The organism is Paenibacillus oleatilyticus (assembly GCF_018998565.1).
Lineage (GTDB): Bacteria > Bacillota > Bacilli > Paenibacillales > NBRC-103111 > Paenibacillus_G > Paenibacillus_G oleatilyticus.
Window position 1 is genome coordinate 1 of sequence record NZ_JAHNZO010000036.1, and the last position, 57,671, is coordinate 57,671.

Genomic DNA, 57,671 nt, shown 5'->3' on the forward strand with positions numbered 1-57,671 from the left:
GCGCGCGAGCGGCTGGCCGCGCTGGCCGCCGAAGGCGGGCGCCGCGAGGCGCAGCTGGCGGCGCTGCGCGCGGAGCAGACGCGCGAGCGCGAGCTGCGCGAGAAGGCGCTGCAGCGGCAGGCGCAGCTGCGCGAGGAGCTGAAGCGGGCGGAGGTGCCCGCCGCGCACCGCGAGCGCCTGCAGGAGGCGCTGCAGGAGAAGCGCGAGCTGGGGCGGCTCGCGAAGCTGGGGGCGGAGCAGCAGGCGGAAACGAACCGCCTGCAGGCGGAGCTGCAGCGTCTGAGCCAGGCGGAGACGTCGCTGCAAGCGGCGCAGCGGGAATGGGAGCGGCTTGCGGCGGAATGGGCGCAGGAGTTGCTCGCGGCTTATCGGGCGTCGCGGGAGGCGGAAAGCCGGCTGACGGGGCTGGAGAGCCGCATTGCGGAGGAGATTGCGCGCCGTCGCAAAGCTCAGCAGCAAGCGGAGCTGTCGGCGATGGCCGAGGCGTTAGCAGCGCATCTGCATCACGGTGAAGCTTGCCCGGTCTGCGGCTCCGTGGCGCATCCGAATCCGGCGCTGCCGCTGGCTGGGGGAGCCACAGCCGGAAACCCGGCCGCGCCGCAAGATGAAGCGGCAATGCTGGAACGGCAGCAGAACGAAGCCCGTGAAAGCCGGTTTGCGGTCCTTGGCCATTTACAGTCGCTGCAAGCGCTGGAAAGACAGTGGCGGCAGGTGGTGGAGGAAGAGCCCCAGGGGCTGCCCGCCGCACTAGGCGAAGCGGCCGTTACAGCCGTTTCCGCAACCGAATCTTCCGCGCCCGGCATCGCCGGTGAACGGATTGCAGAGACGCTGCGCGAAGCGGCGGAGTCGGCTGCCGGTGTCAACCGCCAGATTCAGCAGCTGCAAGCGAAGCTTCAAGAGCTGCTGCAAAGCAAGCGCCAGCTGGACAAGCAGCGGCATGACGGCGAAGCGCGCAAGCAAACGGCGCAAACGCTGTTCGACACCCATGCGGCCAAAGCGGACGAGACCCACGAAGTGCTGAACGCCGTCCGTGCCGGCTGGCAGGCCAAATTTGCGGAGCTCCGGGCGGATGAGCTGGAAGAGCTGGCGGAGCGCCTGAAGCGTCAGGACCAGTTGGCGGAGGAGCTGCGGGGCCGCTTGGATAAAAGCGTGGAGTTTTTGGACGAGAAGCGGAACCGGATGGAGCAGCTCCAGCAGGAGCTGAACGAGGCGGAAAAAGAGTTCGTCCGATTAGCGGCGGAACGACAAGCGCTTGAGCAGCAGACCGGACAGCAGACGGAGCGGCTGCGGGCTTGGGTAGGAGACGAAGACGCTTCCGCTTTGGCTGCCAAGGCGCAGGCGGAGCTGCACAAGCTGCGTACCGAAGCGCAGGGGACTGCGAAGCTGCTCGAGGAAGCGCAGGCCCGCCAACAGGCCGAAGCGAAGGCGGAAGCTGCGGCGCGGCAGGCGGCTGAATCGGCGCGGCTCGCCTACGAAGAAGCGGAAGCGGAATGGACGCAGCAAGCGTCCGCAGAAGGCTTCGCGACGGCAGACGAAGTGACGCAGGCGCTGGTTGAACCGGAGCAGCAGCAGGCATGGGCCGCCGAAGTGGAAGCCCACGGCAAGCAGGAGCACCAGCTCGCCGCGCGGCAAACGGAGCTCGACGCCGAGCTGGCGGGCCGGCAGGTCACCGAAGAAGAGTGGACCTCGCTGGAGGAAGAGCTGGCCCGATGCAAGGCGGAGGACGAAGCGGCGCTGCAGGCGACGGCCAAGGCGGAGCGCGACCACGAGGAGCTGCAGGCGAAGCATGCCCGGTGGAGCGAGCTTGAGGCGGAGCGGGAGAAAAGCCAGCAGGAGCTGTCTATGCTCGGCAAATTGCAAAGCGTGCTGCGCGGCAACGCCTTCGTCGAATTTTTGGCGGAGGAACAGCTCATGCATGTCAGCCGCGCGGCATCGGAACGGCTCGGTCAGCTGACGCGGCAAAAATATGCGATCGAGGTCGACTCCGGCGGCGGCTTCGTCATCCGCGACAACGCGAACGGCGGCGTGAGGCGACCGGTGACCACCTTGTCCGGCGGCGAAACGTTCCTGACCTCGCTATCGCTGTCGCTCGCCCTTTCGACGCAAATCCAGCTGAAGGGGGAGCATCCGCTCGAATTTTTCTTCTTGGACGAGGGGTTTGGCACGCTGGATCAGGAGCTGCTCGATACGGTCATCACTGCGCTGGAAAAGCTGCATTTGGACAAGCTGACCGTCGGCGTCATCAGCCACGTGCCGGAGCTGAGGGCGCGTCTGCCGCGCAGGCTGGTCGTTCACCCCGCCGAGCCGAACGGGCGAGGCAGCCGGGTGACGCTGGAAACGATGTAGCATACTTCTACGCGGACGGTCATAGCTAATGATATAATAAATAGAACAAGCCTCGGCACAAGGGGGAACAGGAATGACCATCACCAATCGCAAGCCGTACCGTCCAGAGGAGCACGGCATGAACCGCCGCAGCGCACGCCGCTTGCTTGCCGCCGTCGTGGGCGCAGGCTTACTCCTCGGACAAGGCTTGCCGGTTCAGGCCGACGCCATCTGGGACCGCTGGAAGGCGGCGGATGCCGCCGTAGCCAAAGGAGATGCGGCGTCGGCCGTGCCGCACTGGAAATTTCTCGCGGAGCATTATGCGGCGGCCGGAGATTGGGAGAATGCCGCGCTGTTCAGCGGCAAGCTCAACCAGCATTTCGATGCCGTAAAAGATTACGAACAGGCGATCCGTTACTACGAGCAGGAGAACGACTATTGGCTGAAGGCGGGAAAAGATTGGGGCGCGGTCGACTTGCAGCGGGCGGAACAGATCCGCACGACCATCGACGCGTACATCGGGACGCAGGATACCGAAGCGCTGCGGCGGCAAGCGGCCCCGAAGAACGGCAAGCTGGCGAAATTTGAGCCGGAGTACGGCATGTACATCGGCATGTATACCGAGCGGGACCCGGGGATGCAGAATTATTTTGACCGCTCGGAAAGCTTGTACGGCAAGAAACATGCGTTGTATCTCGCTTATTCGCAGGTCGGCAAGCCGTTTCCGAAGCAGCATTCGGCCCGGGCCAAGCAGGCAGGCGCTGCGCTGCAGATCGGCTGGGAGCCGATGAACGGCTTGGACGCCGTGACGGACGATGTTGTCCGTCAATGGGCGAAGGAAGCGAAAGCCGCAGGCATTCCGATTTTTTTGCGCTACGCCAGCGAAATGAACGGCGACTGGGTCGTCTGGCATGGCGATCCGCAAAAATATATCGATAAATTCAAAATGGTTCACGACATCATGGCCGAGGAAGCGCCGAACGTCGCGATGGTATGGAGCCCCGGAGACGTGCCGATGTATTCGATGGACGCATATTATCCCGGCGACGATTACGTCGACTGGGTTGGCGTGAGTATGTATACGGAGCCTTATGAGAACGGCGATCCGCAGCAGGGCAATATGCAGGCGACGAGTCCCATCGAGCGGCTCGATCATTTGTACAAAACGTACGCCGACCGCAAGCCGCTGATGATTAGCGAAACGGCCGTCTCCCATTATGCCAACCTGCCGCAGGAGTCGTTTACCGACTACGGGCTTTTGAACCTCCAGCGATTGTACGAAGTGATGCCTTTCAAATACCCGCGGCTCAAATCGATTACGTATTTTAACGTCAATCTGGACATGAAGGAATCGAAGAACAATTACCTGCTTCGCGACAACGAGGCGATGCTCAAGCTGTATAAGCAGCTTATCTCTTCGCCGTATTACTTGTCCAAGGTGGAGCAAGGGGCGAAGTCTTCCGACCAAACAGGATTCGTGCCGATGGGGAAAGACAACGCTATCGCGCGGGCGGCCAAGCTTATTCCGTTCGTCAAAATCCCTGATATCTACATCGGTAAACTTGAATATTATTTGAACGGAACCTTGCTTGCGACGCAGACGTCCCCGCCATTCGGAATCGACTTGATAGCCGGCGCGATTCCTGAGGGTTCGGTACTTGAACTCGCAGTCTATAATCGCGAAGGACAGAAAAGCGGCTCCCGTTCGTTTCCGATCACCTCGAGAATTTCCGTCGATGTGGACGGAAAAGACGTGCCGTTCGAGCAGCCTCCGGTTCTGATCGAGGGCAACACGCTGACGCCGCTGCGCGCGATTTTCGAAGCGATGGGAGCGAAGGTGGAGTGGAACGAGGCGACCCGGACGGCCACAGGGCAAAAAGGCTCGACGACCGTCTCCGTGACGATCGGCAGCGGCTACGCGAGCATAAACAGCGAAGCTTACCCGCTCGAAGCTCCCGCCCGGCTGGTCAACGGCCATACGATGGTCCCGGCCCGTTTTATCGGCGAAGCGTTCGGCGGTAAGGTCGAATGGGACGGGGAGACGCAAACGGTGCGAATCGGCACCGGATCGGAGGCGGAGAACGGAACGGCATTACGGGAGCTCCCGGTTTCGCGTACCGCGGTCAAGTCCTCGTCCACCGTCACTGCTCTCTCAGCGGAGCGCAAGGCCACGCCCGATGCCAAGCCGGGCCCGCTTCAGGCCGTCGGCGCATGGTTTGGTTGGGTGGGGCAGCAGCTAACCAAGCTTTGGAACGATCTGATATAAAAATACAAAAAAGCTCGAACGGCCGATTCCCCTTTCACGGAACCGAGCCCATTCGAGCTTCTTTTTTATTCATATATCAATACTCCGATTATGCTCTTTGAAGCTGCGGAGTTTCCTCCAGGATCGCTTTGGCCGCCAGCCGCGCACTGGAGAAGGCGCGTTCCGCAAGCTCGCCTTTGCCTTGACAGCCGTCGCCGCAGAAGTAGAACGGCACGTTCTCGATCCGGTTCGGCAGCAGTCGGTTGCTTGCGATATTTTTGACGCTCGACACCATCGCCTTTTTGGAAACGCGCTTCACTTCCGTCGCTTCGCGCCAGCCCGGATAGTGCTGATCGAACAACGCTTCCATCTGTTCGGTCTTTTTATCCAGATACGCCTTGCGCTCGTCTTCGCCCTCGAAGTTGTCGTTCAGGTACGCGATGCCCTGCAGCAGCTGCCCGCCTTCCGGAACGAGCGTATGGTCGGTCGCCGAGACGTCGCTGATGAACAGCTTGTTGTCCATGTCGCTGATGTAGCTGAACGGGCGGGCAACAACCCGGTTCATGCCGATGTCGTATACCATGACCTCCGTCGCCGTATTGTCCTCGTAAGGGGCCATGAACGGCTCCCACGGCGTATCCTTGAGCAGCTTACAGACCTGCTGTACCGGCATGGCGAAAATAACGCGGTCAAATTCGAGCTCGCGGGTTTTCGTCTGCAGCCAAAACTTGCGGTCTGCGTAACGGATGCCGTCTACGCCTTCGCGCAGCGCAATTTCCCAGCGGGAGGTCAGGTCGATTTTTTGCTTGAGCTGGTTCGTAATGACTGCCCAGCTGCCGAGCACGTAGTTAACCGGGCGGCCCGACAAAAAGAGGTTGTGGTAATAGTCGCTGATCACCGCGCCCGAAACCTTACGCGCCTCTTCCGGCGTGATGAAGAAGTTCGAACAGACGAGATGCTCCCAGAGCTCCTTCACGTCTTCGTCCGCGTCCGACTGCGCCAGGTAATCGCCCAGCGTATCGTAATTGCGCACGTTGTGAATGTTGGCGATGATCGCCGTAATTTCCCCGACGAAGCGCACCTTTTGGAGCGGATTCAGCAGCTCCGTCCGCATCAGGTTGACGAAGTCGAGCGGGGCCGGCGTCAGCTGTTCGTTTTTGTAATACATGACCCTCCGTTTGTCCACCTGCTTCGAGCTGAACGATAGTCCCAGCTCGCGTTCCATATCGCCGATGGTATGGCGGTCGATGCCGTAAATCGCGTGCGCGCCGTAATTCAGCGTAAAGCCCGCTTTTTCATAAGTAAACGCCCGTCCGCCCAATTGCGGACTGCGCTCGAACAGGACGCCCTCGATTCCTTGATGCTCCGATAAATAAGCGGCTGCGGTCAACCCCGCAAGCCCTCCTCCGATGATAGCAACCTTCATGTTGTGTTCTCCTTTCCGTTCTGCTTCCAGTAGAATCGGTTCCGCTTCCTTGTTATGGCGAAGCCCTGTCCAAACCCAAGCGAGCTGCTCCCGCATCCGCTCGGTCAAATCCGTCTCTTCCTCGACCGTGCACCACAGCATGACCGTGCCGAAATAAGCGGTGGTCAGCATTTTGGCTTTGCCCGGTTCGGGCAGCCAGCGCAGCAAGCTTTCGTACAGCGTTCGTTTCAGCTCTTCCATGGCCGCCTTCAGGCCTTCGTTTTGCATCGACAGGGCGATCCAGCTGCGGATCAGCCGCCTGTAGGCGCCCAGCGCCTCGGCCAAATCCAGCATCAGCCGGTTGACGTGGCTTTCCAGCGACCGAACCTGCGAAGGCGTGCGGCTGCACCAGGCTTGAATAAGCTCCGTTTGTTTTCTCGGGATTTCCCGCAAAATTTCGTCTTTGCCTTCAAAATAATGATAGAACGTTCCTTTGGACGTCCGGGTTGCCGCGATGATGTCGTCCACCGACACATGCTCGTACCCGCGTTCCACAAACAGCTTCAGGGCGACATCCATCAGGTAGTCGCGTTTTTTCCGCGTCGACGCTCTCATGAACCGGTCCACCCCTAAACCCCCTTTGGTTAGCACCGTTTGCCAAGCATTGAATCGCTCCGTTTAGTATTATAGATAATATTAGACCGATAGTCTATAAATGAATCCCTGTTTTCGGGCTTAAATCGATGCTTATTTTCGTTAAAATAGATCACATTTTGAGAACGATCAGGTCACAATGGACGGAACCGCGCAAAAAAACAATGTTTTATGATGAAAACAAGCCGAATGATGCCAAAAATCGCGTTCATGACTTTTTGACGCGACGAATTTTCTTTTTGCCAAGTTTTCGGGTATAGTGGAAGGAGACAAGCCTGTACCTGATATGGGAAGGAGGGGAGAACGTGGACTGCATTTTTTGCAAAATCGTCGAAGGGTCGATCCCTTCGAAAAAAGTGTTCGAGAACGAGCATGTCGTTGCCTTTCACGACATTCATCCGGCCGCTCCCGTACATATTTTAATCATTCCCAAAAAACATATCGCGTCGATGAACGACGTCGGAGCGGACGACTGGCATCTGCTTGGAGAAATCCACAGCGCGGCGCAGCAAATCGCCAAAGAACAGGGCGTTGCCGAATCCGGCTACCGTCTGATCAACAACTGCGGCAAGCACAGCGGGCAGGAGGTATTCCATATTCATTATCACCTGCTTGGCGGAGAAAAACTGGGGCCGCTCAACGCCCGCTAAACCCGGTGCGGCTCATTTTTGAAGTTTTGTTCCGGATAGGTTGACACCCAGTTTCCTTATCACCTATAATGAAGTTTGATGAATGTCTTTTTTCGTCTTGGACGGTCTGTTCGGAGGGAGGGAAAACTGGTGTCAGAAACTCGAGTTCGCAAGAACGAAACTATAGATGCTGCACTTCGTCGCTTTAAGCGTTCCATCGCCAAAGATGGCGTTTTGGCGGAGGTCAAAAAACGCAAGCATTATGAGAAGCCAAGCGTGAAACGCAAGAAGAAGTCAGAGGCTGCTCGCAAGAGAAAGTTCTAGGAGGCTTAATCGATGAGCTTAAGCGACAGACTAAACGATGACATGAAGCTTGCGATGAAGAGTCAAGACAAGTTTAAACTCTCCGTAATCCGTATGGTTCGTGCAGCTATCAAGAATCTTGAGATAGATCAGCGTAAAACCTTAGATGAACAAGAAGTACTTGACGTCTTGAATCGCGAGATCAAACAGCGCAAAGATTCCCTCCAAGAATTTGAAAAGGCCGGTCGTGACGATTTGGCGGAGAACCTAAAGGCCGAGGTCGCCATACTGATGGAGTACATGCCGCAGCAATTCACCGATGAAGAAGTAAAAGCCATTGTACAGCAGACCATCCAAGAAGTGGGGGCTTCTTCCAAAGCGGACATGGGCAAAGTCATGGGCGCATTAATGCCAAAGGTTAAAGGACGAGCAGACGGCAAGGTCGTCAATCAGTTCGTCCAACAGTTATTGTCTTAACAACAGCGGGAAACACTCCTACTTATTGGAGTGTTTTTCTTTTTGTTTGCCGTTTTGTGAATCAAACTTGCCACTCACGCGTAGTACCTCTTGGAAGCATTGCAAAACGCGCGAAAAGGAGGTCATCTTGTGCATTCACTCGGGAATAAGCGCTCAGCGCTGTTTTTTCGGCTTCCGCTTCTCTTTTTTCTTGCAGCGGCGGTTCTGCTGTCTGCTCTAACCGGATTTCTGCCTGCGGAACCCGCGAGCGCCGAATCGTCGTCCGCGCCGCCGAAAGCTGCCCCGGTCGTCGTGATTCCGGTGCATCAAACGGTAGAGAACGGGCTGCAGACCTTTTTGCAGCGGGCGCTGCAGGAAGCTCAATCAATGGGCGCCTATTACGTCGTGCTGGACGTCGATACGCTTGGCGGCCGCGTCGATTCGGCGCAGGAAATCGGTCAACTGATCAAAAACAGCCCGGTTCCGACGATTGCTTACGTGCACGGCAAAGCCATCTCGGCAGGCAGCTACATTGCGCTCAATGCCGGCAAAATCGCCATGGAGCCGGGAAGCTCGCTTGGCGCGGCTGCCGTTGTGGACGGGGCCGGGAATGAAATCGAAAGCGTCAAAGTGGTATCGTACTGGTCCGGCCAGATGAAGGCCGCCGCAGAGCTGCGCGGACGGAAGACGCAAATCGCCGAAGCGATGGTCGACAAAAACGTCGGCGTAACTATGCCGGAAATCGGCCGAACGGTGCCTAAGGGCGAAATTTTGACGCTGACGGCGGAGGAAGCGCTTAAAGTCGGTTATGCCGAGAAAATGGCTGGAAGCCTGCAGGAGGTCGTACAGTTCATCGGCGGAGAGGAGCATCCGCTCGTCACGCTGGAGCCGAGCCTGGCGGAATCGTTCGCCCGGTACGTGACTCAGCCTTGGGTGTCGACGCTGCTGCTAATCATCGGGATTGCCGGCATCGCAATCGAGCTGTTCGTCCCCGGCTTCGGGCTGCCCGGAATCGTCGGCGTACTCGGCTTCGGACTCTACTTTTTCGGACATTATATCGCCGGATTCGCCGGGTTCGAGGAGATCGCTCTGTTTATTGCCGGCATTTTGCTGCTGTTGATCGAGGTGTTTGTATCCAGCTTCGGGATTCTCGGCTTTCTGGGCGCTGCCTGCTTGATCAGCGGCGTCGTGCTAGCCGCCTACAACACGAAAGCGGCCGCGATGAACCTGGGTATTGCTTTCGTCGTTGCGATCGTCGTCGTGGCTGTTGTCGTGAAAATTTTTAAGCATCGCGGCGTCTGGAACCGGTTTGTATTGCGGGAAAAGCTCACCGAAGACAAAGGCTACGTTTCCGCGTCGTCCCGCAGCGATCTGCTTGGCCAGACAGGCAAGGCGGTTACGCCGCTCAGACCGGCCGGAACTGCGTTGTTCGGCGACGAGCGTGTCGATGTCGTTACGGTGGGGGATTTTGTCGAATCCGGCCGAATCGTGAAGGTCACGCATGTCGAAGGCGTTCGAGTCGTCGTCAAGGAAGTTAAGGAAACGTAAGCTGAACGCGCTTGCCGGTATGTCGATGGACTTACAACAAAGGAGGAATTTGTACGATGGATACATCCCTTATTTCAATTTTCTTGCTGGCGTCGGTTGTAATTATCGCGCTATCCGTATTTTTTACGTTTGTCCCGGTCATGCTGTGGATTTCCGCGCTGGCGTCCGGGGTCCGGATCGGCATCATTACGCTGGTAGCGATGCGGCTGCGCCGGGTCATCCCGAGCCGGATCGTCAATCCGATGATCAAGGCGACCAAGGCCGGACTGGATTTAACTATCAACCAGTTGGAGAGCCATTTTCTGGCGGGCGGTAATGTCGACCGCGTTGTCAATGCGTTGATCGCGGCGCACCGCGCCAACATTCACCTGGAATTCGAGCGTGCGGCGGCGATCGATCTGGCCGGCCGAGACGTGCTTCAGGCCGTGCAAATGAGCGTCAACCCGCGAGTGATCGAGACGCCGGTCGTCTCCGCCGTCGCCAAAGACGGGATCGAAGTGAAGGTTATCGCGCGGGTGACGGTACGTACCAACCTCGACCGGCTGGTCGGGGGCGCGGGAGAAGAAACGATCATCGCCCGCGTCGGCGAAGGGATCGTCACCACGGTAGGTTCCAGCAACTCGCACAAGGACGTGCTTGAAAACCCGGATATGATTTCCCGTACGGTACTGGGCAAAGGGCTTGATGCCGGTACGGCGTTTGAGATTTTGTCCATTGATATTGCGGATGTGGACGTAGGCAAAAACATCGGAGCGCATCTGCAAACGGAGCAAGCGGAAGCCGACAAGCGGATTGCGCAGGCGAAAGCGGAGGAGCGCCGCGCGATGGCCGTCGCTCAAGAGCAGGAGATGAAGGCGAAGGTCGTGGAAATGAAAGCAAAGGTCGTCGAAGCCGAATCCGAAGTGCCGCTCGCGATGGCGGAAGCGCTGCGCGAAGGCAAGCTCGGCGTCATGGATTACATGAACCTCAAGAACATCGACGCGGACACGCAAATGCGCTCCACCCTCGGTAAAATGAACGATCCGGGCAAAGACGGAGAAAATGCCTGATAGCCTTCAGCCGGGCAGAAAGGCGGGATAACCGATGCGCACCATCTTGGATCTGATTATGAGCAACTGGTTTATCGTGGTTATTTTGTATATCGTGTTAAGCAGTATCGTGAGAAAATTAAAGACCGGCGGCAAGGGTGGACGAGGCGGACCGCAGCCACAGAGGAAGGCGCCGAAAGGCGGCATGCCGCCCTTCGGCGGCGACGGTTCCGGCTGGCCGGGCTCGGCGAAACCGATGCCCAAGGCGCAGCCGGTCCAAGCGCGTCCGGCCGATTCGGGCGGTGTCCGGCCGCAGCCTGTTGAGATGGGCGGACGCCGATCGCAACCGGCGCCTCTGCCCGAGGCTGCCGCTGCTGTACTGGCGTCTGAGCAGCCTTCTACGGCTGCTGTAACGTCTCCTTTCGCCGAGCCGCAGGGCACGGGCGAAAACGCGGCAGCCGCTGCCTTCGGCAGCCTGACGCCGCAGGATGCGGCACGCGGCGTGCTATGGGCCGAGATTCTCGGCCCTCCGCGGGCTAAACGCCCCTTCCGGCGTTAAGATTCATACGAAGCGTCTTCCTTTCGATCCCGGTTTCCGGGATTCGCGGGAAGGCGCTTTTTGTTTAGCCGCATATTTTCCAATTCCCGGCATAAGGTGTAAATAGCCGTGTTATGCTTTTTGGACTGCGGAGGAGGTTGACTATGCGAAAGCTGACCCGCCGATTCAATCAATTGACCGCCAAATTACTCGACCTGCCGCAGGATGTCGTGATGGACTTGCCCCGCATGACCATGATCGGGAACCGGCAGCTTTATATCGAAAATCACCGCGGCGTGTTGCATTTTTCCAATGAGGTGCTCAAGCTGGCGTTGACCTCAGGGCGGGTGGAGGTGTATGGCTCGGAGCTTGTCATCCGCGCCATTTTGACGGAAGAAGTATTCATCGAAGGCATGATCCGCGATATCAAATATATTCCGTAACCCGGAAAGGAGAAGTCGATCGTGAAATCTTCGTATATCCAACGCCTGCGCGGCTTTGTTCGAATCGAAGTGAAAGGCGGGCAGCTCGAGAAGCTGCTGAACCGCATGACGGAGCGGCAGATGGCCGTCTGGGACATCCGGTATACGGCGGAAAATAAAGCCGAGCTGTCGATCACGATCCGCGACTTTTTCCGGCTTCGGCCGCTATTGAAGGAGACAGGCTCCCGAACCCGGATTCGCCACAAACAGGGGCTTCCTTTTTGGATAGACAAGCTGGAGAAACGCAAATTTTTTGCCCTGGGCGTGCTTGCTTTTGTTATCGGCATCTACGTGCTGTCCTCCCTCGTATGGCATGTTCGCGTGGAAGGCAACGAGAAGCTGAGCAAGGAGCAGATTCTGCAAGCCGCGAAGCAGGAAGGCGTTTACAAGCTGCAGTGGAAATTCCGCTTGAAAGACCCGGCCGAGCTGTCCCGGGCGCTGCAGCAGGATCTCCCGGGTACCGCGTGGGTCGGTGTGGAGATAAGCGGGACGCATGTGATTATTAAGGTCGTCGAATCGACCGTGCCCGATAAACCGCCGCTGCTTAGTCCGAGGCATCTGGTCGCTTCCAAGAGCGCACTGGTCACCGAAATTTTCGCGGAAAAGGGCAGGCCGCTCGTTAAGCCGAATACATACGTGCGCAAAGGAGACATCCTGATATCCGGCATCATCGGCGTCGAGACAAACCAACAGAACGTTGTCGCCGCGGGGAAGGTTAAGGGAATTGTGTGGTACAAGCCGACCGTCGAAGTGCCGCTTACGCTCCAGTACAAAACCTATACCGGCGAAACGAAGAATCGTTCGTACCTCGTCCTGGGCAGCCGCGGCCTCCAGCTAAGCGGCTACGGGAAAATTTCGTTCGAGCGGTATGAAACCATCCCCGAACGGAAAACGCTCAGCTGGCGGGGCTACACGCTCCCGATCGGCTGGCTCAGCGAAAAGCTGCTGGAGGTGCAAATGATAGAGCAGGCCATTGACCCGAAGGAAGCCTCGGAGCTTGGCATCGAGCAGGCCAAAGCGCAAATTTTGTCGGCGGCGGGCAGCGAATCGCGTGTCGTTTCGGAAAAAATTTTGCATGAAAAGGCGGAGAATGGTAAAGTTTATATGGAAGTGCTTTTGGAAGTGGAAGAACCGATCGCAACCGAACAACCGATCGTCCCATAAATACTACTGACGGAGCGGTTTACGGCCGGAAGGTTTTTTATTTCATCAACGTAGTGCGGGCGGAGAGCTGCACATTGCTGCCGTAGAGTTTACGTGCCGCCTTTGAATTCGGATTCTCCCCGATCATTTATATATTCATAGAATCCGAATTCAAGAGCGGCCGGAGGCAGCAATGTCTTGCTTGCAGCACCGCGCCACTCTGGTGAATGAATCGCCTTCCTGCCGAAAACCCGGAGGAGAGATTAAGCCCTGTATATGGATCAACAGACCACCGTAAAAGTCACACTCAAAAATACGGCCGAAGCCCTCGCCCTGTTCGGGCCGCAGGACAAATTCCTGCACCTGATCGAGCAGCATACGCAGGCCGCCATCTTTACCCGCGAGGAAGAGATCGTCATCCAGGGACAGGCGGCCGATACGACGCGCCTTGAGCAGCTGTTCACCGTGCTGCTGGAGCTGGTCCGTAACCAATACACGCTGACGGAGCGGGATATTCATTACGCGATCGACCTGGCCAAAGACATGAAGGCCGATCAACTGCTCGATTTGTTTAAAGGCGAAATCGCCGTTACCCACAAAGGCAAGCCGATTCGCATCAAGACGATCGGGCAGAAGCAGTACGTCAACGAGATTAAGAAAAAAGATATCGTCTTCGGGATCGGACCGGCCGGTACGGGCAAAACATACATCGCCGTCGTGCTCGCCGTCTCCGCGCTAAAGGAAGGCAAAGTGAAGCGGATCGTACTGACGAGACCCGCGGTCGAAGCGGGGGAAAGCCTCGGCTTTCTGCCCGGCGACCTGCAGGAAAAGGTTGACCCCTATTTGCGTCCATTGTATGATGCTCTTAACGACGTGCTCGGGCCGGAGCAGGTGCTCAAATCGCTGGAGCGCGGCCTCATCGAGATCGCTCCGCTTGCTTATATGCGCGGCCGGACGCTCGACGACTCGTTCATTATTTTGGACGAAGCGCAAAATACGACGCCGGAGCAGATGAAGATGTTTTTGACGCGTCTAGGATTCGGATCGAAGATGGTCATCACCGGCGACGTGACGCAGATCGACCTCCCGCGGGGGAAATCGTCGGGACTGGTGGAGGCGCAGCGCATCCTGGGGAACATCGAAGAGCTCGGATTTATCCGGTTTGCGGAGCAGGACGTTGTCAGACATTCATTGGTGCAAAAAATCATCATGGCCTATAATGAGGACAAAGAAGGCTGAGGAAGGGCTGACCTTTCGTCATGAACAACCGCGTTTCCATTCAAGGCAAATTTCAATACCGGCTTGCCGGCTGGAGATACAGCGCCATCGTGCGCTTTCTTCTGTTTTTAGCGCTTGCCGCCGTGTTTTACGTCGCTCTGCTGCATCGGATTGTGCCGCAGACGTACGACATCCAGCTCGGAAGCGTTACGGAGAAAGATATCCTGGCCCCGAGGGCGATTGCGAACGAAGTTGCAACGGAAAAAGCGAAGGAAGAAGCGGCCGCACGGGTGCAGCCGGTCTATAAGATCGCTCCGCTGCGCAACGAAGTGGCGGTCGAAGCGATTTTTGAAAAGCTGCAGCAGATCAATAGCGATGCGGAGGTTTCCGTCGCCGACAAAGTCAATATTTACAAAACGGTCATTCCGACGATTATTCAGGATCATTTGGACCGTCAGACCAAGAGCCTTGTGGACGGCGGTCAATACAACGACCTGCTGCTGGCGGAGATGCGCAAAAGCATCCGCGAGCAGCAGTACCGGATTCCGGAGGAATCGTTTTACAAAATTCCCCGGCTCACCAAAGAAGATTTGACCGCGATGGAGCCCGTTGCCAGAGAAATCGTCATCAAGCTGATGAGCGATCAGATTACGGATGCGCAGACGGCCAGAGTCAAGGTGCCGGAATTGGTCAATTCTTCGACGCTGACCAAGAACAATGCGCGCGAGCTGGTTCAGGAGCTCGTGCGGGCGGCGCTTTCGCCGAATAAATTTTACGACCAAAAAGGTACCGAGGAAGCAAAGGGACACGCGCGTGACAGCGTCAAGCAAGTGATGATCAACAAAAATGAAGTGCTTGTTCCCAAGGGCGAAAAAATAACGGAAGAACTGTATCAACGTTTGGCTTCGCTCGATTTGCTGAAAGACGAGGCCAGCTATTGGCCAAATCTCGGACTCTTTTTATTTATCGTCTTGTGCTGCCTGTTTTTGTATATGTATGTCAGACAAAGCTCGCTCCCGATCAATCAGAATAACGCTCAGCTGTTTATGTACGTGCTGATTGTCGTCCTGACGATTGCCGGGATGAAGCTGTTCTCGCTGCTGCAAAATCTGGATTATCCGTATATCGGCTACTTGGCCCCGACGGCGATGGCAGCCATGATGGTGACGATTTTGCTCAACTCGCAGCTTGCCTTTGTGACGGCTGTCGTTTTGAGCGTCATTTCCAGCGTCATTTTTAACTCGGATCATTTGCAGTCGTTCGAATTCAAATACGGCTTGCTGACCTTGACCAGCTCGTTTGCGGCGATCTTCTCGATCCAGCGGGCAAGCCAGCGTTCCTCAATCCTGAAAGCGGGGATGATGGTATCGCTCTTCGCTCTGGCGCTCGTATGCGCGCTGCTGCTGCTCGAAGATCACGAAACGAGAAATAACGCGCTGTTTGCCGCTTCTTTCGCCTTAGGGAGCGGACTGCTAACCGCCGTGTTCGTAATGGGCCTGCTGCCGTTTTTCGAAGTCGCCTTCGGCATTCTGTCGCCGCTCAAGCTGGTCGAGCTTTCCAACCCGAACCATCCGCTGCTGCGCAAGCTGCTGACGGAGACGCCCGGCACCTACCATCACAGCGTCATGGTCGGCAATTTATCGGAAGCCGCGGCCGGCGCGATCGGCGCCGACGGGCTGCTCTGCCGGGTCGGAGCCTATTATCACGATATCGGGAAGACGAAGCGGCCGAGTTATTTTATCGAAAATCAGTCGCATAACGAAAACCCGCACGATAAAATCGAACCGGCGCTGAGCAAATCAATCATTGTGGCCCATGCGCGCGACGGCGTCGAAATGCTGAAGGATCATAACATTCCGAAGCCGATCCGCGATATTGCGGAGCAGCACCATGGCACAACCTTGCTGCAATATTTTTATCATAAAGCGAAAAAGCTCGCCGAAGAGCGTCAGGAGAAGCCGCCGGAGGAGACGGAGTACCGCTATCCCGGTCCGAAAGCCCAGACGAAGGAAGCGGCGATCGTCGGCATCGCCGACTGTGTCGAGGCGGCCGTCCGCTCTCTGCGCAATCCGACCGTCGAACAGATCGACTCGATGGTGCGCAAAATTATCAAGAACCGGCTGGATGACGGCCAGTTTAACGAATGCGATCTGACCATCAAGGAACTGGATCAGATCGTTAAGATTTTGAATGAAACGCTGCTTGGCATTTTCCACTCGCGCATCGAATATCCCGCGGATATGCCGGAGCAGAAGACGGCGGGGAAGCAGGAAAAGACGAAGCCCGAAGCGAAGATGTCGGAAACGAAGAAAGAGGTGAAGCCATGAGCCTGAAGCTTTCATGGAACAGCGAACAAACCGCTTACGAGATTACGCCGGCTCTCATTGAGAAGCTGGAAACGCTGCTTCGCCTTGCGGGCAAGCAGGAAGAGGTGCCGGATGGCGAAGTGGCGTTGACGTTCGTCGACGACGAGGCCATTCAAGAGCTTAACAAGCAGTACCGCGGACTGGATAAGCCGACGGACGTGCTGTCGTTCGCCATGCGGGAAATGGGCGAAGACGAGATCGAGATCATTTATGGCGACGACGGCTTCGAAGAAGTCGAGTACGCCGACGAGACGGGCGGCGAACAGTCCGGCATGGCGGAGGATGAGGATGACGACGAAGACGGCTATGAAGAGCCTCTCGGCGATATTATCATCTCGGTGCCGCGGGCGATCGCCCAAGCGGACGAATACGGCCATTCCGTGGAGCGGGAGCTCGGATTTCTGTTCGTTCACGGCTTTCTTCACTTGATCGGTTACGATCATCAGGACGAGGAAGAAGAGAAGGTCATGTTCGGCAAGCAGGAACAAATTTTGCAGCAGGCGGGATTGACGCGGTGAAGCAGCCCGTCAAATGGCAGCGCAGCTTTCGGTACGCTTACGAAGGTGTCAAATACGCTCTTGCGACCCAGCGGAACATGAAATTTCATTTTTTCGCCGCGTTGGTCATTCTGGCGCTTGCCTTGTTCTTCGGCCTGCCGAAGACGGATATTTTATTTATTTTACTAGCTGTGACGCTCATGATCGTGACGGAATTGATCAACACCGCCGTGGAAAAGGCGGTCGATCTGGCGATGCCGGACCTGCATCCGTTGGCGAAAATCGCGAAGGACGTAGCCGCCGCCTCCGTACTGGTCACGGCAGCTTTTGCCGCCGTAACGGGAATGATTGTATTTTTCGACCCGATCGAACGGCTCATTCAAACCGGCCGGGCAGGAGGTCATCCCATCACCGCGGGAATGGTATGGATTTTGCTTAGCTTGGTCATCCTGACAGTGATTGCGGTGCAGACCCGCTTTTCCTCTAAAGGAAATGGGGTGAAGCCGAGCTTGCTGACGGCCGTCGCTTTTGCGGTCGCCGCCTTGATCGCCTGCCGGGTTCAAGATACGCTTGTCGCTTTGCTGGGCGTTTTTTTGGCCATGGTATTGTTGTTGGCGCTTCACGACAAACGCAAGCGGCCATTCGGCTCGCTGCTGCTCGGTGCGCTGCTTGGCGGATTCATTACGGTACTCGCCTATTATTTATATCCCATGTAGGTTGCGAAAGGGGCGCTTCTCTTGGAAAAAACGGAATTAATCGCATTGGCCAGAACGGCGAGAGAGCAAGCATATACACCTTATTCCCATTTCAAAGTCGGCAGCGCTTTGCTGGATTCCAAAGGACGGGTTCATCTGGGCTGCAATGTAGAAAACGCTGCTTACGGGCCGACGAACTGCGCCGAACGCACGGCGCTCTTCCGCGCGATCGCGGACGGCGAACAGGCGAAGTCATTCCGGGCCATGGCGATTATCGGAGATACGCTTCAGCCGATTTCGCCTTGCGGCGTATGCCGGCAGGTGCTGGTCGAGCTGTGTCCTCCGGATATGCCGGTATATCTGGCTAATCTGAAAGGGGATATCAGCGAGACGACCGTAGCCGAGCTGCTTCCCGGCGCATTCACATCTTTAGATTTGGACGGAGGAACGATTGATTAATGTCTTCGAACAGCAAGGCTGACTCTAAATTCAAATCCGGCTTCGTGGCAATTATCGGACGGCCGAACGTCGGCAAATCGACGCTCATGAACCAGGTGATCGGCCAAAAGATTGCCATCATGTCCGATAAGCCGCAGACGACCCGGAACAAAATTCACGGCGTCTATACGACCGACCAGGCGCAGATCGTCTTTCTGGATACGCCCGGCATTCATAAACCGTCATCGAAGCTCGGCGACTATATGATCAAAGCGGCCGAAGGCGCGCTTAGCGAAGTCGACGCGATCCTGTTTTTGATCGATGTAGTCGAAGGCTTGGGCGGCGGGGACCGCTATATTATCGAGACGCTGAAAAAGGTGAAGACGCCGGTCATTCTGGTGATGAACAAAATCGACCAGATTCACCCGGAAGCGCTCCTGTCGGTCATAACGACCTATAAGGATCTGTACCCGTTTGCCGAAATTGTGCCGATCTCGGCGATGCACGGCAATAACGTCAATACGCTTTTGGAGCAGGTCATTAAATTTTTGCCGGAAGGGCCGCAGTATTACCCTGCGGATCAAGTGACGGACCATCCGGAGCAGTTTGTGTGCGCGGAGCTGATCCGGGAGAAAATCCTGCATCTGACCCGGGAGGAAATTCCTCACTCGATCGCGGTGTCCATCGAAGATATGCGCGTGGAGGCCAACGGTGTCGTTCATATTTCGGCTGTTATTTACGTCGAACGCGACTCGCAGAAGGGCATCATCATCGGCAAGAAGGGCGCGCTGTTGAAAGAAGTCGGACAAAAAGCGCGGGCCGATATCGAAGCGCTTCTCGGCTCAAAGACGTTCTTGGAGCTGTGGGTCAAAGTGAAGAAGGACTGGCGCAATCAGGACCGGGTCCTGCGGGATCTCGGCTTCCGGCATGAGTAAACCGGCGTTCCGGCCTGTTTCAATCGGGCTTCGTCGCGTTTAATCCATCATAACGAGGCAAAGAATACATGGCAGTTTTTGCAGAGCATACTTCGCATCGGATCGATCCATCCTAATCCTAGAAACAGGTTGTAGTCATGTCATCAAGGGGAGGATGTACCATGAGAGACTTTTCGTGGAAGTACTTTTCAATGACCGGAGATGTGGATGCTTACCTGCTATACAAAGAAGTGAATACCCAGGACGGCGACGAGGCGGAGCCGGAAGAAGAGGACGCCTTGGACGCTTCCGATTGGGTACAGTAAGTTTCGCCCAATATCAGGTTACCGGTACGGTAACGCGGGGAGAGGCTGTAAGGTGCAGTACAGAGTTCAAGGGATTGTCATCCGAAGTATGGACTATGGGGAAGGCAACAAAATTATTACGCTGTTTACCCGGGAGCACGGAAAGCTGAGCGTCGTGGCCCGGGGAGCCAAAAAAGTGAAGAGCCGTTACGGGTCGTCCGCCCAGTTGTTTACTTGCGGCGACTACTTGTTTTTCAAATCCGGGCAGCTCGGCACGCTCAATCATGCGGAAATTATCGAGCCTTTTCATAAAATAAGGGAAGATCTGCACAAGGCTGCCCATGCTTCCTATCTGTCGGAGCTGACCGACCGGATGTTGGGAGATCAAGAGGGGCAGCCTTTTTTATACGATCAGCTGAAAGCCAGCTTGCAGGCGATCCAGGAAGACAAGGATCTGCAGATCATCGACCACTTGTACGAAATGAAAATGTTCGTCCTGGCCGGCTATACGCCCGAGCTGGAGCAATGTGTCGTTTGCCGTGAGAATGCGGAACCGTTCGCCATAAGCGTCGGCATGGGCGGAATGCTGTGCGAGCGCTGCAAGCTGCGGGACCCGCAGGCCATCCCGTTGACGCCCGGGGTATACAAGCTCCTTCGGCTGTTCATTCAAATGGATGTGCGCCGGCTCGGTCAAATCGACGTGAAGCCGCAGACGAAACAGCTGCTTAAGACGATTTTACGGGCCTACTTCGATACGCATGTCGGACTGAAGCTGAAATCGCGAGATTTTTTGGATCAAATGGACAAATACGGCGTATAGCTAAATAATTGACATGTTTTTGCCCGTTTGCTATTATAATATGATACATCCATTAGAAAACCTCTTGTTACGAAGTCTAAGCCATGACTTTGTCAGCGGGGTTTTTTGCTGTCCGAAAAGAGAAGCTCTTTTCTGGTGCAAAGCGATTAACCGAAGTCTTGAAACATTTTTTGCCACTGCAACGTAGTAGTAATAGACAGGCCGATCTTCCCCTAATGATCGGCCTTTGTTGCAGCCTGACAAGAGGGACTTCGGCCAAAATCTGATGCGACGAGGACTGCTACGGTCTCAAATTTACACGAAGCTGCGAAATTTGTGCGCATATTGCACCGAAACCAGGGAACAGCACATAGCTTATCTCTGTAAAAAAGCCAGGACGAAAGGCGGGTTCGCATGGAACGGGCGGTTAAGCCGGTAGTGTTTGTAGCATCGGATTCGGCGGGGGAAACGGGAGAAGCGGTAGTTCGGGCGGCGGCCGTGCAGTTTCATCCCCAACAGGTGGATATTCGCCGGGTGCCTTTCCTGATCGATACCTCGGATATCGACCGGATGATCCGGACGGTGATTGAGCGCAGCGGCGCGATCGTTTTTACGCTCGTTATTCCCGAGCTGCGGGATTATTTGATCGAACAGGCGGAGCGCTACAGAATTCCTTACATCGATCTGCTCGGTCCGATCATACGGACGCTGGAGCAAACGCTGGATCAGGAGGCAAGGCATCAGCCGGGCATGATCCACAAGCTGGACGAAGATTATTTCAAGAAAGTGGAAGCTGTCGAGTTTGCCGTCAAGTATGACGACGGACGGGATTTCAACGGGATTTTGCAGGCGGACATCGTGCTTGTCGGGGTATCCCGTACGTCAAAGACCCCGCTGTCCATGTATCTTGCACACAAGAAATTCAAGGTGGCCAACGTACCGCTTGTTCCGGAAATTCATCCGCCCGAGCAGCTGTTTACGGTGTCCGGGAAGAAGATTGTCGGGTTGCGGATCGATCCGGTCAAATTGAATGTCATCCGCACGGAACGGCTTAAGACGCTGGGCTTGCCAGGCAATGCGACGTATGCAAATACCGAACGGATTCACGCGGAATTGGAGTACGCGGATAAGATTATGAAAAAAATCGGCTGCACTGTGATCGACGTTTCGAACAAGGCGGTCGAAGAAACGGCCAGCATCATCATCGATATGTACCGTTCGCGGTAACGGCCTATTTTGAGGGAAGGAAGCAGGATTTTTTATCCTTTCATCGTATATAATATTACGGTAATGCTTTAGTCTTGAATTTTACAGTCGGCGGGGACCTATGACGTATAAAATTGTAGTGGATGCCGACGCATGCCCGGTGAAGGCGGAAATCGCGCAGACGGCCTTACGTTTCGGAATCCCGGTGCTGATGGTCGCCTCGTTCGATCATCGGCTGCAGCCGATGGACGGCGTCGATATCGTTCAAGTGGATCGGTCGGACCAGTCGGTAGACCTGTATATTGTCAATTACATCGCGCCCGGAGATGTGCTGGTCACGCAGGATTTCGGGCTGGCTGCTTTGGCGCTTGGCAAAAAAGCGATGGCGCTGTCGAATCGCGGCCAAACGTACAATGAACGGACGATTGATTTTTTGCTGGAACGAAGGCACGAGCAGGCGAAACAGCGCCGCGGAGGCAAGCATACGAAAGGTCCTAAAGCGTTCACCGACGAGGACCGCCAAGCCTTTCTACAAACTTTGACAAAAGTTTTGTCGGGCTTGCAGGAGAATCGGGCAAAGTAGCGAATACCTATACGTGTTAATTTGAATGAAGGTGGATAGGATGAGTAACGGACGCATTCCCGAGCAAGTCATCGACGCGGTCTTGAAAGCCCACGATATTGTCGAAGTCGTCGGAAGACACGTTCATTTGACGAAGCAGGGGCATTACCTTAAAGGTCTTTGTCCTTTTCATTCAGAGAAGACACCTTCCTTTACCGTCACGCCCGAAAAGCAGATTTATCACTGCTTCGGCTGCGGAGCGGGCGGGAACGCCATCCGGTTCGTTTCGGAAGTCGAAGGGCTGTCTTTCGGCCAGGCGCTCCGGAAATTAGCCGATGAAGCGAAGCTCGACATCGGACTCGGGCCGCAGCAAGGCCAAGCCGAAACGAAGGAGCACGCGGACCGTGCGAAACTGATCGAAGCTCATGAGCTTGCCGGCAAGTTGTACGAATATCTTCTGCACAACACCGAGCAGGGCAAAGAAGCGAAGCAGTATTTGCACGCCCGGGGAATGACCGATAAGCTGATCGAAACGTTCGGCATCGGCTACGCGCCATCGCGCTGGGATACGCTGACGAATCTGCTGGATAAGAAGCAGTTTCCGCTGCCCCTGGTGGAGCAAGGAGGGCTGATCTCGGCGAAGCAGGACGGAAGCGGGTATGTCGACAAATTTCGAGACCGCGTCATGTTTCCGATTCGCGATTGGAAAGGGCATATCATCGCCTTCGGAGGAAGAGCGATGGGCGACGTACAGCCCAAATATTTGAACAGTCCGGAATCGATGCTTTTCCATAAGAGCCGTACGCTGTACAATCTGCATGCCGCCAGGCCCCAAATCCGGAAAAGCCAGGAGCTCGTTTTGTTCGAGGGCTATATGGATGTCATTCGCGCTTGGGAGGCCGGAGTGCATAACGGCGTGGCGACCATGGGAACGGCGCTGACACCGGAGCATGCGGAAGCGATCAGGCGTCTTGCGGAACGGGTGGTCGTCTCTTACGACGGGGACAATGCCGGACAATCCGCAGCCTATAAGAGCATCCCGTTGCTGGAAAATGCAGGGTGCAATGTAAGAATTGCCATGCTGCCGAACGGGTTGGACCCGGACGAATATATTTCCGCTCACGGTTCTGAACGATTCGTACGAGAGGTTATCGAAACCGCCGTACCGTCGATCAAATATAAACTTTTTTATTATCGCAAAAATTATAAACTGCAGGAGGATGGAGAAAAGCTTCGCTACATTCAACAAGCGCTCCGCTTGATCGCAGGACTGACTTCACCCATTGAGAGAGAGCATTATGTGAGAGAGCTTTGTTCCGAATTTCACTTAACGTTCGAATCCGCGATGCAAAATCTGAACGAGATCAGGCTTCAAGCCGAAAAAAAGGACCGTTCTGGGGATAATAAAGACAATTCGTGGAATAATGTTATGAATGACGGAAGGCTTCGCGCGCAACCCCCTTCGATGGTCCCTGCCTATCAGAATGCAGAGCGTCAACTGCTTGCCGTCATGATGCTGGACCGGGACATATCCGGTTATGTCGAGCGTCAGCTGGGAGACGGTTTCAATATGGAAGCTCATGCGGCGCTCGCCGCTTACTTGTACGCTTACTACGCGCAAGGATTCGAGCCCAACGCCAGCACGTTCATCGGCATGCTGCAGGATGACAAGCTTGAGAGCTTGGCTAGCTCCTTAACCTTAATAGACAATCGCAGCGGTATTAATGATGCCGTGATCGACGATTACATCCGGCAAATCAAAAAGTTCCCGCTCTTGCAGACATTGGAACGAAAAAGAGAAGAAATCAAGCAAGCAGAACGTTTGGGTGATATTCCCAAAGCCCTGCAACTAGGCAGTGAGATTATATCCTTGGAAAAGCAGTTGAAATCATCCTGATTCGTCTTGATACGGGACCGGGGTGTATTCCAGGGAGGAGGGAGTTGGATTATGGCGAACGATCAACGTACGGAACTAGAGACAGAGTTGACGCTCGAACAAGTAAAAGAACAGTTGATCGAACAAGGCAAGAAACGTTCGGCAATTACGTACAAAGAAATTATGGAGAAGCTCGCGCCGTTCGATCAGGACCCGGAGCAAATCGATGAATTTTTTGAGCAGATTCAAGAGATGGGGATCGATGTCGGGAACGAATCGGACGATGACAACGAACTGACTCCGATGGAGCACGAGCACGACGAGTTCCATTTTGACGACGATTTGTCCTTGCCGCCTGGCATTAAGATCAACGATCCGGTACGGATGTATTTGAAGGAGATTGGCCGGGTTCCGCTGCTTTCCGCAGAGGACGAGATCGATTTGGCGAAACGGATCGAACAGGGCGATGAAGAGGCGAAACGCCGTTTGGCGGAAGCGAATCTGCGTCTGGTCGTCAGTATCGCCAAGCGGTATGTCGGCCGGGGGATGCTGTTCCTCGACCTGATCCAGGAAGGCAATATGGGCTTGATCAAGGCGGTTGAGAAGTTCGACCATATCAAAGGCTTCAAATTCAGTACGTATGCCACGTGGTGGATTCGTCAAGCCATTACGCGCGCGATTGCCGACCAAGCGCGTACGATCCGGATTCCGGTACATATGGTGGAGACGATCAACAAGCTGATCCGGGTATCCCGTCAACTGCTTCAGGAGCTGGGGCGCGAACCTACGCCGGAGGAAATTGCGAAGGAAATGGATCTAAGTACGGACAAAGTGCGTGAGATTATGAAAATCGCGCAAGAACCCGTGTCGCTCGAAACGCCGATCGGCGAGGAAGACGACTCGCACCTCGGAGATTTTATCGAAGATCAGGAAGCGCTGGCTCCGGCGGATGCCGCTGCTTACGAGCTGCTCAAGGAGCAGCTGGAGGACGTCCTCGATACGTTGACTGAGCGCGAGGAGAACGTGCTTCGGCTGCGCTTCGGACTCGATGACGGCCGGACGCGGACGCTGGAGGAAGTCGGTAAAGTATTCGGGGTTACCCGGGAACGGATTCGCCAGATCGAAGCCAAGGCGCTCCGCAAGCTTCGTCATCCGAGCCGCAGCAAGCGGTTGAAAGATTTTCTTGAATAATAGCTTGTCACTACGACCTTTCCGCCGCCTGCGGGAAGGTCTAATTTTTTGCGGGCTCCAAGCCGATGAATGAATTATGAATCATGTATCCTATGTATTAAGCGACGACGGGCTTCGGAGGAACCTATAAGCTATGGATGATAAAAAGAAAACGATTATCCGCGAAATTGAGCATTGGCGGCGAAGCAAGCTGCTGCCTGAGCAGTATTGCGACTTTTTGCTGAATATTTACTTGGAAGACGATCAAGAAAAACCGGGAAGCTCCGGTGGACTGTTCGGAATTACGGCGTCGAAAATAAGCGACAGCAATTGGAAAATATGGGTTCTCGTTTTGGTTGCTGCATGCGCCTTTTCTTTTACTGTTCTTCATTTTAACGCTTTTCAATTACCAATGCAAATAGGGGTCTCGCTTTTGTTTCTTGCATGCTGTTACGGCTATGGAGGGTACAAGCGGGAAAAGGACCCGATGGGCTCGCAAATTTTGATCGGTATGGCTTCGTTGTTTTTGCTCTTTATCGGGGTTTATCTTATGAAGCTCCACGGATTGCAATCGTCCGTTTTCGTCGTTACCTACGTGTTTCTATGCAGCCTGGTGTGGATTGTGACGGGCCTGCTCGCAAGGCATGTGCCGTTCCATCTCGGCGGTTGGGTGAGTCTGGTGTTCTGTTACGGCTGGCTGCTGCATTATCAGCTTGATTCGATCAGTTGGGTTACACTGGAGCTCAGCTGGGTACCGCTGAGTATTCTATTTTGCTGGATGGGATGGATGGTTCACGAGAAGAGCCGCCATATGGGACTGGTCTTCTTTTTGCTCAGCTTGATCGTTTGGTATATGCCTGAATTATATGGTATGCTGTATGCCGAGCAGTACGGCGAAATGACGCTGCAATGGATGCTGTTGGTTAAGATTGTGACGGAGGCTTCCTTGCTGTTTGTATGGAGAAAAAAATGGACAGAATGGGTTGTCTGAGATGATACGATTATCAAAACGATTGGGTAAAATTGCACAGGAGGTTCCCGCGGGCAGCCGTCTGGCGGATATCGGGTCGGACCATGCGCTTCTCCCCTCTTATTTGGCAAAGCAAGGCACGATCGTACGAGGGATTGCGGGCGAGGTAAATCCCGGTCCGTACGATGCAGCCGTCAAGCAGGTCCGCGCATCGGGGCTGGAGAACGTCATCGACGTCCGGCTGGGCGACGGTCTGGCCGTCATCGCGCCGGGCGAGGCGGATATCATCACGATTGCGGGGATGGGCGGAGTGCTGATCGCTTCGATTCTGGAAGCGGGAAAAGCGAAGCTGGAAGGCGTGCGCCGCTTGGTGCTTCAGCCGAATGTCGGCGAAGCGGCGGTCCGGGAATGGCTGCTCGGGAACGGCTGGTTTTTGACCGGAGAGCATATTTTGGAGGAAGACGGAAAAATTTATGAAATTTTGACCGCGGTTCCCGCAATGGAGTTCGGGGCAGATCCGGAATCGCTGTATGAACCGCTGACTCTGGCGAACGGTATGACCGCGGATCGTGCGGTTCTCCTGAGCATGGGGCCGTATTTGGTGCGGGAGGCTTCCGCCGTCTGGGCGAAGAAATGGACTTATGAATTGGATAAGCTCCGTAAAATATGCGATAATCTGGCCGGGTCCGAAACGGAAGCTTCCCGCAGCAAGGAAGCGGAATTCCGCGCCGAGATGAAACGAATCGAGGAGGTATTAGCCGCATGTACGCCAAAGGCCAAGCCGTAATTCAATTGATGGAAGAGCTCGCGCCCAAATCGTACGCCGTGGAGAACGATAAAATCGGGCTGCAGATCGGCACGCTGCAAAAGGAAATCCGCAAAGTGCTTGTTGCCCTCGACGTGACGGAAGAAGTGGTAGACGAGGCGATTCGCGAGCAAGCCGATCTGATTATTGCACATCACGCTGTCATTTTCCGTCCGCTGCCTCACATTCAGACGGATACGCCGGCAGGCCGGCTTTACGAACGGCTGATCAAGCACGACATCGCCGTTTATATCGCCCATACGAATCTGGATGTGGCCGACGGGGGAATCAACGACATGATGGCGGAAGCGATCGGCCTGACCGGTACGCAGCCGCTTGACGAAGTACATACCGATAAGCTGAAAAAGCTCGTCGTGTTCGTTCCGACGACGTACGCCGACGAGGTACGCCAGGCCATGTTCGACGCGGGAGCGGGCGGCATCGGCCGCTACAGCCACTGCAGCTTCAATATCGAAGGCGTCGGAACGTTCAAGCCGGAAGATGGTACGAACCCGTTTATCGGTCAACCCGGGAAGCTGGAGACGGCGCAGGAAATACGCGTCGAAACGATCGTCCCTCAGAGCGTGGAACGCAGAGTCGTGCAGGCGATGCTGAAGGCGCATCCGTATGAAGAAGTCGCTTACGATCTATATTCGCTCGATTTGAAGACGCGCACGTTCGGGCTCGGCCGCGCCGGTAAGCTTCCGCAGCCGGTAACGCTGCAGGAGCTGTGCGAACGGGTCAAACAGGTATTCGACGTGCCGATGCTGCGCGTCGTCGGCGATCTCTCGCGGACCGTGCGCAAAGCGGCCGTGCTTGGGGGATCGGGCAGCCGCTATGTGAAGCATGCGCAATTCGCCGGAGCGGATGTGCTGATCACCGGCGATATCGATTATCATACGGCGCATGACGCCTTGGCCGCCGGGATCGCGCTGATTGATCCGGGACACAATGTGGAGAAAATCATGAAGCGCGGCGTCGCCGACCACTTGCGGCGCAAGCTGGAGGAGCGAAAGTGGGCTACGGCGGTCATCGCTTCGCAAATCGATACGGAACCGTTCCGTTTCGTGTAATTTGCCGGAATCCGGCAGTTGAGTTTTGCTCCGATTCCTTGTATACTAGCAGATGCATCTATTGCAAAGGAAAGTTTGACAGACAATCGCTGGTGGCGTTAGCCACGAGAGGAAAGTCCGGGCTCCATAGGGCAGGATGCTGGATAACGTCCAGTCAGCGCGAGCTGAAGGCTAGTGCCACAGAAACGGACCGCCGATGGCCGTGCATGCGATCTTCGATCGCCGCCGGCACAGGTAAGGGTGGAACCGTGGTGTAAGAGACCACGAGGAGCTATGGTGACATAGTTCCTGGTAAACCCCATTTGGAGCAAGACCTAGAGGAACGCACGTCCCGCAAGGGACAGTCTTTGCCCGAGACGCGTTCGGGTTGGTCGCTTGAGCCGTTCAGCAATGGACGGCCTAGATAGATGATTGTCGCTTCAATGGTGGCAGGGTGGCACCCGCTACGACCACCGGAAGCACAGAACCCGGCTTACGGCAAACTTTCTTTCAGCCGCTTACGCAATAGATCTTCATGCAAAAAACCGCCTCAGGAGGCGGTTTTTTGCTGTTTTCATCCTCTATTATTATCTAAACCAGCGCTGCATCCAGTCCGGCCATCCCGGCTTCGGAGCCGGAGCCGTACCGGTTGGGGCGCCAGCCGCTTGGCCGGAAGTCTTGGGGTCCGCTGCCTTGAGCGCGGCGACCACGTCGATCAGACCGTAACCGAAATATTTGTCTTTCCCGGGTGGCCCCAGATCCATCGCTGTTTCTTTGATGATCCGAACCACTTCCGTATTTTTCAGCGCCGGATTGACCGAACGGATCAGCGCCGCCAGCGCGGTAACGTGCGGGCTGGCCATCGAAGTCCCGGACAGTGCCGCATACTGGTTGTTCGGATACGTGCTGGCGATGTTGACGCCCGGGGCGGCTACGCCGACATAGTCGCCGTAGTTGGAGAATGCCGCCTTCTGCTTTCTGGCATCCACCGCAGCCACGCCGAGCACTTCCGGATAGGCGGCCGGATAACCGGGACGTTCCGTGTTATCGTTGCCGCTAGCGGCAATCAGGACGACGTCGCGGTCATAGGCGTATTTGATGGCGTCGTGCAGGAACTGGGCGTCCGCATAGTTGCCGAGGCTCATGTTAATGACCTTGGCCCCGTTATCCGTTGCCCAAATAATGCCCCGCGCAACGGCATAGGTGCTGCCCGCGCCGCTGGAATCGAGCACTTTAACCGGCAAGACGCGGTTATACCAGCTCATGCCGGCGACGCCCAAGTTGTTGTTCACGATGGCCCCGATGACTCCGGCCACATGTGTGCCGTGTCCGACATCGTCGGCCGGTCTGGCCCCGGGCTGGATGGCATTGTAGCCGGCCATCAAATGGCCTTTCAAGTCCGCATGGTTCCCATCGATCCCGGTATCGACGACCCCGACGATGACGTCCGTCGAGCCTTTGGAGACGTTCCAGCCGGCCTCCGTTTCGATCTGCGGCAAGTTCCATTGGTACCGCCGATACAGCGAATCGTTCGGCGTAATCACCGTTGCTGAATTCGGGTGCAGAACGGGAGCAATGTCGTTCGTCAAATAAAGAAAATGCGGCTCGGCGTAATCGATGTTCCATTTCCCGAAATACCCCATAAGCTGTTTGGCTTCCATACCCGGCGATTCGAAGACGTAAGTATAGCCGAGCTTGTGGACGTGGCCTCCGCCAATTTCTTGCCGGATGCGGACAAGATCGTTATCGGATGGCGGCTGCTTGAATTTGACGACGACTTGATTCGTGTGATAATGGCTCGTTCCCTGATTATCTTCGGGATGGCGAACCTGCACGTTCTGAAGCGATTTCGAATCGACCGATTCGATCTTGTAGCGGCCTTGCGCAGGGTACGGCTCGATTCGTAAATTTTTCTTTTGGTGATCGGCCACCTGAGCGAGAATTTGCTGGCGCACGGTGCCGACGATTCCCGATGCGCCATCCGCTCCCGGAACGCCGAGAACGAAATACGTGCTGCCGTCCGCTTGAAACGGCGGAGATTGATACGTCTTTCCGTTGTCAACCTGCCGCTTCGCTTCTTCCAGGTAAGGCTGCGAAGCTTTTGCCGCCGCCTCGTTCAGTGTACCTGCCGCGATGCCTTGGTCCAAGGTTTGGTCACGTTTGGTGCGCACCAGGCGTTCCATATGCGGATGAGCCGCTTGGGTCGCTTGTAGCGTTTCCCGCGCTTTGCCGTCCGTCTGCGCCTGCGTGTCCTGAACGATCCGATGCAACTCCAGGCTGCACTGACTGCGACAAAGCTCGTCCGTGCGAGCCACATCCTGATTCAGCATCGCTTGCTTCATTTTCAACTCGGCGGCAGGTGTAACCGTCTCGGGTTTGGGAGCCTGATCGCCGCGGGGGAAAAGAATCGCTACCCCGGCGATAACAAGAGCGATCGATAAAGCATATTTCCACATGGGCCTTGCCTCCTGATTGGAACAGTGTGTACGTCAATTAGAATCCCCTTCGCGGGCCGTTTAAAAAGCAGCAAAGTTATCCAAAAAGGAGCAGTCCGAAACAATGGCGTTCTGGATGTTTTTCATATTACTTTTAGATGCGTTTTGTGGTACGATGGAAGGGAGAGGTCGTTTTGCCCATATCGTTCTGTTTTAAAGTTGAGGAGGTCTTTTAAGCGATGGCAGTATTTCATGTAAAAACTCTTTGTGAAACGACAAGGACCAAGCTGAGCGAGGCAATCGCCAAAATGGAACAATTCCTGAACGGACATTCTTTGCAGCAGCTGAATACCGATAATGACGAAGCGATGGAAGAATTTTATAAAGGGTATTTGACCGATACGAGACATTTGTTAGTATTTTCCGAGGTGGCGTACGAGAAGCTCGGCGTGGCGCTGCGCCGTCCGAATTTTAACGTGGATTATGCCGAAAAAGTACTTTACGACGTTTATCATAGCTGCGTGAACAGCTTTTTTTATCCGAAAAACGAATGCTATTCCGAAGACGGCCGTTATGCATATACCGGTCAGGATGCCATCCGCTTCCGTAAAAAGCCTGTACGCGACGTGCGCGACTTGACAATTGAGCTGTCCAAAATTTTTGAAACGCTGCGCGAAGATTTGGCTTATTACGAAACCGACTATATTACGCAAAAACGGATGCAGGGCGAGAAAGTATAATTCGCCCAATCCGAGACATATTGTGAAGAGATGCTTCGATGCGGGCATCTCTTTTTGTTTCATTAAGCTAAAGGAAGGGGTTCTCTGATGCGGCCAAAGATGAATGAAGAAGAGCTGGTGCAAGCGTCCATACGGCTGATCCGGTTAAACCAGCACCCGGAAGGGGGATACGTAGCCTGTCCGCTTTTTGCGCACTATGCTTACGGCTGGCTAAGGGACGGCAGCTTCGTCGCATACGCCATGGATACGGCGGGAGAGCACGACAGCGCGGCTTTATTTTACGATTGGGCCAACCGGATTATCGCTTCCAAGCGGGATTATATCCGCTACCTGACGGACAAACAAGCCCGCGGGGAGCACGTGGCGCTTCATGAATTTTTACATACCCGTTATCATCTGGATGGCCGGGACGATACAAGCTCGGAATGGGGACACTTTCAGCTGGACGGTTACGGGGCTTGGCTCTGGGGATTGACGGAGCACCTTCGCGCGGTCGGAACGTACCGGATTCCGGATACGTACCGGACTAGCGTGGATGCCGCGGTTGATTATTTGCGCGCATTCTGGCGCTACCCGAATTTCGATTGCTGGGAGGAGTACGGCGAGCACGTGCATCCTTCGACGCTGGCCTGCATTTACGGCGGGCTGGAGGGAGTTGCCCGGCTGGACGACAATGCGGAGCTGCATCATATTTCCTCGGAAATAAAGGATTTTCTGCTGCAGCATGGCGTACATGCGGAAAACGGCCATTTTGTCAAAAATATAACACCTGTTCCCCAAGGAGATTCTACAGCTTATGTAACAGGTTTCGCCGGAGTGGACGCGAGTTTGCTTTGGCTGACAGAACCGTTCCACGTATTCGATTCACAGCATCCTGCTATGCGGAAGACGATCGAAGCGATCAAAAGTGAGCTGCGCTCAGAAACCGGAGGCGTCCGCCGTTACGCAAGCGATACCTACTACGGTGGGGGAGAGTGGCTGCTGCTGGCGGCTTGGTACGGATGGGTTCAACTGAGGCTGGGGAACCGGGAGGAAGCCGGGCGTTCGCTGGAGTGGATCGCAGGGCAGGCGGACGGATTGGGCCGGTTTCCGGAGCAGGTGAAGCGTCCGGATGGCAGCGAGGAAGCCTATGACGATTGGGTTCGCCGCTGGGGGCCTCCGGCAACGCCGCTGCTGTGGTCGCATGCGATGTTCATGGTGCTATATTACAAGCTGCGCGCCAAGGCCTAGAGTATATCCCCTTTTCGATGCGGGAAAGCTGAGAAAGGGGTGATTACGATGCCAGATGTCAAATGCAGCGTCGCCAACTGCGAATATTGGGCGCAGGGAAACAATTGCAACGCCAACACGATTATGATCGAGATCGACAAGCATGCGGACGTCAAGTATGACGCCGAGTTCGGAGCCGAGTTCGAAGATCACCAAGACCGGGCCGCCAGCTCGCAGAACACCTGTTGTCACACCTTCGAGCCGAAAAAATCGAAATAAGCATCGGTTTTTCCGGAAGTGTCAAGCGTTCATTTCTCTCGGGAAGGGAAGGGGACCGAATGAAACGGAAGCTCGGAAGACATCCCGGTTCGGTTCGGGATGACAGGTCGCTGCGGAAGTTCAAGCACGAGCAGCTGCGCAGGGAAGCCGGCCGCAAAACGCGCGCGGAATTCGCCGCGGAGATCACTTATCCCGGCCGTGGTTCGCGGGAGGAGAGATCCCGCATTATGCATCCTGTGGCCGTAACGGAAAACGGTACGGAGGAAAAGGCGGAAACGTCTTACCGCTGGCTCGGATACACGGCGCTTGTGTTGTCTATTCTGGCGTGGTTTCTTTATCCGGCGCTTCTCGGCTCGATGTCAGCCCTATTAGGGCTGTTTGCTTATATGCTGGGCGAGCGTTCGCTGGGCACATGGTCGATCGTCATCGGTTTGATCGCACTGGCCGGTTATTTCATTTTGGTTCCTCTATACGCTTGAGGCGGAGACGGCAGGCCGGCAACCGGTCTGCCGTTTTTCTTTTAAATTTTATAGTGGCTGAACCGCCCAAAAAAGTGTACAATGGGAAAAGAATCCCGGTACAAGGAGACTTCCGTAACCGATGAACTTATCGACAAAAGCTATCGATCCCTATACGATTAAAGAGCTGCTGCAGCTTCAGGTGATGAATCAGTTAAGCTTGCTAACCTCGGGCAGAAATTCCGTTACCGAGCAAAGCGATAATACGGACTTTGCCTCCATATTGAACGGGATGTTGGCCGGCATGGATTCGGCTTCGCCCCAGAGTGCGGGCGGTATGACCGCAGGAGCCGGGCTCGTGCCGGGACAAGCTTGGGGGCCGGCCATGCTAAGCGGCTTATCTACCGCTTCCGCAGGCGCGCTGACGAAGAAGTTCGCCTCAGCTACTGCGAAGCCGTCGGCCTACGAACCGCTGATTCAGGAAGCCAGCCGCCGGTTCGGCGTCGAGCCAAGCGTAGTGAAAGCGGTCATCCATGCAGAATCGTCGTTTAATGCCAACGCCGTTTCCGGTGCGGGAGCCAAGGGCTTGATGCAATTGATGGACGCAACCGGTCAAGGGCTGGGAGTGGACAATCCGTTCGACCCGGCGCAAAACATCCACGGCGGAACCCGTTATTTATCCAACCTGATCTCCAAATATGGCGGCAGTTTGGGCACCGCGCTTGCGGCTTACAATGCAGGACCTACAAGGCTGGACCGGCTCGGCATTCGAAACGATCAGGACTTAGCCGAAAAGCTGCATCTGCTGCCTAACGAAACGCAGCAGTACGTACGCAAAGTATTGGCGTTGAAAGAGCACTACGAGGCATGAGATGAGCGAGACCAATCGTAGGCACTCCGTTTGCGGGGGCCGACCATTGGTCTTATTTTCTTCCTGAACCAAGTAGAGATTGCGAAAAAGGGGAATGACAAATGCTGTATATGGATTACGCGGCAACGGCGCCTATGTATGACGAAGTCATCGGCGTCATGACCGAAGTGATGAAGTCGCACTTCGGCAATCCGTCGTCCTTGCATAAGCTGGGCTTGGAAGCCGAGCAACTCGTAAGCCGTTCGCGTGAAACGATTGCGAACGCGCTTCGCTGCGACCCGAACGAGATCCGGTTTACGTCCGGCGGAACGGAGAGCAACAACCTGGCCATCCGCGGAGCGGCCTATCGATACCGGTCCCGGGGCAATCATTTGATCACTTCGTCCATCGAGCATGCATCAGTTTACGAAACCTTTCGTAAACTGGAAGAAGAGGGCTTTCAAGTAACTTATTTGCCTGTCGATGCGACAGGTCAAATTAGGCTGTCAGACCTTGAGCAAGCATTGACGAGCGAAACGATTCTGGTCAGCGTGATGCATGTAAACAATGAAATGGGCCGGATTCAACCGATTGAAGCGATCGGCGCCCTGCTGCGCACCCGCCCCAAGACCTTGTTCCACGTCGATGCCGTACAAGCTATCGGGAAGCTTCCGGTCGACCCGAAGCGGCACGGTATCGATCTGATGTCCTGTGCAGCTCATAAGCTCCGCGGTCCGAAAGGCATCGGGTTCTTATACTGCCGGCGCGGGGTCGAATTGCAGCCGTTGCTGCTCGGAGGCGGGCAGGAGGAAGGACTTCGTTCGGGGACGGAAAATGTCCCGGCTGTGGTGGGAATGGCCAAGGCGGTACGGATGGCCGTTCAGGAGCAGCCAGCCTTTGCGGCGCATACGGCCAGACTGCGTGCCCGTTTGACCGAGGGAATCCGCCAAATTCCGGAGCTTGTGTTGAACGGCTCGGAGCGGCCGGAGGACATGGCGCCGCATATTGTTCATTTTTCGTTTCCCGGAATGAAGTCCGAGGTGCTCGTGCATGCCTTGGAGCGGCACGGCATTTATGTGTCGACCCGTTCGGCCTGCTCTTCGGGAGCGGAGAAGCCCAGCCGCGTGCTGTCGGCTATGGGGGCGGACCTGGCGGTCGCGGTCAGCGGCATCCGGCTCAGCTACTCGCTTCAGCAGTCCGAGGACGATGCGGATCGCTTTTGCCGTGTGCTTAAACAGCTTGTAGAAGAGTTAAAACCGGCCATGGCCGGCAAGAACGAACGGAGGTAACTTATGACACCGCAACAGGTCGTCCTCCGTTTGGGGGAATTGACGCTTAAAGGACGCAATCGCCACCGGTTCGAGCAAGCGGTTTTGCAGCAGCTGAAACGGGTATTGCGTCCTTGGGGAGCCATCAAGTATGAAAAAGAATTCGGGCGAATCACGCTGCATTTGAACGGTACGCCTTACGAAACGGTGCGCGAGCCGCTCAAGACGGTATTCGGCGTTGTATCGTTTAGTCCCGTACTCACGACTGAATTAGAACTGGAGCGCGTGCAGGAAACGGCGCTCTTGGCGATGCGGGCCATGGACCCGCAGCCGCGGACGTTCAAGGTCAGCGTGCGCCGCGTGAACAAAAGCTTCCCGCACGACTCGCAAGAGATGAACCGGCTTGTCGGAGGCTACGTCTTAAGGGCGATGCCCGATCTAAAAGTGGACGTGCACCGGCCGGAAGCGGAGTTGAAAGTCGAGCTTCGCGAACGGCAAGCGCTTGTGTACAGCCAGGTGGACTCGGGCGCCGGAGGGTTCCCGCTCGGCACGAACGGCAAAGCGGTGCTTATGCTGTCCGGAGGCATCGACAGTCCGGTAGCGGGATATTTGGCCATGCGCCAAGGGCTGGCGGTCGAAGCCGTCCATTTTCACAGCTATCCTTATACCAGCGAAAGATCGCAAGAGAAAGTGAAGGAATTGGTCCGGAAGCTTGCCGTATATGCCGGTCCGATCAAGCTGCACATGGTGCCGTTCACGAGCGTACAGACCAAGATTCACGAAGCGTACCGGGAAAATCTGCTAATCACGATACTGCGCAGAGCCATGATGCGGATCGCAGAGAAGTTGGCCGAGGCGAACGGGGCGGGCGCCATCGTGACCGGGGAAAGCTTGGGACAAGTGGCAAGTCAAACGCTGGCCAGCATGAATGCCATCGGCCGGGCTGTGCACCTTCCGCTGATTCGTCCGCTCGTTTGTATGGAAAAACTGGAAATTATCCGCCTCGCGGAGGCGATCGATTCATACGAAGTGTCTATTTTACCGTATGAGGATTGCTGCACGTTGTTTTTGCCGCCAAGTCCAAGCACCAACCCCAACTTGAAGGTTGTCGAAAGCATCGAAGCGGGAATGCCCTGGTTGCAAGAGGAAATGGATGAAGCGGTGCGTAATACGGAAACCCTATGGATAGATACGGACCGTCGGACGGAACAAGAAGATCGATTCTCCTCTTTTTTCTAAGCTTATCCTATGCCATCGTTCGCCGGACTCCAGATCGAATTGAATGAGATGGAGGGTAACGACCATGCTGGATTGGTTCATTTTGTTTCTCCAAATTATGCTGATCAATATCGTGCTAAGCGGCGACAATGCCGTCGTCATTGCTTTGGCGAGTAAAAATTTGCCTTTGCATCAGCGAAAGCAGGCGATTTGGTGGGGGGCCTTCGGGGCGATCGCCCTGCGGGTCGTGCTGACCGTCATTGCCGTCTATGTCTTGAAGGTACCGTTCATTCAAGCGCTCGGATCGGTGCTGCTGCTGTGGATTGCCATCAAACTATTGATCGACGAAGAGGATCATTCCAACGTGAAGCAGGCGGCAACCCTCGGCAAAGCGGTCAGCACGATTATTTTGGCCGATTTCGTCATGAGCCTTGACAACGTATTGGCGATTGCCGCCAAAGCGAAGGGAGAGGTCGGGGTAATCATTCTCGGGATCGGGCTTAGCATTCCGATTATCGTCTGGGGGAGCACCGTGGTCGTCAATTTGCTGAAGCGGTACCCCATTTTCGTTTATTTGGGAGCCGGCATTCTTGGCTATACCGCAGGGGAAATGTTTATCGCCGACGAGAAGCTGGCAACCCGACTGCTGGGGGATATTTCGCATTATGTGCTGCCGATCGTCACGACCTTGATCGTTCTTGCGTCTGGCGTGCTTAAGAAATGGGTGTTCCGGCCGCGGCAGCGGCATACCTAGAAGGCTGGCAGGCTATCGGAACGCCGCTTTTCAACCATGAACAGGCATTGTAAATAATCGGTTAATCCCGCAAGCTATCTTGCGTTTTACGGCATCTGCACGTATAATAAAGTGTGAATTGTAGCGTCGGCGCTTACGTCCGACGCTACTTTTGTGAACGGGCTGCGCTCCGGCATCAAGGAGCACGACATTGAGCCAAATTCAAAGAGAGGATTTTGAGACTACATGCATTCGAGAGACAAAATTCGTAATATCGCCATCATCGCCCACGTCGACCACGGCAAAACAACGCTGGTGGATAAGCTGCTTCAGCAATCCGGAACGTTCCGGGAGAACGAGGCGGTGCAGGAACGCGCCATGGACTCGAACGATATCGAACGGGAACGCGGCATTACCATTTTGGCGAAAAATACGGCCATCCAATACAAAGACTTCTTGATCAATATCGTCGATACTCCGGGCCACGCCGACTTCGGCGGCGAAGTGGAACGGATTATGAAAATGGTCGACGGCGTACTGCTTGTCGTCGACGCTTTCGAAGGAACGATGCCGCAGACGAAATTCGTGCTGCGCAAAGCGCTGGAACAGCATTTGACGCCGATCGTCGTCGTCAATAAAATCGACCGTCCGAACGCCAGACCGGCCGAAGTGGTCGATGAAGTGCTCGATCTGTTCATCGAGCTGGGAGCGGACGACAACCAGCTTGACTTCCCGGTTGTTTATGCATCGGGTCTTATGGGAATGTCCAGCTTGGATCCGGAAAAGCTGGGCGAAAACATGCAGGCGCTCTACGATACGATCGTCAGCCACATTCCGGCGCCGACCGAGAACGTCGAGGAGCCTTTGCAATTCCTTGTCACGCTGATGGATTATAATGAGTACTTGGGCCGGATCGCCATCGGCCGCGTAAACCGCGGAACGGTGCGTCAAGGTCAGCCGATTGCGGTCATCAACCGCGAAGGACAAGTGAAGCAAGCGCGCGTCGAGAAGCTTTTCGGCTTTCAGGGTTTGAAGCGCATCGAGATCGAAGAGGCAGGCGCGGGCGATATCATCGCGATCTCCGGAATCAAGGACATCAACATTGGGGAAACGCTGGCTGATCCGGCAAACCCTGAAGCGCTGCCGGTACTCAAGATCGACGAGCCGACGCTGCAGATGACGTTCCTCGTCAACAACAGCCCGTTTGCGGGCCGTGAAGGAAAATGGGTAACGAGCCGCAAGCTGCGCGAGCGTCTGTTCAAAGAGCTGGAAACCGACGTCAGCCTTCGCGTCGACGAAACGGACAGCCCCGACGCGTTTGTCGTGTCCGGCCGCGGCGAGCTGCATCTCGGCATTTTGATCGAAAATATGCGACGTGAAGGATTCGAGCTGCAAGTATCGAAGCCGGAAGTTATCATTCGCGTGATCGACGGCCAAAAAATGGAGCCGATTGAGCGGCTAATCATCGATGTGCCGGAAGACAGCATGGGCTCCGTTATGGAAAGCCTCGGGACGCGCAAAGCCGAGATGGTCAACATGATCAACAACGGCTCCGGCAGCGTTCGTCTGGAGTTTCTCATTCCGGCCCGCGGTTTGATCGGGTACCGGACCTACTTCTTGACACTGACCCGCGGCTACGGCGTCATGAACCACGCGTTTGACAGCTACGGTCCGTATGCAGGCAGCGGCGTCGGCGGACGTCACGAAGGGGTGCTGATCTCCAGCGAAACGGGAACTTCCACGTTCTACGGCATGCTGTCGGTCGAAGACCGCGGCACCTTGTTCGTAGAGCCGGGCACGGAAGTTTACGAAGGCATGATCGTCGGCGAGCATAACCGCGATAACGACATCATCGTTAACATCTGCAAGGAAAAGCAGTTGACGAACGTGCGTTCGGCTACAAAGGAAGATACGGTTAAAATGAAAACGCCGCGGCTCTATTCGCTGGAGCAGGCGCTTGAATATTTGAACGACGACGAGTACTGCGAAATTACGCCGAAATCGATTCGCCTCCGCAAAAAAATATTGAACAAAGGCGAGCGCGAGCGTTTTGAAAAGCAGCGTAAAATGGCGGAAGCCAACGCTTAATTCAACTCAATAAAAAAGACGCGGGAAAGCTCTGAGCAATCGGAGCTTTCTTTGCAAGTCTACATAAGGAGGATTCCGATGCTCGAATGGCTGAGGGCGCATCCGTTTGTGACATGGATCATCATCTTCGTGCTGATTACTTACGTGTACAATAAAGTGTTCAAGACGCGGAAGCTGCCGATTCTGAAAGACGCTATCATTTACCTGCTGCTGGCTCTCGGATCGGGGATGCTTCTGTTCTTTCAACTGGCAGGACTGCCGATTGTGCTAAGCCTGACTGTCGCGGTCGTCCTCATGCTCATGGTGCGGATTCGCTACTACGTTCAGGATCGGGAAAACCGCAAATCGTAAGGGCTTGGCCCGATGGAGGTGCGTGGCTGATGTCGGACTTCTGGCTAGTCCCCTTGTCGTGGGACGGGGAAACGGCTCTACTCGGTGGAGAAAGGCTTCGGCTTGAGCCTGAGGGCCTCAGGATGCGTTTTCTGGAAGCGATGGGGCAAATCCACCCGCGGCTGCTGATGATGTTCAAAGCGCATTTGCTGCCGGAGGACGAGTCCGGCGAGGTCTGCGGTACGGAGGAGCTTCCGTTTGCACTGGTGCAATCCGGCGATATTCGATTGTCCACAGCGGCTGAGCATTCGGAAGTCATGACCGATGATGCGGATGCGCCGCCGACCTGGCGGCTGTCTCATTGTGCCGAAGCGTATTTGAACCGGATGCTGACGGCACGGGAAGCGGCAGCGCTGCTCAAGCAAGCCGAAGCCGAGCCGGAGGCGGGGCGCTGGCTGGATGCCATGCGGACATGGACGGCAGGCGGCCGTCAAGTGATTTTGCTGAGAGAGGACTGATTGCTTGTGAATTTACAGGATGCGGTGTTCAATTGGCTGCAGATCAGTATTGTGGCGGAGGCCCGGCCGAACGACCTGGCAGCATCGGAAACGAGAGATTTTTTCGAAACGATTTTGCGGGAGGATCATCGTCTGGAAAGGTTCATCCGCACGGCCGACGAAGAGACCTATATTGTGGAATACGAAGAGGCCGGAGGCGCCCGCCATACGAAAAGGTTCGACCGCGAGCTCGCCGAACAGCTTTTAACGGACATTAACTCCAACCCGAAATACAATGATTGACATATAACCCCGGACGGCGAGATACAATAAAATATCATTGTCCGAAGGGAGTGTCCGTGATAACTGCTGGTAGCTGATACCTAACCCGTATGCTATAATGGTCTTAGATTCGGAGACAAACCTTTACAGGAGGGGAACCTATGGCCGAAACGATCACAGCCTTGTCGGAACAGCTCTTCGATCTACTCCAAAAGGATTCGTTTGCTCTCTTGAGCACGATCGATCATGAAACCGGTTCGCCTGCGACAAGCGCCATTTCGTGGCTATTCGCTAAAGACCGGACGACGGTTCGTTTTGCCGTCGACCAGCGTTCGCGCATTTTGACCAACATCAAGCAGCATGCGCATGCGAATTTGACGGTTATCGGCGCCGGCTCCGTCTTCGTGATTTACGGAAGCGCACGTCAGGTTGCCGAAGCTCTTGACGGGGTTCCGTTCAAGCTGGCTTGTTATGATATTGACATTGCTTCGGTGCGCGATGCGATGTTCTACGGAGCCCGCATTTCCGTAGCGCCTGAATATGAAAAAACGTACGACAAGCGTGCCGCTGAGAAGCTGGACACGCAGGTGTTCGACGCGATGCAAAAAGCCTAAGACCGTTTGCCGTCCTAGGCTTTTTTTCCACCTCAAAAGACCGTTACAGATTGCTGCCTGGAACTTGCGGGTTACCTTTGAGCAGGCGGCTGCGATTGCAGCGGATTCACATCACGCGGCATCTGCGGAACGATTCTGCCGATAATGGCCGCCATTTCCTCAGCGAAGCCGTTAATCGGTCTGCCGTTCATCGCTTGCTGCCTGATGTTCCACAAGCGCTGGTTTAAATCCATATCTGCGGTTACTAGCGCGTCTACTCCATACGGATCTTTTTTGAGCGCCTCCGCGACAGACACCTTGATCGTTCCGACTTTCGCGCGGTCCATGGCAGGCGGGACGTTGATTCCCACGACGGCCGTATTACCGAAAACGACGCAATTGGCGCTCTCCACATTCGGCACGCTGACGGCAATTTGCTCCAGCCTGCTGGCAACGGCGCGGGGGTCCTGAATTTCTTTTTTCTGCGGTGCCGTTTGCTTCACTTGTACTTGCCGGTTCGAATCGGCGGTCTGCGAGGGGGCAGCTCCATTTTTTGGTGCTTGGTTACATCCTGACACGACAGCGGACAACATCAAGAGGGTCACGACAAACAATTTCATCAGCAATCGTCCTTTCTTTTCGTCATCGGCTTTGGCTAGTTTGTCCTGACGGGAAAATTCCTATGTATCGAGCCGAACCAAACACCGAACCTGGGAGGGACTCATGATGAAAAAAATTTATGTGCTGGATACCAATGTGCTGCTGCAGGACCCGAACGCGATTTACGCTTTTGAAGATAACGATATTATTATTCCGGCGGTCGTATTGGAGGAAATCGACTCCAAGAAACGCAACGCCGACGAACTGGGGCGCAATGCGCGCCAAATCTCCCGAATGCTTGACGGGCTCCGCAGCGACGGCCGGCTGTTCGAAGGCATCGGGCTTCCCGGCGGCGGCAGCCTGAAGGTGGAGCTGAACCATCGAAGCTTCGCGAAGCTGCAGGAAGTGTTCGCCGAAGTGACGAACGACAACCGCATTTTGGCGGTGGCGCTTAATTATTTGTTGGAAGAGAAGGAGAAATCCGACCCGAAGCCGGTTATTCTGGTCAGCAAGGACGTGCTCGTCCGGATCAAAGCCGACGTGCTGGGCATCACGGCACAAGATTATTTGACGGACCGGGTCGTTAATGTGGCCGGAGACATCTACACCGGGCATTTGACCCTGCTGGTACATCCTTCGGTCATCGACGAGTTTTACACATACCGCTATTTAAGCGCCAATTCGTTGCAGCTCGGCTATACGCTTCATCCGCACGAATTCGTTATCCTGAAAGACGAGATGGGTACCAGCAAGTCGGCGCTGCTTAAAGTGAACGCCGACGGGAAGAAGCTGGAGCCACTTTACCTCAGTAACGATCCGATCTGGGGAATCGCGGCGCGGAATGCTCAGCAGCGGATGGCTTTGGAGCTGCTGCTCAACGACGATATTCCGCTGGTCACGCTGACGGGCAAAGCAGGTACGGGGAAAACGCTTCTGACGCTTGCAGCGGGTTTATTGAAGGTCGAGGACGAAAGAAAGTATAAGAAGCTGCTGATTGCCCGTCCCGTCGTTCCGATGGGCAAGGATATCGGTTACTTGCCGGGAGAAAAGGAAGAAAAGCTGCGGCCGTGGATGCAGCCCATTTACGATAATTTGGAGTATTTGTTCGATACGAAAAAGCCGGGCGATATCGATAAAATATTGGCGGGGCTCGGCAGCATTCAAGTCGAGGCGCTGACTTATATCCGCGGGCGGTCCATTCCCGGGCAGTTCATCATCATCGACGAAGCGCAGAACCTGTCCAAGCATGAGGTGAAGACGATCGTTTCCCGCGTCGGCGAGGGCAGCAAGATCGTTCTGTTGGGCGATCCCGAGCAGATCGATCATCCGTACCTGGATGCTTCGAGCAACGGCCTTACGTATGTTGTAGAGCGCTTTAAGGAGCAAACGATCAGCGGGCACATCATGCTGGAGCGCGGGGAGCGCTCGCATCTGGCGCAGCTTGCCGCCGATTTGCTGTAGGAAGACAAAAACGGTGATGCCAACGATAGAAATCAATCTATCGCTGCACCACCGTTTTTTTTGTATAGACAGATAAGGCCTACTGTTCCGGCGAATAAATCCATTCCACAGCGCCGCCGTAGGCGCGGGCAATGCCTTCCGCAAGCTCGACCAGTTGGGCTTCGATGGCGAAGGCCGAGCCGCCTCCCGGCTCCGGCCATGCTGCAAGCAAATGCTCCTCAAGCTGCGCTTCCGCCTGCTGCGGCTCGAAGGCCAGCCCGAGCGCACCGTTCGTGTCCGCTGCAGCCCGCAGCCGGAATACGGCGACGAGCTCCGCATACAGATAAACGTTCTCCAGACGGCTGACAAAGCCGTAATCGCCGAAGGCCGGATACGTCGTGACCGGAGCCGGCAGCAAAAGCACGTTTAGCTCCTCGAACGGAACCGCATACTGCTCCAAAATCGGCATAAGCTGCTCCAGTTCTTCCGGGGACGAAAAAATCATCAGCTCCTTGTCGCGGTCAAACAAAGCAGTTTTTTCAGCCAACGCTTTGACGATCTGGGCATAATAGCCGGCACGCTTGTCTTCGGGCAGATCCAGGGCTGCCGCGTATTTGAGAACGGGCTCCGTCAACGTCTTCACGCTCCTTTTCTTCCGGGGGCGGCTTAGCTTACAAGTTATAAGGCCAGCTTCAGCATGATGCTTAACTTTCCTTCCTCCAGCCGGACGCCGTTTACCTGCAAAAACGAGGCGATATTTTGGGGGTAGATCCCCAGATCAAAGCTTTTTTCGAATTCTTCCACCGTCGTGGAAGGCAGGGAAAAGCCGTTGAACTGCATTTCCAAAATCCGGAACCGGATAAACGGTTTTCCGCTTCCGTCGTCCATTGCGGCCATCTCGTAGCTTCCCCGGATCATGACGGCAATATCGCCTTCCTGCCCGGAGGCCGATACTTGATCGGGATAGAAGTGAAACGTCAGATTGCGGAACCGTTCATTTTTTTTGCGCAAAAAATCGTTTAATTCGCTGTCCGTCATCTGAAACGTATAGTTTACCCCGTTCATAACCAGGTTGCCATTCTTGCTCTTGTCGCCGCCGGACGTCACCAGCTCGGGAAGCTGCTGCATCGCACTCGCAAGCGCTTGGAAGTACGTCTTGAACAGCGGAATGCCCTTGTCCTCCCACAGCTTGTTGAGCTCAAGCATTTGCTGCTGAAGCAGCGCCGCCTGTTCCTTGCTATCGGCGAGCTGAGCGTCGACTTCTTTCTGGAGCACGGTAAGCCGTTCCCGCTGCTGCAAGTACCGCTCTTTCGTCCGCTGCAGGGAGGTATGGGCTTCAGCCAGCTCTTTTTTGACCGAGGCCAGCCGCTGCCATGCATCCGTATGACGCTGCAGCGCTTGTTTATCGTTGCGCAGAATCATTTGCAGATAGTCGAGCACCGAAACCGCATCGGAGAAAGAACCCACCGAGAACAGCAGCACCCACAGCGAATCGCGGTCGCCCATGTAATAAGAGCGGACGACTTTGGCGGCGTGTATTTTCGCCTCGCTTGTAGAATGCTCCGCTTCGCGAATTTGCTGTTCTGCGCTCTGCATCTGTGCCTGGAGCTTGATTTCCTGGTCGGCAATGCGGCTTAGCTCCTGATCGATCTCATAGATGGTCAAGCCTTTCTGCAGCAAGCTTCTGTCCGCTTGTCCGCTTTCCGCATACGCGGAATAGGGCCACAAGACGGATAAACATCCGTATACCGAGAAAAGCGCAAGGATAGCCCATTGGCGTATATTCACACGCATGTCCCTCCCGTCCTTTCAACTAAAGATTATCATAGGAATGGGAAAAACATGACAAAAAAATTCCACGGCGCTGTGCCATGGGAGGGCTTCCGTCACGTTACTTTTTGCCCGCTTGAGGCTTAGGGAGCAATCGTAAAATGTCTTCCGCATGTTTTACCTGCTTCGGCGTTTCTTTCGTAAAGGCAGGCGTCTGATTGATCTCTTGCACCTTGTACGTCCATTCCACGCTGTTTTTCGCATCGTTTCCGCCTTCGACTGAAAAATAAAGCTTTCCGGTTTGCTCACGGATAAAACCTTGATTGTCGATCAGGATACTTAGCGTCGTAGGAGCTTCGATCTTGATCCGCTCCAGCGAAGTTTTCCATTCCCCGGTTTGTCCCGTTCCGCTCAGTCCGCTGGTCATCAGCTCGTTCAGCACGGACGGCAGTGCGGTGGTGAAATATTTTGCCGCTTCCTGCTTGTTTTTGTTCGTCACCGTAAGCGTAATGCGCTTCGCCGGCTCGCCGTCGGCAAGCTTTTCGTCCTTACTGCCAGGTTCCAGCCAGTTCGGGTTGACCCCTTCCAGCAGCTTGCCCGTCAGGGAAGCGCTCAGCCTTCCGGTGTTTTTAAGCTTGTCCGCTTGCTTATCCAGAGGCAGCATCAAATATTCGTCCGCTTTCGTAATGGCTGGCATCTGCAGATACATTTTGTTATCTTTAAGAAGAAACGGCAGTTCGATGGGCGAGGCCGCGCCTTTCGGCGTTAGTTTGACCGAGGCTTCCATTCGGACCGGATCTGCCAGCGAAACGAGCCCGCTGTATTCGAATTTGCTTTCTTTGACCAGGCCCAGCAAAGCGGCAGTTACCGGTTGCGAGCCCGAAAATAAAGAAGCGTCCAGCTTCAGCTCCGCTTCCCCGGCATATCGGTAGCTTTGGATTTGCTCCTGCTTGGCGACAGCCTGCATCAAATCCTGCTTCACCTGCTGATGATCGGTGCAGGCGGACGTGAGCAGAACGGTGCAGCTTATAAGCGCTGCGCAGAAGATGGTTCGTGGTTTAAACAAGGCTCTGCTTCCTCTCCTATTTTTCTCATCCTATTATAGCGAGTAGGGGCAATTTTGTCTTTAGTAATTTGGCGAGAGGCGGTAGACGCATGAAAACGGAGCAGGCGAACGATTCCCCGCTGCTGCAAGCGATTCGGGAACGGATTGAAATGCAGCCGGACCGGGCGATTTCGTTCCGGGACTATATGGATTTGTGCTTGTATCATCCAAGCTTGGGCTATTATATGAATTCGAATCGCAAAATCGGCCGGGCGGGCGACTTTTATACTAGCGCTTCGGTCGGCAGTGTGCTTGGCGACATGCTGGCCGCCTACCTTCGAAGCTTTGCAGAAACGCGGAGCGGCGATGTTTGCTTAACGGAGTGGGGAGGGGGCGACGGAACTTTAGCGAGACAAATGCTTGACGCGATCCGGAGCGGCTCTCCGGCGCTATATGCGCGGCTGCGCTTCATTAGCGTCGAAAGGAGTCCGGTGCACCGGAGTCTTCAATCGGAGGCGCTAGCGCCTCATATGGAGCTTGTGAGCTACCTCACAGCCGAGGAGTGGCACGCGGCAGGCCCTTGGCCCAATACGCTGGTTTTGTCCAACGAGCTGCCGGATGCCTTTCCGGTGTACCTTATCGTAAGCCGCGAAGCGGGATGGCGGGAAATTATGGTGGGCTGGGATGACGAACGAAGCTGCCTGACGGAGGCGGAAAGACCGTTATCGAGCGGCGAGCTTGAGGTCTTTATCCGCAAGGAAGCGATTCCGCCGAGGACGGGTCAGCGGTTCGAGATCAATTTGGACGCGCTGCGCTGGCTTCGGACGGTTGCCGGCAGCATGGGGAACGGCAGTGTGCTGCTGACGATCGACTACGGGCACGTCAGGGAAGAGCTGTACGCTCCGCACCGGATGAACGGAACGCTGCTGTGCTACTGGAAGCATCAGGCCTCCGACACGCCGCTGCAGTTCCCTGGCGAACAGGATATGACCGCCCATGTCAATTTCAGCGCGTTGATCGATGCCGGGAAGGAAGCGGGTCTGGAGCCTTTGGGCCTGTTCAGCCAGAAGCAATTTTTGCTGGAGCAGGGATTGCTTGACGAGCTGAGCGATCATGACGCCCGGGACCCGTTCTCGCCGCAAGCCCGGCGCAATCGGGCCATTCGACAGCTGCTCCTCAGCGACGGGATGAGTGAGCTATTCAAGGTTTTAGTTCAAAAAAAAGGCGAACCGCACTGAAGCTTGCGGTTCGCCTTTTTTGTCTCCGTATTCGCTTACTTTTTTCCGGACTGGCAGGATTAGATGGACATTTTGAAAAATGACCAGTAGGTAAACCCTGTAAACGAAACAATCATGTAGCCCCAAAAAATCAATATGTAGGCACGTTCGGACAATTTCATGTATCCTAACAGCGTGAAAATCGCCGTCTGGGCGAAAAAGATGAGCGCCATCGGAATAAAGTCGCCGGCCAACGCCATGAGCCCGATTACGAGCGTCCAGAAGCCGAGAACGCGAAACATGCGATCCATCCTGTATCCCCCTCTCTTTGGTCACGATCGATACTTATGTACTACCCACCATTATAGCGAAAGCCTTCTTTCGTGTAAACGCCCAATCCGTGACGAATTTTAGTCAAATTTTTAGCCCTTCGCAACATATCGTTGCCCAAATCCGCCCAAACGATGTATGACCGCCTTGAAAATTGGCAATACAAATTACTAGAAAAGTATTCTATGAACTCTACCATGGGCATAGAGATAAAGTAACGCAGCACTTTATGCATCACGAACATAGATGCGGATGAACCTATAGGGGTTAGGAGGACGGCTTGATGACGGCAATCAGACAAGACGCTTGGAGCGAGGAAGACGATTTGATATTGGCGGAGGTGACGTTAAGACATATTCGCGAAGGCAGCACGCAGCTGTCCGCTTTTGAGGAAGTGGGCGAAAAAATAGGTAGAACCGCGGCCGCTTGCGGCTTCCGCTGGAACAGCTTCGTCCGCAAGAAATACGAGGCGGCGATTCAGATTGCCAAAGCGCAGCGCCAAAAAAGGAACCAGCACCGCAAGCATACGAGCGCGTTCGCATCCGTTGCGGGCAGCGGCATGGGCGGCCCATTGGCTTCGGAAGGCGCGGTGCGCAGCGACGGTATCGTGGAAGAGTTGTCGATCGACGCCGTTATCCGCTTCCTGCGGCAGTGGAAAGGAAGCTATCAGGAAATGGTACGGCATGTAAGGCAGCTTGAGAAGGAGCTGAATGAGAAGCAGGATGAGCTTGAACGGCTGCGCAGTCTCAATGACGAGCTGAATCGGCAGGTCAGTGACGTTTCGACCGATTACCGCGTCGTGAACGACGATTACAAAGCGCTTATCCAGATTATGGATCGGGCCCGCAAGCTTGCTTTTCTGGCAGAGGAAGAAGAGGAAAGCAAAACACGTTTTAAAATGGATGAAAACGGGAATCTGGAACGGATCGAATAACCGGAACCGTCTCATAAAAAAGGAAGAGCCCCCGAATCGGGCTGCCATAGGCGCCGGTTCCGGGGTTTTTGTGCGTGCCCCGTCATTTTTTGCTATGATAGACAGTACAAACTTTTAGTGCGCGGGGGAGAAAGACATGGGCCGTTTTACGGTGATTGGCGCAGGGGCGCTCGGAACGTTGTTTGCGGTCAGATTATCCAAAGCGGGGCACGAGGTTGAGGTTGTCGTCCGCCGTGCCGAGCGGAAAGCTGAAATCGAAGCTGCCGGACTGCGCTTGACCGATGCCGTTTCGGGATCGGAGGAAAAGAGCGCTCGGGCCGTGATTAAGGCTTTTCCCCGCGTTCGGCTGTGGGAGGAAAAGGAAGCGTTCGGGGGAAAGGACGGAAGCGGGCCGCATTTTATCCTGCTAGCCGTGAAGCAGTCCGCCATAACCCGGGAGCTCGGGCTCGAACTTGCTCGGCGCATGGGCCCCTCGGCATGGATGGTCTGCTTGCAGAACGGCATCGGGCATCTGGAGACGCTGGCTGCGCATGTACCGGTGGAACGGCTGCTTGCAGCTGTGACGACGGAAGGCGCGATGATCTCCTCCGCCGGCGAAGCCGTTCATACGGGGAGCGGTACGACCTGGGTAGGCGCAGCAGGGGACGAAAGGGGCGAAGTTTCGGAAATCGCGCAAAAAAATCTGGTTTATTGGCTGCAATTGGCAGGATTTAGCGCATCCATGTCGAAAAACATCTCTAGCCGTATTTGGCAAAAGCTTCTTATTAATGCCGTCATTAATCCTCTCACCGCCTTGCTGCGGGTGCCGAACGGCGAGCTTCTGAGTTTGCCGGGAGCCGGAGAGCTGATGCGTGCTTTGTACGAAGAAGGGGGTACTCTGGCGCGTGCGCTTGGGATACGGCTGGAGCCGGATCTGTGGGAGCAGCTGCTGGAGGTATGCCGGCGGACCGCAACCAACCGGTCGTCCATGCTTCAGGACATGACGGCTGGCCGTCTTACGGAAATCGACGCCATTACGGGAGGATTGCTGCGGGAGGCGGACCGTAGCGGAATAGCGCTTCCGACGCATCTTACCGTATACCGGCTGATCAAGGCGGCGGAAGCTGGGCATCGGCCCTGCCGGCCGAACATTATCGATTGAAATCGGGTGATATCGCTTGAGTGCATTGTTTGGATGGCTGCAGCAGCTTTATACATTTCTTGCGCTTGTTCCGTTTGTCGCTTTTTTCATCGTATGGGTTATCGTTTACTATTATACGAAAGACAAGCGCAGAGCCACGCATCTCAGCATGGATATCACCACGTTATTCCTTATCGGCTCGGTTTCGTTCATGAGCCGGAATTTGTTCGATTCGGGAATGCTGCTGTGGACGATCGTGCTGCTGTTTCTCGTTGCCGCCGGCTTGCTTGGAAATATGCAAAACCGGCTTAAGGGAAAGATCGATTTGATCAAGATCGCCAGAACGCTGGGCCGGCTTGGCTTTGTGCTGCTGACGGCCTGCTATGTTCTCCTGCTGTTCATCGGCATCGGCAAATATATGATCAACTCGTAAAGAGATGAAGAGACGAGCGTACTTCATTTGAGGGAGGACATCGTGCGAGGCTGCATATGGAACGCAAATCCACGTTGCAGCGATTGACGAATAAAATTCTGCCATTTTTGAGAGTCTAACCCAAAAGGCTCTTATTTTTTTTGTGATTAAACTACGAAAAGTGATATAATAATACTAAATACTACAAAAAATGGCCAGAAACAAAAAATAACACTGGATTTTATTAACCCCTGGTTGTATAATTTCTATTTGGTAACGGTTACATTCAACAGGGTCTTTACTTTTCCGCTGGAATCTTATATCATCAAAGGGTGTCATGTAAGGTGTGAATTCTATGTCATGTTATATAACACGACAAGAATTAACATATATTTACATAAATTAAAAAGGAGGAAGTCATTTTCATGAAGTATAACAAGCTTCTTGTCCTGGCATCGGTTACCGCTATGCTTGGTACGACCGTTGCAGGCTGTTCAGGCAACACAGATAACAACCAGCAAGCAGGGGGCGCAGACAATAAAAAAGCTCCGGCTCAAGAAATTAGAATCAACCTTGCGGCAGAACCGCCGGCGATCGACAGCTCCGTCGCAACGACGAATCCTTCTTTTACAATTCTTAACGCGGTGAACGAAGGTCTGTACCGTCTGGATGCAGAAGGCAAGCCGCAACCTGGTCTTGCGAAAGAGCTTCCGAAAATTTCCCCGGACGGCCTCGTATATACGATCACGCTTCGCGACGGTTTGACATGGGCCGACGGCTCGCCGCTGAAAGCAAGCGATTTTGTATGGGCTTACCAACGTACGTTGGACCCGGCGACAAAAGCGAAATACGCAACCATGCTCTCCTGGATCAAAGGCGGCGTCGCATTGAATAAAGCGAAGCCGGAAGAAGTGGAAGCGAAGAAAGCCGAGCTGGGCGTAAAAGCAAAAGACGACAAAACGCTTGAAATTACGCTGGAAAGACCGGTTGCGTTCTTCACCGACCAATTGGCTATGCCGCTCTTCTTCCCGCAAAAACCGGATTTTGTCAAAGCGCAAGGCGACAAAAACGGCGCCGATGCCGACAAAATTATCGGTGCGGGTCCGTTCAAAATGGAAAAATGGGACCACGAGCAGCAAATCGTTCTCGTCAAAAACGACAAGTACTGGGATGCTGCAAACGTGAAACTGAACAAAGTAACCGTCAACGTGGTAAAAGACGCCAACACGGCTCTTAACATGTACGAGACGGACCAAGTTGACCTGACGGAGCTTCGCGGCGAGCAGGCCAAAGCTTACCAAGGCAAGCCGGATTTGACGCTGAAGAAAGAATTCGTAACAGGTTACCTGATGTTCCACAATTCGAAGTTCCCGGCGTTTGCGAACGTGAAAATCCGCCAAGCTCTCGGCATGGCGATTGACCGCAAAGCTTACAACGAAGTTGTCAACGGGGGAACGTCCATTCCTTCGACAGGTCTGGTTCCGGTAACCGTTCTTGACGGCAACAAGCAGGAATTCCGTAAAGTAGCGGGTGATACCGAACCTGCTTTCGATGTGGCAAAAGCGAAGCAGCTTCTGGCTGAAGGCTTGAAAGAGCTGAACATGACTTCCTTGCCGAAGTTCAAGCTGACGGCTGACGATACCGAAGGCGCGAAAAAGACGATTGAGTTCGTTCAAGCTCAATGGAAGCAGAACCTCGGAGTTGACGTTGACGGCGAGCCGCTGCCATTCGCACTGCGCGTGAAAAACATGCAAGAAAACAATTTCGACGCTCTGTTCGCACTGTGGGGCGCCGATTACAACGATCCGATGACGTTCCTCGACATGTGGTTGTCCGACAACAAATCCTTCAACTATGTCGCATACAACAACAAAGCGTATGACGATCTGGTTAAAGGCGCAGACAAAGAAGTCGACTTGGCGAAACGTTCCAAAATGCTGATCGATGCCGAGAAGCAGCTGATGGCTGATCTTCCGATTTCTCCGCTCTACTTCCGCACGAGACCTTACGCGAAGAAACCGAACGTAGAAGGCCTGATTTTGCCGCCTATGTCCAAAGAATGGGAACTGAAATGGGTTTCCATTAAGTAATCCGTTTCTCCCGATGAACCATAGTAAGTAGTGGCTGATTCGTCAACGAGGGGGCCGTTCTGATCTTTGGAACGGCTCCGATTTTTTCTGTAACGAAATTGCCCTCTGTTCGGAGGAAGCGGAGCTGCTTCGCAAACATAGTCTTGCTTTGGAGCGGTCTATGCTTGCGAAGCAGTTCGGCTGTTTCCAATCGAGCCTTTTCGAGCCTTTCTGCTTGTCCTTGTTTGAATTAGTTCAGGAGGTGTGCCATGCTTCGCTATTTGCTGCGTCGTCTGGTTTATATGGTAATTACCTTGTGGTTGGTTGTTTCCTTCACATTCGTGTTGATGAAAAACTTGCCAGGGGATCCGTTCGGGGAAGATTCGCAAAAATTGACGATTGAGCAAAGAAAACTGCTCTATGCTCAATACGGTTTGGATCAACCGATTTGGAAGCAGTACCTGAAATACATGAATAACGTGCTCCATGGCGATTTGGGCGTGTCCTTCCAGTTCCCGACGCGCAAAGTGACGGACATTATTCATCAAGCGTTCCCGGCTTCGCTGGAGCTCGGCTTGTGGGCGCTCGCGATTGCCATTACGGTCGGATTGATTCTCGGCATTATTGCAGCTTTGAATCATAACAAAGGTCTTGATGTCACAGCGATGTTTACGGCAATTGTCGGTATTTCGATTCCATCCTTCGTTCTTGGGCCTTTGCTGTCTTATTTTGTCGGGGTGAAGCTAGGCTGGCTGCCTCCGGGGATGTGGACAGGAGCGTCATCCAGGATACTGCCTTCCATTGCTTTATCGTTCGGTACGATTGCCATTCTTGCCCGGCTCATGCGAACGTCTATGCTGGACGTGCTGAATCAGGACTACATCAAAACGGCGAAGGCTAAAGGTTTGTCCCAGTCGGCCATCGTTCTTAAGCATACGATCCGTAATGCGATCCTTCCGGTGGTTACCGTGCTGGGTCCCGTATTTGTCGGTCTGATCACCGGTACGCTGATTGTAGAGCAAATTTTCGTCGTGCCGGGATTAGGGAAGCACTTTGTTCAATCCATTTATTCCAACGACTACACCATGATTACAGGATTGACCATTTTCTATGCGTTTATTCTTGTCATTGTGCTTTTTCTTACCGATGTTATCTACGGTTTCATCGACCCGCGCATTCGTTTGGTTAAGGGAGGTAGCAAGTAATGCAGATGTCCAAAGACCTGTTCCAGCCGGTTGTCCGAGAGCAAGTCGGCCGGGAAGCTGTCGTCCGCCCTTCCATGAACTACTGGCAGGATGCGTGGAGAAGGCTCAAGAAAAACAAGTTGGCCATGTTCGGCATGACAACGCTTGTCATCTTGATTTTGCTCGCTACGTTCGGACCGATTTTTTCGAGCTACGATTACGCGACGCAAAACTACGATATTAAAAATTTACCGCCATCCAGTGCGCACTGGTTCGGAACCGACGATTTCGGTCGGGACCTGTGGGTGCGCGTATGGTGGGGAACGCGGATTTCCTTGGCAATCGGGATTATTGCCGCGCTGCTTGACCTCGTATTCGGCGTTATTTACGGGGGCGTTTCGGCCTACTATGGCGGCCGGGTAGATGATATCATGCAGCGTATTATCGAAATCATTCACTCCATCCCGTTTCTGCTGATCTCGATCTTGCTGATCATCGTTATCGGACCTGGTTTCATGACGATCATCATCGCCTATGCCATTACCGGCTGGGTGCCGATGGCGCGGCTGGTCCGCGGTCAAGTTCTGACCTTGAAGGAGCAAGAATACGTCCTTGCGGCCAGAACGCTGGGCGCAGGAGGCGCGCGCATTATTTTCCGCCATTTGGTACCGAATGCGCTTAGCTTGATTATCGTACAAATTACATTTATCGTTCCTTCGGCTATTTTCGTCGAAGCGTTCCTGAGCTTTATCGGTCTCGGCATCCGCGTGCCGCTCGCTTCGCTCGGTTCGTTGTTGTCCGACGGTGCGAACTCGATTCGTTATTTCCCGCATCGGGTTATTTTCCCGACGATTGTTTTCAGCTTGATCCTGATGAGCTTCAACCTGCTCGGTGACGGCCTTCGCGATGCGCTCGATCCGAAGATGAGGAAGTAAGGAGGGTGCCTAAATCATGAGCAAAAATATATTGGAGGTTCGCGACCTCAAAGTATCGTTTCGCACCTATGCCGGTGAAGTGCAAGCCGTTCGCGGCGTTTCCTTCGACCTCAAAAAAGGGGAAGTGCTCGCCATTGTAGGCGAATCCGGATGCGGCAAATCGGTTACGGCCCAAACGATTATGCGGCTCATTCCGACGCCTCCAAGCATGATCAAGAGCGGATCGATCAAATTCGACGGCAAAACGGAAATTACCAAAATTTCAAATAAAGGAATGGAAAAAATCCGCGGCTCCGAAATGGGGATGATTTTCCAGGATCCGATGACTTCTCTCAACCCGACGATGACGATCGGGAAGCAAATCGCCGAAGGGCTCATCAAGCATCAAGGCTTAAGCTCAAGCGAAGCACGGAAGCGTGCAGTCGAGATTTTGAAAATGGTCGGTATTTCCAACCCGGAAGGCCGGATCACTCAATATCCTCACGAATTTTCCGGTGGGATGCGCCAGCGTGTCATGATTGCCATCGCGCTTGCCTGCAATCCGAAGCTGCTTATTGCCGACGAGCCGACAACGGCGCTTGACGTAACGATCCAGGCGCAAATTATCGAACTGATGAAGAAGCTGTCCGAGCAGACGGAAGCATCGATTATCGTGATTACGCATGACCTCGGAGTCGTTGCAGAGATGGCGCAGCGCGTCATCGTCATGTATGCCGGCAAAGTCGTAGAGCAGGGCACGGTAGACGAGCTGTTTTACGATTCGAAACATCCGTATACCTGGGGCTTGCTTCGTTCCGTTCCGCGTCTCGACCAGGACAAAGACGGCGAATTGGTGCCGATTCCGGGGACGCCGCCGGACTTGTTCGCCCCGCCGAAAGGCTGCGCTTTTGCAGCGCGTTGTCCTTACGCCATGAAAGCCTGTCTGGAAGTCGATCCTGAGCACACGAAGCTTTCCGAGACGCATTCGGCAGCCTGCTGGCTCCTGCATCCCGATGCGCCTAAAGTAGAGCGACCTGTAGAAGCTGGAGGTGCGGCACGATGAAGGGCAATCCAATTTTGGAAGTTCGCGATTTGCAAAAACACTTTCACTTGGGCGGCGGCAAGACTTTAAAAGCCGTCGACAAGCTTAATATTTCGATCGGCCGGGGCGAAACGTTCGGTCTGGTCGGCGAGTCCGGCTGCGGCAAGTCTACGGCCGGGCGCACAATCATCCGTCTTTATGAAGCGACAGGCGGCGAAGTGCTGTTCAATGGCGAGAACGTGCATAAGCTGCGCGGAAACAAGCTGCAAGAGTTCCGCCGTCATATGCAGATGGTGTTCCAAGATCCGTACGCTTCCTTGAACCCGCGGATGACGGTTGGCAACATCATTGCCGAAGGACTCGATATTCATGGTCTTGCCGACGGCAAACAGCGCAAGCAGCGCGTAAGCGAGCTGCTTAATGCGGTAGGTTTGAACGAAGAGCATGCGAGCCGCTTCCCGCACGAATTTTCGGGCGGACAGCGTCAGCGGATCGGCATTGCCCGGGCGCTGGCGATCGAGCCTCAGTTCATCATCGCGGACGAGCCGATCTCCGCGTTGGACGTATCCGTTCAGGCGCAGGTCGTCAACCTGTTCAAGAAGCTGCAAAAAGAGCGCGGTCTGACCTACTTGTTCATCGCGCACGATCTTGCGATGGTGAAGCATATTTCCGACCGGATCGGCGTTATGTATCTCGGCAAGCTGGTCGAGGTAACGACTTCCGAGGAGCTGTATGCGAATCCGCTGCATCCTTACACGCAATCGCTGTTGTCCGCAATCCCGATTCCGGACCCGGAGGTGGAACGTACTCGCGAGCGGATCATTCTGGAAGGCGAAATTCCAAGCCCGCTGAACCCGCCGAGCGGTTGTCCGTTCCGTACACGCTGCCCGAAGGCGATGCCGGAATGCGCGGCCAGCATGCCGGAGTTCAAGGAAGTCCAACCCGGTCACTTTACAGCCTGCCATTTATATTAACCTTGGAAGCCTCTGCATGTGCAGGGGCTTTTTAAGTATAACGAAACGATCCGTATCAGTTTCCCCCACCTTTTGACGATTTCCCGGATCACGTGTAAAATAGTAATGCTCATGTTATTTACAAACCGGAAGCAGCTTACATTTTAAAAGGAAGGGTGGCGGGCGGATTGCGGATAGAAATAATGCAGTGGGACTCCGGCCAACCTTTGGCAGGCGATTATTCGGACCGTTTCGAAAAAATAAGCGCGTTTTTCGATTACAATCCTTCGGATGCCGACGGTTGGGAGGCGCGTGCGGCCTGGATCGACCGCGAGCGGATTCACGGAGCAGACCGCGCGCGGCTTGCGGAAGGGCTGCGCCGATTCAATGAACGGGCGGGGGCTTCGCCGGAAACGCTTCGTTCGATCGAGCTGCTTAAGGATTCCCGTACGCTGTGTATCGTAGGAGGCCAGCAGGCCAGTTTGTTTACCGGACCGCTGCTCGTTATATACAAGGCGATTACGTTGATACGGACGGCCCGTGAGGCTTCGGAGAAGCTGGGTCGGCCGGTGGTGCCGGTATTTTGGATTGCCGGGGAGGATCATGATTTTGACGAAGTGAACCACGTGACGGTTCTGACAGCGGATCAGCAGCTCCAGAAGATCAAGCTGCAGCATCCGACCGGCTTGCGCACCTCCGTCAGCCGGACGCCAATCTCGCCGGAGCAGTGGGGCGAGGCGTTGACCGCCCTTGAGCAGACGCTTATGCCTACGGAGTTCAAGGAGGGATTGATGGAAGCGCTGCGTTCGTCGACCGACGGGGCCGTCTCTTTGACGGACAGCTTTGCGCGCCTCCTCTCCGCTTGGTTCGGACGGGACGGGCTCGTGCTGATCGATTCGGACGACCCGGAGCTGCGGCGGCTCGAAAGCCCGATGTTCCGCCTATTGACGGAGCAAAGCGGTTCGATTAACGAAGCGCTGCTGCGGGGGCAAGACAAGCTGCGGGCGGCGGGCTATGTACCGCAGGCCGAGGTTTCCGGCAACGGTGCGAACTTATTCGTCTTTGATGAACAAGGCGAGCGCATCCTGCTTTACGCGGACGGAGAGGGCAGATATACGGACCGCAAGGGGGAACGCCGCTTCGGCCGGGAGCAGCTTTTGCAATGGGCGGAGGAGGCCCCTGAGCGGCTAAGCAACAACGTGATGACACGGCCTTTGATGCAGGACTATTTGTTCCCCGTACTCGGGACTGTATTGGGACCTTCAGAGATCGCTTACTGGGCGTTGACGCGCGAAGCGTTTCATACCGTGGGCATGCGGATGCCGATCGTTCTTCCGCGTTTGGGCTTCACCCTTGTGGAAGGTACGATCCAGAAAAACATGCAGAAGTACGGGCTGGCCATCGACGATGCGCTGTACCGCTTGGATGAGAAGCAGCAGGCTTGGCTTCGGGAGCAAGACCAGCTTCAACTGGATGCTCGCTTTGCCGAGGTGAAAGAGCAGTTTCGCGCCAGTTACGAGCCGTTGATCGGAGCGATGGCCGCTATCAATCCCGGATTGCAAAAGTTAGGCGAAACGAATCTGGGGAAAATTATCGAGCAAATCGATTTCTTGCAGCATAAAGCGGATGACGGCCTTCGATCGCAATATGAGGCTGGGCTTCGCCAATTTGCCCGCATCGGGCTTTCCTTGCTGCCTGACGGCAAGCCGCAGGAGCGGGTGTACAATTCGCTGGCCTATTTGAATAAATACGGCGACGGTTGGATAAGGGAACTCGTGGAAGTGCCTTTGCCACTGGACGGAAAGCATCGTATATGTTACATGTAATACGTAGAGAATTCATGATCCAAGGAGGACGTTACCGATGGCAAGTACGATCGACCGCAGCATTATCCGCGACATTGCGCTCGCGCCTGAAGGACATTTGAAGATCGATTGGGTGAATGCCCACATGCCGGTGCTTAACCGCATCCGCGAGCAGTTCGAGAAGGAACAGCCGTTTAAAGGGTTGAAAGTCGCCATATCGCTTCACT

Annotated in this window: 57 protein-coding genes and 1 other RNA gene (1 of these 58 running past the window's edge); 51 read left to right on the forward strand and 7 right to left on the reverse strand. The window is 54.8% G+C overall.

Annotated elements, in window-relative coordinates; genetic code table 11:
* Together KQX66_RS31110 and KQX66_RS31115 are read left to right on the forward strand one after the other, a co-directional pair.
* The coding region (locus KQX66_RS31110; protein WP_253957558.1) for an SbcC/MukB-like Walker B domain-containing protein at positions 1-2,346 on the forward strand (2,346 nt) is incomplete at its 5' end.
* Positions 2,347-2,419: 73 nt separating this feature from the next.
* Positions 2,420-4,591, forward strand: a complete 2,172-nt coding sequence (locus KQX66_RS31115) for a stalk domain-containing protein (RefSeq protein ID WP_216797341.1) — start codon at positions 2,420-2,422, stop codon at positions 4,589-4,591.
* Between the two features lie 88 nt (positions 4,592-4,679).
* Here the strand turns inward: KQX66_RS31115 and KQX66_RS31120 are convergent, their stop codons facing one another.
* Entirely contained in the window at positions 4,680-6,590 is a 1,911-nt protein-coding gene (locus KQX66_RS31120) for an FAD-dependent oxidoreductase (RefSeq protein WP_253957559.1), read from the reverse strand.
* Positions 6,591-6,934: 344 nt separating this feature from the next.
* Here KQX66_RS31120 and KQX66_RS31125 point away from each other — a divergent pair, with 344 nt between their 5' ends.
* From KQX66_RS31125 to rnpB, 24 genes are all read left to right on the forward strand, one after another.
* Positions 6,935-7,279, forward strand: a complete 345-nt coding sequence (locus tag KQX66_RS31125) for a histidine triad nucleotide-binding protein (RefSeq protein ID WP_054975963.1) — start codon at positions 6,935-6,937, stop codon at positions 7,277-7,279.
* A 129-nt stretch (positions 7,280-7,408) separates the two neighbouring features.
* A complete protein-coding gene (rpsU, locus tag KQX66_RS31130) occupies positions 7,409-7,582 on the forward strand; it encodes a 30S ribosomal protein S21 (protein WP_010491812.1) in 174 nt (57 codons plus the stop codon).
* Positions 7,583-7,594: 12 nt separating this feature from the next.
* Entirely contained in the window at positions 7,595-8,038 is a 444-nt protein-coding gene (locus KQX66_RS31135; protein WP_010491814.1) for a GatB/YqeY domain-containing protein, read from the forward strand.
* A 129-nt stretch (positions 8,039-8,167) separates the two neighbouring features.
* Entirely contained in the window at positions 8,168-9,565 is a 1,398-nt protein-coding gene (locus KQX66_RS31140) for an NfeD family protein (protein ID WP_216797343.1), read from the forward strand.
* Between the two features lie 56 nt (positions 9,566-9,621).
* Positions 9,622-10,614: a flotillin-like protein FloA gene (gene floA, locus KQX66_RS31145; protein ID WP_216797344.1), complete on the forward strand. Its 993-nt coding sequence runs from the start codon at positions 9,622-9,624 to the stop codon at positions 10,612-10,614.
* Positions 10,615-10,648: 34 nt separating this feature from the next.
* On the forward strand, positions 10,649-11,152 hold the full coding sequence (locus tag KQX66_RS31150; protein ID WP_216797346.1) for a hypothetical protein: 504 nt from the start codon (positions 10,649-10,651) through the stop codon (positions 11,150-11,152).
* Positions 11,153-11,295: 143 nt separating this feature from the next.
* Positions 11,296-11,574, forward strand: coding sequence for a sporulation protein YqfC (yqfC, locus tag KQX66_RS31155; protein ID WP_216797348.1), 279 nt, complete (start codon positions 11,296-11,298; stop codon positions 11,572-11,574).
* Positions 11,575-11,595: 21 nt separating this feature from the next.
* Positions 11,596-12,777, forward strand: a complete 1,182-nt coding sequence (yqfD, locus tag KQX66_RS31160; RefSeq protein ID WP_216797350.1) for a sporulation protein YqfD — start codon at positions 11,596-11,598, stop codon at positions 12,775-12,777.
* 255 nt (positions 12,778-13,032) lie between these two features.
* Entirely contained in the window at positions 13,033-13,995 is a 963-nt protein-coding gene (locus KQX66_RS31165; protein WP_216797360.1) for a PhoH family protein, read from the forward strand.
* 20 nt (positions 13,996-14,015) lie between these two features.
* The gene (locus KQX66_RS31170) at positions 14,016-16,301 is read left to right on the forward strand and encodes an HD family phosphohydrolase (protein ID WP_216797361.1); all 2,286 of its coding nucleotides are present in this window, start codon (positions 14,016-14,018) and stop codon (positions 16,299-16,301) included.
* On the forward strand, positions 16,298-16,858 hold the full coding sequence (gene ybeY / locus KQX66_RS31175) for an rRNA maturation RNase YbeY (protein WP_216797370.1): 561 nt from the start codon (positions 16,298-16,300) through the stop codon (positions 16,856-16,858). The genes KQX66_RS31170 and ybeY overlap by 4 nt, the downstream gene beginning before the upstream one ends.
* A complete protein-coding gene (locus tag KQX66_RS31180) occupies positions 16,855-17,553 on the forward strand; it encodes a diacylglycerol kinase family protein (protein ID WP_216797372.1) in 699 nt (232 codons plus the stop codon). Before ybeY ends, KQX66_RS31180 begins: the two co-directional genes overlap by 4 nt.
* A 21-nt stretch (positions 17,554-17,574) precedes the next feature.
* Positions 17,575-17,991: a cytidine deaminase gene (locus tag KQX66_RS31185; protein WP_216797376.1), complete on the forward strand. Its 417-nt coding sequence runs from the start codon at positions 17,575-17,577 to the stop codon at positions 17,989-17,991.
* Positions 17,991-18,905 (forward strand): GTPase Era, encoded by a 915-nt coding sequence (era, locus tag KQX66_RS31190; protein ID WP_010491832.1) that lies wholly within the window; start codon positions 17,991-17,993, stop codon positions 18,903-18,905. Before KQX66_RS31185 ends, era begins: the two co-directional genes overlap by 1 nt.
* Before the next feature lie 161 nt (positions 18,906-19,066).
* Complete coding sequence (locus KQX66_RS31195; RefSeq protein WP_216797378.1) at positions 19,067-19,210, forward strand: YqzL family protein; 144 nt, start codon at positions 19,067-19,069, stop codon at positions 19,208-19,210.
* Positions 19,211-19,262: 52 nt separating this feature from the next.
* Positions 19,263-20,009, forward strand: coding sequence for a DNA repair protein RecO (gene recO / locus KQX66_RS31200; RefSeq protein ID WP_036677193.1), 747 nt, complete (start codon positions 19,263-19,265; stop codon positions 20,007-20,009).
* Positions 20,010-20,402: 393 nt separating this feature from the next.
* Positions 20,403-21,215, forward strand: a complete 813-nt coding sequence (locus tag KQX66_RS31205) for a pyruvate, water dikinase regulatory protein (protein ID WP_088832940.1) — start codon at positions 20,403-20,405, stop codon at positions 21,213-21,215.
* A 100-nt stretch (positions 21,216-21,315) separates the two neighbouring features.
* Positions 21,316-21,777: a YaiI/YqxD family protein gene (locus tag KQX66_RS31210; RefSeq protein WP_216797380.1), complete on the forward strand. Its 462-nt coding sequence runs from the start codon at positions 21,316-21,318 to the stop codon at positions 21,775-21,777.
* Positions 21,778-21,817: 40 nt separating this feature from the next.
* The gene (gene dnaG, locus KQX66_RS31215; protein ID WP_216797382.1) at positions 21,818-23,653 is read left to right on the forward strand and encodes a DNA primase; all 1,836 of its coding nucleotides are present in this window, start codon (positions 21,818-21,820) and stop codon (positions 23,651-23,653) included.
* Between the two features lie 51 nt (positions 23,654-23,704).
* The gene (gene rpoD, locus KQX66_RS31220) at positions 23,705-24,823 is read left to right on the forward strand and encodes an RNA polymerase sigma factor RpoD (protein WP_063184282.1); all 1,119 of its coding nucleotides are present in this window, start codon (positions 23,705-23,707) and stop codon (positions 24,821-24,823) included.
* A 133-nt stretch (positions 24,824-24,956) separates the two neighbouring features.
* Complete coding sequence (locus KQX66_RS31225) at positions 24,957-25,793, forward strand: hypothetical protein (RefSeq protein ID WP_216797384.1); 837 nt, start codon at positions 24,957-24,959, stop codon at positions 25,791-25,793.
* A gap of 1 nt (position 25,794) precedes the next feature.
* Positions 25,795-26,559, forward strand: coding sequence for a tRNA (adenine(22)-N(1))-methyltransferase (locus KQX66_RS31230; RefSeq protein ID WP_216797386.1), 765 nt, complete (start codon positions 25,795-25,797; stop codon positions 26,557-26,559).
* The gene (locus KQX66_RS31235; RefSeq protein ID WP_216797390.1) at positions 26,535-27,650 is read left to right on the forward strand and encodes a Nif3-like dinuclear metal center hexameric protein; all 1,116 of its coding nucleotides are present in this window, start codon (positions 26,535-26,537) and stop codon (positions 27,648-27,650) included. The genes KQX66_RS31230 and KQX66_RS31235 overlap by 25 nt, the downstream gene beginning before the upstream one ends.
* A gap of 70 nt (positions 27,651-27,720) precedes the next feature.
* Positions 27,721-28,140, forward strand: an RNA gene (rnpB, locus tag KQX66_RS31240) — RNase P RNA component class A.
* Between the two features lie 76 nt (positions 28,141-28,216).
* Here rnpB and KQX66_RS31245 read toward each other — a convergent pair.
* Positions 28,217-30,085, reverse strand: a complete 1,869-nt coding sequence (locus KQX66_RS31245) for a S8 family peptidase (RefSeq protein ID WP_216797393.1) — start codon at positions 30,083-30,085, stop codon at positions 28,217-28,219.
* Between the two features lie 218 nt (positions 30,086-30,303).
* Between KQX66_RS31245 and KQX66_RS31250 the strand changes: the two genes are divergently transcribed.
* From KQX66_RS31250 to KQX66_RS31310, 13 genes are all read left to right on the forward strand, one after another.
* Positions 30,304-30,804, forward strand: a complete 501-nt coding sequence (locus KQX66_RS31250) for a YpuI family protein (protein WP_010491849.1) — start codon at positions 30,304-30,306, stop codon at positions 30,802-30,804.
* Positions 30,805-30,891: 87 nt separating this feature from the next.
* Entirely contained in the window at positions 30,892-32,034 is a 1,143-nt protein-coding gene (locus KQX66_RS31255) for a glycoside hydrolase family 15 protein (protein WP_216797395.1), read from the forward strand.
* Between the two features lie 48 nt (positions 32,035-32,082).
* Positions 32,083-32,292: a DUF1540 domain-containing protein gene (locus KQX66_RS31260; protein ID WP_216797397.1), complete on the forward strand. Its 210-nt coding sequence runs from the start codon at positions 32,083-32,085 to the stop codon at positions 32,290-32,292.
* A 59-nt stretch (positions 32,293-32,351) separates the two neighbouring features.
* Positions 32,352-32,771: a hypothetical protein gene (locus KQX66_RS31265; RefSeq protein ID WP_216797399.1), complete on the forward strand. Its 420-nt coding sequence runs from the start codon at positions 32,352-32,354 to the stop codon at positions 32,769-32,771.
* 121 nt (positions 32,772-32,892) lie between these two features.
* Positions 32,893-33,621 carry a lytic transglycosylase domain-containing protein gene (locus KQX66_RS31270; protein ID WP_253957560.1) on the forward strand — a complete coding sequence of 243 codons (729 nt, stop codon included), beginning with the start codon at positions 32,893-32,895 and terminating at the stop codon, positions 33,619-33,621.
* Between the two features lie 101 nt (positions 33,622-33,722).
* The gene (locus tag KQX66_RS31275) at positions 33,723-34,889 is read left to right on the forward strand and encodes a cysteine desulfurase family protein (RefSeq protein WP_216797401.1); all 1,167 of its coding nucleotides are present in this window, start codon (positions 33,723-33,725) and stop codon (positions 34,887-34,889) included.
* Between the two features lie 3 nt (positions 34,890-34,892).
* Positions 34,893-36,107, forward strand: a complete 1,215-nt coding sequence (gene thiI / locus KQX66_RS31280; protein WP_216797403.1) for a tRNA uracil 4-sulfurtransferase ThiI — start codon at positions 34,893-34,895, stop codon at positions 36,105-36,107.
* A 64-nt stretch (positions 36,108-36,171) separates the two neighbouring features.
* Positions 36,172-36,840, forward strand: a complete 669-nt coding sequence (locus KQX66_RS31285) for a TerC family protein (protein WP_216797411.1) — start codon at positions 36,172-36,174, stop codon at positions 36,838-36,840.
* Between the two features lie 225 nt (positions 36,841-37,065).
* Positions 37,066-38,907 (forward strand): translational GTPase TypA, encoded by a 1,842-nt coding sequence (typA, locus tag KQX66_RS31290; protein ID WP_216797415.1) that lies wholly within the window; start codon positions 37,066-37,068, stop codon positions 38,905-38,907.
* 78 nt (positions 38,908-38,985) lie between these two features.
* Positions 38,986-39,258, forward strand: a complete 273-nt coding sequence (locus KQX66_RS31295; protein WP_025853454.1) for a YlaH-like family protein — start codon at positions 38,986-38,988, stop codon at positions 39,256-39,258.
* A gap of 29 nt (positions 39,259-39,287) precedes the next feature.
* Positions 39,288-39,755 (forward strand): hypothetical protein, encoded by a 468-nt coding sequence (locus KQX66_RS31300; RefSeq protein ID WP_216797416.1) that lies wholly within the window; start codon positions 39,288-39,290, stop codon positions 39,753-39,755.
* Between the two features lie 6 nt (positions 39,756-39,761).
* The gene (locus KQX66_RS31305) at positions 39,762-40,037 is read left to right on the forward strand and encodes a hypothetical protein (protein WP_216797418.1); all 276 of its coding nucleotides are present in this window, start codon (positions 39,762-39,764) and stop codon (positions 40,035-40,037) included.
* A 140-nt stretch (positions 40,038-40,177) separates the two neighbouring features.
* Complete coding sequence (locus KQX66_RS31310) at positions 40,178-40,630, forward strand: pyridoxamine 5'-phosphate oxidase family protein (protein WP_216797419.1); 453 nt, start codon at positions 40,178-40,180, stop codon at positions 40,628-40,630.
* Between the two features lie 71 nt (positions 40,631-40,701).
* On the opposite strand, the gene KQX66_RS31315 is transcribed toward KQX66_RS31310, so the two are convergent.
* Positions 40,702-41,229 (reverse strand): YhcN/YlaJ family sporulation lipoprotein, encoded by a 528-nt coding sequence (locus tag KQX66_RS31315; RefSeq protein ID WP_216797420.1) that lies wholly within the window; start codon positions 41,227-41,229, stop codon positions 40,702-40,704.
* A 106-nt stretch (positions 41,230-41,335) separates the two neighbouring features.
* Here KQX66_RS31315 and KQX66_RS31320 point away from each other — a divergent pair, with 106 nt between their 5' ends.
* Entirely contained in the window at positions 41,336-42,670 is a 1,335-nt protein-coding gene (locus KQX66_RS31320; protein WP_216797421.1) for a PhoH family protein, read from the forward strand.
* A gap of 79 nt (positions 42,671-42,749) precedes the next feature.
* Here the strand turns inward: KQX66_RS31320 and KQX66_RS31325 are convergent, their stop codons facing one another.
* The 3 genes from KQX66_RS31325 to KQX66_RS31335 all read right to left on the reverse strand — a co-directional run bounded on the left by KQX66_RS31325 (position 42,750) and on the right by KQX66_RS31335 (position 45,485).
* Entirely contained in the window at positions 42,750-43,283 is a 534-nt protein-coding gene (locus KQX66_RS31325; protein WP_216797422.1) for a hypothetical protein, read from the reverse strand.
* A gap of 44 nt (positions 43,284-43,327) precedes the next feature.
* Positions 43,328-44,443, reverse strand: a complete 1,116-nt coding sequence (locus KQX66_RS31330; protein ID WP_216797423.1) for a hypothetical protein — start codon at positions 44,441-44,443, stop codon at positions 43,328-43,330.
* A gap of 97 nt (positions 44,444-44,540) precedes the next feature.
* Complete coding sequence (locus KQX66_RS31335; protein ID WP_216797424.1) at positions 44,541-45,485, reverse strand: hypothetical protein; 945 nt, start codon at positions 45,483-45,485, stop codon at positions 44,541-44,543.
* Between the two features lie 89 nt (positions 45,486-45,574).
* Here KQX66_RS31335 and KQX66_RS31340 point away from each other — a divergent pair, with 89 nt between their 5' ends.
* Positions 45,575-46,702 (forward strand): class I SAM-dependent methyltransferase, encoded by a 1,128-nt coding sequence (locus tag KQX66_RS31340; RefSeq protein ID WP_216797432.1) that lies wholly within the window; start codon positions 45,575-45,577, stop codon positions 46,700-46,702.
* A gap of 59 nt (positions 46,703-46,761) precedes the next feature.
* Here KQX66_RS31340 and KQX66_RS31345 read toward each other — a convergent pair whose 3' ends face one another.
* Positions 46,762-46,992 carry a DUF2626 domain-containing protein gene (locus KQX66_RS31345; protein WP_010491888.1) on the reverse strand — a complete coding sequence of 77 codons (231 nt, stop codon included), beginning with the start codon at positions 46,990-46,992 and terminating at the stop codon, positions 46,762-46,764.
* A gap of 302 nt (positions 46,993-47,294) precedes the next feature.
* Between KQX66_RS31345 and KQX66_RS31350 the strand changes: the two genes are divergently transcribed.
* The 10 genes from KQX66_RS31350 to KQX66_RS31395 form a co-directional block, all read left to right on the forward strand.
* The gene (locus KQX66_RS31350; protein WP_216797433.1) at positions 47,295-47,945 is read left to right on the forward strand and encodes an RsfA family transcriptional regulator; all 651 of its coding nucleotides are present in this window, start codon (positions 47,295-47,297) and stop codon (positions 47,943-47,945) included.
* 136 nt (positions 47,946-48,081) lie between these two features.
* Positions 48,082-49,086: a ketopantoate reductase family protein gene (locus tag KQX66_RS31355; RefSeq protein WP_216797434.1), complete on the forward strand. Its 1,005-nt coding sequence runs from the start codon at positions 48,082-48,084 to the stop codon at positions 49,084-49,086.
* Between the two features lie 16 nt (positions 49,087-49,102).
* The gene (locus tag KQX66_RS31360) at positions 49,103-49,498 is read left to right on the forward strand and encodes a DUF3397 domain-containing protein (RefSeq protein WP_216797435.1); all 396 of its coding nucleotides are present in this window, start codon (positions 49,103-49,105) and stop codon (positions 49,496-49,498) included.
* 404 nt (positions 49,499-49,902) lie between these two features.
* On the forward strand, positions 49,903-51,567 hold the full coding sequence (locus tag KQX66_RS31365; protein ID WP_216797436.1) for a peptide ABC transporter substrate-binding protein: 1,665 nt from the start codon (positions 49,903-49,905) through the stop codon (positions 51,565-51,567).
* Between the two features lie 248 nt (positions 51,568-51,815).
* Positions 51,816-52,751 (forward strand): ABC transporter permease, encoded by a 936-nt coding sequence (locus KQX66_RS31370; RefSeq protein ID WP_216797437.1) that lies wholly within the window; start codon positions 51,816-51,818, stop codon positions 52,749-52,751.
* Positions 52,751-53,665 (forward strand): ABC transporter permease, encoded by a 915-nt coding sequence (locus KQX66_RS31375; protein ID WP_216797439.1) that lies wholly within the window; start codon positions 52,751-52,753, stop codon positions 53,663-53,665. The genes KQX66_RS31370 and KQX66_RS31375 overlap by 1 nt, the downstream gene beginning before the upstream one ends.
* A 16-nt stretch (positions 53,666-53,681) precedes the next feature.
* Positions 53,682-54,707, forward strand: a complete 1,026-nt coding sequence (locus tag KQX66_RS31380) for an ABC transporter ATP-binding protein (protein WP_216797441.1) — start codon at positions 53,682-53,684, stop codon at positions 54,705-54,707.
* Positions 54,704-55,660: an ABC transporter ATP-binding protein gene (locus KQX66_RS31385; protein WP_054976806.1), complete on the forward strand. Its 957-nt coding sequence runs from the start codon at positions 54,704-54,706 to the stop codon at positions 55,658-55,660. The genes KQX66_RS31380 and KQX66_RS31385 overlap by 4 nt, the downstream gene beginning before the upstream one ends.
* 167 nt (positions 55,661-55,827) lie before the next feature.
* Complete coding sequence (gene bshC, locus KQX66_RS31390; RefSeq protein ID WP_216797443.1) at positions 55,828-57,465, forward strand: bacillithiol biosynthesis cysteine-adding enzyme BshC; 1,638 nt, start codon at positions 55,828-55,830, stop codon at positions 57,463-57,465.
* 37 nt (positions 57,466-57,502) lie between these two features.
* On the forward strand, positions 57,503-57,671 hold the start of the coding sequence (locus KQX66_RS31395; RefSeq protein WP_216797445.1) for an adenosylhomocysteinase. Its footprint extends 1,097 nt past the window's final position; 169 of the gene's 1,266 nt are visible here — the first part of the coding sequence; it begins with the start codon at positions 57,503-57,505; its stop codon lies beyond the right edge, outside the window.

Coding starts and splice junctions, on each gene's coding strand:
- KQX66_RS31115 (WP_216797341.1), top strand. CDS start 2,420: ATGACCATCACCAATCGCAAGCCGTACCGTCCAGAGGAGCACGGCATG.
- KQX66_RS31120 (WP_253957559.1), bottom strand. CDS start 6,590: ATGAGAGCGTCGACGCGGAAAAAACGCGACTACCTGATGGATGTCGCC.
- KQX66_RS31135 (WP_010491814.1), top strand. CDS start 7,595: ATGAGCTTAAGCGACAGACTAAACGATGACATGAAGCTTGCGATGAAG.
- floA (WP_216797344.1), top strand. CDS start 9,622: ATGGATACATCCCTTATTTCAATTTTCTTGCTGGCGTCGGTTGTAATT.
- KQX66_RS31150 (WP_216797346.1), top strand. CDS start 10,649: ATGCGCACCATCTTGGATCTGATTATGAGCAACTGGTTTATCGTGGTT.
- yqfC (WP_216797348.1), top strand. CDS start 11,296: ATGCGAAAGCTGACCCGCCGATTCAATCAATTGACCGCCAAATTACTC.
- KQX66_RS31165 (WP_216797360.1), top strand. CDS start 13,033: ATGGATCAACAGACCACCGTAAAAGTCACACTCAAAAATACGGCCGAA.
- KQX66_RS31170 (WP_216797361.1), top strand. CDS start 14,016: ATGAACAACCGCGTTTCCATTCAAGGCAAATTTCAATACCGGCTTGCC.
- ybeY (WP_216797370.1), top strand. CDS start 16,298: ATGAGCCTGAAGCTTTCATGGAACAGCGAACAAACCGCTTACGAGATT.
- era (WP_010491832.1), top strand. CDS start 17,991: ATGTCTTCGAACAGCAAGGCTGACTCTAAATTCAAATCCGGCTTCGTG.
- KQX66_RS31195 (WP_216797378.1), top strand. CDS start 19,067: ATGAGAGACTTTTCGTGGAAGTACTTTTCAATGACCGGAGATGTGGAT.
- KQX66_RS31205 (WP_088832940.1), top strand. CDS start 20,403: ATGGAACGGGCGGTTAAGCCGGTAGTGTTTGTAGCATCGGATTCGGCG.
- KQX66_RS31210 (WP_216797380.1), top strand. CDS start 21,316: ATGACGTATAAAATTGTAGTGGATGCCGACGCATGCCCGGTGAAGGCG.
- dnaG (WP_216797382.1), top strand. CDS start 21,818: ATGAGTAACGGACGCATTCCCGAGCAAGTCATCGACGCGGTCTTGAAA.
- rpoD (WP_063184282.1), top strand. CDS start 23,705: ATGGCGAACGATCAACGTACGGAACTAGAGACAGAGTTGACGCTCGAA.
- KQX66_RS31225 (WP_216797384.1), top strand. CDS start 24,957: ATGGATGATAAAAAGAAAACGATTATCCGCGAAATTGAGCATTGGCGG.
- KQX66_RS31230 (WP_216797386.1), top strand. CDS start 25,795: ATGATACGATTATCAAAACGATTGGGTAAAATTGCACAGGAGGTTCCC.
- KQX66_RS31235 (WP_216797390.1), top strand. CDS start 26,535: ATGTACGCCAAAGGCCAAGCCGTAATTCAATTGATGGAAGAGCTCGCG.
- KQX66_RS31245 (WP_216797393.1), bottom strand. CDS start 30,085: ATGTGGAAATATGCTTTATCGATCGCTCTTGTTATCGCCGGGGTAGCG.
- KQX66_RS31250 (WP_010491849.1), top strand. CDS start 30,304: ATGGCAGTATTTCATGTAAAAACTCTTTGTGAAACGACAAGGACCAAG.
- KQX66_RS31255 (WP_216797395.1), top strand. CDS start 30,892: ATGCGGCCAAAGATGAATGAAGAAGAGCTGGTGCAAGCGTCCATACGG.
- KQX66_RS31260 (WP_216797397.1), top strand. CDS start 32,083: ATGCCAGATGTCAAATGCAGCGTCGCCAACTGCGAATATTGGGCGCAG.
- KQX66_RS31265 (WP_216797399.1), top strand. CDS start 32,352: ATGAAACGGAAGCTCGGAAGACATCCCGGTTCGGTTCGGGATGACAGG.
- KQX66_RS31270 (WP_253957560.1), top strand. CDS start 32,893: ATGAACTTATCGACAAAAGCTATCGATCCCTATACGATTAAAGAGCTG.
- KQX66_RS31275 (WP_216797401.1), top strand. CDS start 33,723: ATGCTGTATATGGATTACGCGGCAACGGCGCCTATGTATGACGAAGTC.
- thiI (WP_216797403.1), top strand. CDS start 34,893: ATGACACCGCAACAGGTCGTCCTCCGTTTGGGGGAATTGACGCTTAAA.
- KQX66_RS31285 (WP_216797411.1), top strand. CDS start 36,172: ATGCTGGATTGGTTCATTTTGTTTCTCCAAATTATGCTGATCAATATC.
- typA (WP_216797415.1), top strand. CDS start 37,066: ATGCATTCGAGAGACAAAATTCGTAATATCGCCATCATCGCCCACGTC.
- KQX66_RS31295 (WP_025853454.1), top strand. CDS start 38,986: ATGCTCGAATGGCTGAGGGCGCATCCGTTTGTGACATGGATCATCATC.
- KQX66_RS31300 (WP_216797416.1), top strand. CDS start 39,288: ATGTCGGACTTCTGGCTAGTCCCCTTGTCGTGGGACGGGGAAACGGCT.
- KQX66_RS31310 (WP_216797419.1), top strand. CDS start 40,178: ATGGCCGAAACGATCACAGCCTTGTCGGAACAGCTCTTCGATCTACTC.
- KQX66_RS31315 (WP_216797420.1), bottom strand. CDS start 41,229: ATGAAATTGTTTGTCGTGACCCTCTTGATGTTGTCCGCTGTCGTGTCA.
- KQX66_RS31320 (WP_216797421.1), top strand. CDS start 41,336: ATGAAAAAAATTTATGTGCTGGATACCAATGTGCTGCTGCAGGACCCG.
- KQX66_RS31330 (WP_216797423.1), bottom strand. CDS start 44,443: ATGCGTGTGAATATACGCCAATGGGCTATCCTTGCGCTTTTCTCGGTA.
- KQX66_RS31340 (WP_216797432.1), top strand. CDS start 45,575: ATGAAAACGGAGCAGGCGAACGATTCCCCGCTGCTGCAAGCGATTCGG.
- KQX66_RS31345 (WP_010491888.1), bottom strand. CDS start 46,992: ATGGATCGCATGTTTCGCGTTCTCGGCTTCTGGACGCTCGTAATCGGG.
- KQX66_RS31350 (WP_216797433.1), top strand. CDS start 47,295: ATGACGGCAATCAGACAAGACGCTTGGAGCGAGGAAGACGATTTGATA.
- KQX66_RS31355 (WP_216797434.1), top strand. CDS start 48,082: ATGGGCCGTTTTACGGTGATTGGCGCAGGGGCGCTCGGAACGTTGTTT.
- KQX66_RS31365 (WP_216797436.1), top strand. CDS start 49,903: ATGAAGTATAACAAGCTTCTTGTCCTGGCATCGGTTACCGCTATGCTT.
- KQX66_RS31370 (WP_216797437.1), top strand. CDS start 51,816: ATGCTTCGCTATTTGCTGCGTCGTCTGGTTTATATGGTAATTACCTTG.
- KQX66_RS31375 (WP_216797439.1), top strand. CDS start 52,751: ATGCAGATGTCCAAAGACCTGTTCCAGCCGGTTGTCCGAGAGCAAGTC.
- KQX66_RS31380 (WP_216797441.1), top strand. CDS start 53,682: ATGAGCAAAAATATATTGGAGGTTCGCGACCTCAAAGTATCGTTTCGC.
- KQX66_RS31385 (WP_054976806.1), top strand. CDS start 54,704: ATGAAGGGCAATCCAATTTTGGAAGTTCGCGATTTGCAAAAACACTTT.